General features: G+C 70.2%; 44 protein-coding genes. 27 read left to right on the top strand and 17 right to left on the bottom strand.

Translation table 11 applies throughout. From position 1 onward, the window contains the following. Positions 1 to 507: 507 nt before the first annotated feature. From ACFQ53_RS13005 to ACFQ53_RS12995, 3 genes are read left to right on the top strand one after another with little or no spacing between them, the layout of a single operon-like run. A complete protein-coding gene (locus ACFQ53_RS13005) occupies positions 508 to 1,419 on the top strand; it encodes a carbohydrate ABC transporter permease (protein WP_377860319.1) in 912 nt (303 codons plus the stop codon). A 12-nt stretch (positions 1,420 to 1,431) separates the two neighbouring features. Continuing rightward, on the top strand, positions 1,432 to 2,466 hold the full coding sequence (locus ACFQ53_RS13000; protein ID WP_377860317.1) for an ABC transporter permease subunit: 1,035 nt from the start codon (positions 1,432 to 1,434) through the stop codon (positions 2,464 to 2,466). An 11-nt stretch (positions 2,467 to 2,477) separates the two neighbouring features. Next, entirely contained in the window at positions 2,478 to 3,863 is a 1,386-nt protein-coding gene (locus ACFQ53_RS12995) for an ABC transporter substrate-binding protein (RefSeq protein WP_377860315.1), read from the top strand. 294 nt (positions 3,864 to 4,157) lie between these two features. Here the strand turns inward: ACFQ53_RS12995 and ACFQ53_RS12990 are convergent, their stop codons facing one another. Both ACFQ53_RS12990 and ACFQ53_RS12985 read right to left on the bottom strand, forming a co-directional pair. Beyond that, complete coding sequence (locus ACFQ53_RS12990) at positions 4,158 to 5,459, bottom strand: ROK family protein (RefSeq protein WP_377860312.1); 1,302 nt, start codon at positions 5,457 to 5,459, stop codon at positions 4,158 to 4,160. 80 nt (positions 5,460 to 5,539) lie between these two features. Continuing rightward, positions 5,540 to 6,445: an SDR family NAD(P)-dependent oxidoreductase gene (locus ACFQ53_RS12985; RefSeq protein ID WP_377860310.1), complete on the bottom strand. Its 906-nt coding sequence runs from the start codon at positions 6,443 to 6,445 to the stop codon at positions 5,540 to 5,542. Between the two features lie 40 nt (positions 6,446 to 6,485). Here ACFQ53_RS12985 and ACFQ53_RS12980 point away from each other — a divergent pair, with 40 nt between their 5' ends. The 3 genes from ACFQ53_RS12980 (at position 6,486) to ACFQ53_RS12970 (ending at position 9,971) form a co-directional block, all read left to right on the top strand. Then, positions 6,486 to 8,570: a M3 family metallopeptidase gene (locus ACFQ53_RS12980; protein ID WP_377860308.1), complete on the top strand. Its 2,085-nt coding sequence runs from the start codon at positions 6,486 to 6,488 to the stop codon at positions 8,568 to 8,570. Between the two features lie 106 nt (positions 8,571 to 8,676). Beyond that, a complete protein-coding gene (locus tag ACFQ53_RS12975) occupies positions 8,677 to 9,393 on the top strand; it encodes a hypothetical protein (protein ID WP_377860306.1) in 717 nt (238 codons plus the stop codon). Then, positions 9,390 to 9,971 carry a YbaK/EbsC family protein gene (locus tag ACFQ53_RS12970; protein ID WP_377860304.1) on the top strand — a complete coding sequence of 194 codons (582 nt, stop codon included), beginning with the start codon at positions 9,390 to 9,392 and terminating at the stop codon, positions 9,969 to 9,971. The genes ACFQ53_RS12975 and ACFQ53_RS12970 overlap by 4 nt, the downstream gene beginning before the upstream one ends. Before the next feature lie 72 nt (positions 9,972 to 10,043). On the opposite strand, the gene ACFQ53_RS12965 is transcribed toward ACFQ53_RS12970, so the two are convergent. Together ACFQ53_RS12965 and ACFQ53_RS12960 are read right to left on the bottom strand one after the other, a co-directional pair. After that, positions 10,044 to 10,475 (bottom strand): hypothetical protein, encoded by a 432-nt coding sequence (locus ACFQ53_RS12965; protein ID WP_377860302.1) that lies wholly within the window; start codon positions 10,473 to 10,475, stop codon positions 10,044 to 10,046. 16 nt (positions 10,476 to 10,491) lie between these two features. Then, complete coding sequence (locus ACFQ53_RS12960) at positions 10,492 to 11,085, bottom strand: DUF4126 domain-containing protein (RefSeq protein WP_377860300.1); 594 nt, start codon at positions 11,083 to 11,085, stop codon at positions 10,492 to 10,494. A 58-nt stretch (positions 11,086 to 11,143) separates the two neighbouring features. Between ACFQ53_RS12960 and ACFQ53_RS12955 the strand changes: the two genes are divergently transcribed. The 9 genes from ACFQ53_RS12955 (at position 11,144) to ACFQ53_RS12915 (ending at position 21,540) form a co-directional block, all read left to right on the top strand. Beyond that, on the top strand, positions 11,144 to 11,776 hold the full coding sequence (locus tag ACFQ53_RS12955) for a hypothetical protein (protein ID WP_377860298.1): 633 nt from the start codon (positions 11,144 to 11,146) through the stop codon (positions 11,774 to 11,776). A gap of 385 nt (positions 11,777 to 12,161) precedes the next feature. Continuing rightward, a complete protein-coding gene (locus tag ACFQ53_RS12950) occupies positions 12,162 to 12,788 on the top strand; it encodes a DUF47 domain-containing protein (RefSeq protein ID WP_377860296.1) in 627 nt (208 codons plus the stop codon). An 8-nt stretch (positions 12,789 to 12,796) separates the two neighbouring features. Continuing rightward, on the top strand, positions 12,797 to 13,819 hold the full coding sequence (locus tag ACFQ53_RS12945) for an anion permease (RefSeq protein ID WP_377860294.1): 1,023 nt from the start codon (positions 12,797 to 12,799) through the stop codon (positions 13,817 to 13,819). Positions 13,820 to 14,332: 513 nt separating this feature from the next. After that, a complete protein-coding gene (locus tag ACFQ53_RS12940; RefSeq protein WP_377860292.1) occupies positions 14,333 to 14,818 on the top strand; it encodes a hypothetical protein in 486 nt (161 codons plus the stop codon). A 551-nt stretch (positions 14,819 to 15,369) separates the two neighbouring features. Beyond that, positions 15,370 to 15,792 carry a DUF6069 family protein gene (locus tag ACFQ53_RS12935; RefSeq protein ID WP_377860290.1) on the top strand — a complete coding sequence of 141 codons (423 nt, stop codon included), beginning with the start codon at positions 15,370 to 15,372 and terminating at the stop codon, positions 15,790 to 15,792. A gap of 18 nt (positions 15,793 to 15,810) precedes the next feature. Next, on the top strand, positions 15,811 to 16,572 hold the full coding sequence (locus tag ACFQ53_RS12930) for a type II CAAX prenyl endopeptidase Rce1 family protein (RefSeq protein WP_377860288.1): 762 nt from the start codon (positions 15,811 to 15,813) through the stop codon (positions 16,570 to 16,572). A 39-nt stretch (positions 16,573 to 16,611) separates the two neighbouring features. Continuing rightward, the gene (locus ACFQ53_RS12925; RefSeq protein ID WP_377860286.1) at positions 16,612 to 17,466 is read left to right on the top strand and encodes an Fpg/Nei family DNA glycosylase; all 855 of its coding nucleotides are present in this window, start codon (positions 16,612 to 16,614) and stop codon (positions 17,464 to 17,466) included. A gap of 172 nt (positions 17,467 to 17,638) precedes the next feature. Next, positions 17,639 to 19,282, top strand: coding sequence for a phosphoglucomutase (alpha-D-glucose-1,6-bisphosphate-dependent) (gene pgm, locus ACFQ53_RS12920; protein WP_377860284.1), 1,644 nt, complete (start codon positions 17,639 to 17,641; stop codon positions 19,280 to 19,282). Between the two features lie 530 nt (positions 19,283 to 19,812). Beyond that, a complete protein-coding gene (locus ACFQ53_RS12915; RefSeq protein ID WP_377860282.1) occupies positions 19,813 to 21,540 on the top strand; it encodes a hypothetical protein in 1,728 nt (575 codons plus the stop codon). 77 nt (positions 21,541 to 21,617) lie between these two features. On the opposite strand, the gene ACFQ53_RS12910 is transcribed toward ACFQ53_RS12915, so the two are convergent. After that, entirely contained in the window at positions 21,618 to 22,193 is a 576-nt protein-coding gene (locus tag ACFQ53_RS12910) for a protein tyrosine phosphatase (RefSeq protein ID WP_377860280.1), read from the bottom strand. A gap of 122 nt (positions 22,194 to 22,315) precedes the next feature. Between ACFQ53_RS12910 and ACFQ53_RS12905 the strand changes: the two genes are divergently transcribed. The 8 genes from ACFQ53_RS12905 to ACFQ53_RS12870 all read left to right on the top strand — a co-directional run bounded on the left by ACFQ53_RS12905 (position 22,316) and on the right by ACFQ53_RS12870 (position 29,800). Beyond that, a complete protein-coding gene (locus ACFQ53_RS12905) occupies positions 22,316 to 22,852 on the top strand; it encodes a GNAT family N-acetyltransferase (RefSeq protein ID WP_228359349.1) in 537 nt (178 codons plus the stop codon). Next, positions 22,849 to 23,925 carry an App1 family protein gene (locus ACFQ53_RS12900; protein ID WP_377860277.1) on the top strand — a complete coding sequence of 359 codons (1,077 nt, stop codon included), beginning with the start codon at positions 22,849 to 22,851 and terminating at the stop codon, positions 23,923 to 23,925. Before ACFQ53_RS12905 ends, ACFQ53_RS12900 begins: the two co-directional genes overlap by 4 nt. Before the next feature lie 75 nt (positions 23,926 to 24,000). After that, positions 24,001 to 24,546 carry a GNAT family N-acetyltransferase gene (locus ACFQ53_RS12895; RefSeq protein ID WP_377860275.1) on the top strand — a complete coding sequence of 182 codons (546 nt, stop codon included), beginning with the start codon at positions 24,001 to 24,003 and terminating at the stop codon, positions 24,544 to 24,546. A 250-nt stretch (positions 24,547 to 24,796) separates the two neighbouring features. Continuing rightward, entirely contained in the window at positions 24,797 to 25,663 is an 867-nt protein-coding gene (gene hchA, locus ACFQ53_RS12890; RefSeq protein WP_377860273.1) for a glyoxalase III HchA, read from the top strand. 52 nt (positions 25,664 to 25,715) lie between these two features. After that, positions 25,716 to 26,735, top strand: a complete 1,020-nt coding sequence (locus ACFQ53_RS12885; protein ID WP_377860270.1) for an aldo/keto reductase — start codon at positions 25,716 to 25,718, stop codon at positions 26,733 to 26,735. 21 nt (positions 26,736 to 26,756) lie between these two features. Then, a complete protein-coding gene (locus ACFQ53_RS12880) occupies positions 26,757 to 27,656 on the top strand; it encodes a LysR family transcriptional regulator (RefSeq protein ID WP_377860268.1) in 900 nt (299 codons plus the stop codon). Between the two features lie 161 nt (positions 27,657 to 27,817). Further along, complete coding sequence (locus tag ACFQ53_RS12875; RefSeq protein ID WP_377860266.1) at positions 27,818 to 29,056, top strand: LCP family protein; 1,239 nt, start codon at positions 27,818 to 27,820, stop codon at positions 29,054 to 29,056. Positions 29,057 to 29,176: 120 nt separating this feature from the next. After that, positions 29,177 to 29,800 carry a phosphatase PAP2 family protein gene (locus ACFQ53_RS12870; protein WP_377860264.1) on the top strand — a complete coding sequence of 208 codons (624 nt, stop codon included), beginning with the start codon at positions 29,177 to 29,179 and terminating at the stop codon, positions 29,798 to 29,800. 51 nt (positions 29,801 to 29,851) lie between these two features. On the opposite strand, the gene ACFQ53_RS12865 is transcribed toward ACFQ53_RS12870, so the two are convergent. After that, a complete protein-coding gene (locus ACFQ53_RS12865; RefSeq protein ID WP_377860262.1) occupies positions 29,852 to 31,228 on the bottom strand; it encodes a GntP family permease in 1,377 nt (458 codons plus the stop codon). Between the two features lie 244 nt (positions 31,229 to 31,472). Here ACFQ53_RS12865 and ACFQ53_RS12860 point away from each other — a divergent pair, with 244 nt between their 5' ends. Together ACFQ53_RS12860 and ACFQ53_RS12855 are read left to right on the top strand one after the other, a co-directional pair. Further along, a complete protein-coding gene (locus ACFQ53_RS12860) occupies positions 31,473 to 32,174 on the top strand; it encodes a FadR/GntR family transcriptional regulator (protein ID WP_377860260.1) in 702 nt (233 codons plus the stop codon). A 101-nt stretch (positions 32,175 to 32,275) separates the two neighbouring features. After that, positions 32,276 to 33,001 (top strand): phosphatase PAP2 family protein, encoded by a 726-nt coding sequence (locus ACFQ53_RS12855; protein WP_377860258.1) that lies wholly within the window; start codon positions 32,276 to 32,278, stop codon positions 32,999 to 33,001. Here the strand turns inward: ACFQ53_RS12855 and ACFQ53_RS12850 are convergent. From ACFQ53_RS12850 to ACFQ53_RS12840, 3 genes are read right to left on the bottom strand one after another with little or no spacing between them, the layout of a single operon-like run. Beyond that, positions 32,946 to 33,782, bottom strand: coding sequence for an amino acid ABC transporter ATP-binding protein (locus ACFQ53_RS12850; protein WP_377860256.1), 837 nt, complete (start codon positions 33,780 to 33,782; stop codon positions 32,946 to 32,948). The two genes, ACFQ53_RS12855 and ACFQ53_RS12850, sit on opposite strands and share 56 nt — an antisense overlap. Next, positions 33,782 to 34,759 (bottom strand): amino acid ABC transporter permease, encoded by a 978-nt coding sequence (locus tag ACFQ53_RS12845; protein ID WP_377860253.1) that lies wholly within the window; start codon positions 34,757 to 34,759, stop codon positions 33,782 to 33,784. Before ACFQ53_RS12845 ends, ACFQ53_RS12850 begins: the two co-directional genes overlap by 1 nt. Next, entirely contained in the window at positions 34,756 to 35,688 is a 933-nt protein-coding gene (locus tag ACFQ53_RS12840) for a transporter substrate-binding domain-containing protein (protein ID WP_377860251.1), read from the bottom strand. Before ACFQ53_RS12840 ends, ACFQ53_RS12845 begins: the two co-directional genes overlap by 4 nt. 142 nt (positions 35,689 to 35,830) lie before the next feature. Here ACFQ53_RS12840 and ACFQ53_RS12835 point away from each other — a divergent pair, with 142 nt between their 5' ends. Next, positions 35,831 to 38,152: an AAA family ATPase gene (locus tag ACFQ53_RS12835; protein WP_377860249.1), complete on the top strand. Its 2,322-nt coding sequence runs from the start codon at positions 35,831 to 35,833 to the stop codon at positions 38,150 to 38,152. A gap of 71 nt (positions 38,153 to 38,223) precedes the next feature. On the opposite strand, the gene ACFQ53_RS12830 is transcribed toward ACFQ53_RS12835, so the two are convergent. Together ACFQ53_RS12830 and ACFQ53_RS12825 are read right to left on the bottom strand one after the other, a co-directional pair. Further along, the gene (locus ACFQ53_RS12830; RefSeq protein WP_377860247.1) at positions 38,224 to 40,305 is read right to left on the bottom strand and encodes an ABC transporter ATP-binding protein; all 2,082 of its coding nucleotides are present in this window, start codon (positions 40,303 to 40,305) and stop codon (positions 38,224 to 38,226) included. Continuing rightward, the gene (locus tag ACFQ53_RS12825; RefSeq protein ID WP_377860245.1) at positions 40,302 to 42,038 is read right to left on the bottom strand and encodes an ABC transporter ATP-binding protein; all 1,737 of its coding nucleotides are present in this window, start codon (positions 42,036 to 42,038) and stop codon (positions 40,302 to 40,304) included. Before ACFQ53_RS12825 ends, ACFQ53_RS12830 begins: the two co-directional genes overlap by 4 nt. Before the next feature lie 283 nt (positions 42,039 to 42,321). On the opposite strand from ACFQ53_RS12825, the gene ACFQ53_RS12820 reads away from it, so the two are divergent. Then, entirely contained in the window at positions 42,322 to 42,999 is a 678-nt protein-coding gene (locus tag ACFQ53_RS12820) for a DUF6318 family protein (RefSeq protein ID WP_377860243.1), read from the top strand. Between the two features lie 55 nt (positions 43,000 to 43,054). On the opposite strand, the gene ACFQ53_RS12815 is transcribed toward ACFQ53_RS12820, so the two are convergent. From ACFQ53_RS12815 to ACFQ53_RS12790, 6 genes are all read right to left on the bottom strand, one after another. Then, on the bottom strand, positions 43,055 to 43,759 hold the full coding sequence (locus tag ACFQ53_RS12815; protein WP_377860241.1) for a hypothetical protein: 705 nt from the start codon (positions 43,757 to 43,759) through the stop codon (positions 43,055 to 43,057). Next, a complete protein-coding gene (locus ACFQ53_RS12810) occupies positions 43,756 to 44,670 on the bottom strand; it encodes a class I SAM-dependent methyltransferase (protein ID WP_377860239.1) in 915 nt (304 codons plus the stop codon). The genes ACFQ53_RS12815 and ACFQ53_RS12810 overlap by 4 nt, the downstream gene beginning before the upstream one ends. Positions 44,671 to 44,787: 117 nt before the next feature. Continuing rightward, entirely contained in the window at positions 44,788 to 45,294 is a 507-nt protein-coding gene (locus ACFQ53_RS12805) for a DUF456 domain-containing protein (RefSeq protein ID WP_377860237.1), read from the bottom strand. Positions 45,295 to 45,379: 85 nt separating this feature from the next. After that, a complete protein-coding gene (locus ACFQ53_RS12800) occupies positions 45,380 to 46,336 on the bottom strand; it encodes a beta-ketoacyl-ACP synthase III (RefSeq protein WP_377860235.1) in 957 nt (318 codons plus the stop codon). A 36-nt stretch (positions 46,337 to 46,372) separates the two neighbouring features. Further along, positions 46,373 to 47,530, bottom strand: a complete 1,158-nt coding sequence (locus ACFQ53_RS12795; RefSeq protein ID WP_377860233.1) for a VanZ family protein — start codon at positions 47,528 to 47,530, stop codon at positions 46,373 to 46,375. Between the two features lie 335 nt (positions 47,531 to 47,865). Further along, a complete protein-coding gene (locus tag ACFQ53_RS12790; RefSeq protein ID WP_377860231.1) occupies positions 47,866 to 49,725 on the bottom strand; it encodes an RICIN domain-containing protein in 1,860 nt (619 codons plus the stop codon). Positions 49,726 to 49,955: the final 230 nt, after the last annotated feature.

Below are 49,955 nucleotides of genomic sequence, written 5' to 3'. Positions count from 1 at the left end.
GGGGGGCGCCCCCCCGCCCCCCCCACAACCCCGCCCGCCGCGCGCCCGCCGCGCCCCGTGAGTCTTACAAAATCGTTGCCATGGCGCGCTATGGCAACGATTTCGTACCACTCGCGGTCCGCCCGCAGTCGCGTCCGCGCTCGTGCCCGCACTCGAGCCCACGCTCCCGTCCGAGCTGGGCCCACGGCGCTCCGTGGGCGCGACGGGTGGTCGCCTCTTGACGCGGGCGCTCCCGCCATTTAGTTTCGTCGCGTAAGTAATCGGGCGTCGAGGTCGACTCCCCGGAACCGCCGATGCCGCCGCAGAACGCTCGCGTATCGGACGTCACCACCAGCCGCACGACGGTCCGAGCCGTACGCACCCGCACAGCCCGCATTCGCACAGCCCGACCCGCACAATCCATCCGGGCATCCCGCCCGGGCATCCCGCCTCCGCACCGCCGGGCGGGATCGCGGGTCCGGACGTCGGCCGAGGACCCCGCCCGTCGCCGCCCACGAGAGGACAACGATGTCTGCCGCATCCACAGTCGGGCCTCCGCCCGCACGACGCAAGCACCGGGACGACACCCGCCTGGCGCTGCTGTTCATCCTGCCGGCGAGCATCGGCCTGCTGGTGTTCCTGGTCTGGCCGCTGCTGACGGGCCTGTACTACTCGCTGACCGAGTACTCGATCCTCACGCCCCCGAAGTGGGTGGGCCTCGAGAACTACACGAACATGCTCAGCGACCCGGTGTTCTGGAAGTCGCTGCGGGTCACCGTGCTGTACGTCGTCATCAACATCGGCGTGCAGACGGTGCTCGCGCTCCTCATCGCCGTCCTCATGCAGCGCCTCACGCAGAACACGTGGCTGCGCTCGCTCGTGCTCACCCCGTACCTGGTCTCCAACGTGGTGGCCGCGATCGTGTTCCTCTGGCTGCTGGACTCGCAGCTTGGCATCGTGAACCTGATCCTGCAGGGCATCGGCTTCGACCCGGTCTCCTTCTGGGCCAACGAGAAGTGGGTGATCCCCACGATCGCGCTGGTGAACGTGTGGCGGCACATGGGCTACACGGCCCTGCTGCTCTTCGCGGGCCTGCAGTCGATCCCCGAGCAGCTCTACGAGGCGGCGCGCACCGAGGGCGCCGGCGAGTGGCAGCTGTTCCGCCGCATCACCCTGCCGCTGCTCCGGCCGATCCTCGCGCTCGTGCTGATCATGTCGATCATCGGCAGCTTCCAGGTCTTCGACACGGTCTCTGTGACCACGCAGGGCGGACCGTCGGACGCCTCGAAGGTGCTGCAGATGTACATCTACGAGAACGCCTTCGGGCAGTACCAATTCGGGTACGCGTCCGCGCTCTCGGTGGCGCTGCTGGTGATCCTCATGGTCATCACCTTCGCCCAGTACTTCCTGACCCGTGCCGGCCAGTCGGACCTGGACTGAGAGGACGCCCAGATGAGCACCGCCACTCCCGCCGTCGGCCCGTCGGCCGCCTCCCCCACCGGCCGCGCCGGCTCTGCCGGCTCCGCCGGACGCACGGACACTACGGGGCCCGACGCCCCCACGGGCCCGTCGTCCTCCCCCGCCTCCGGCACCGCCCGCGCGCGCCGCCGCCGGCCCCTGTCGCCAGGACGGATCATCGCCTGGATCGTCATGATCGTGATCCTCCTGGTGACCCTGTTCCCCTTCTACTGGATGCTGCGCACGGCGCTGTCCTCGAACACGGCGCTGGCGACCGACCCGACCAGCCTGCTGCCGGTCGACTTCTCGCTCGGCGGATTCGAGCGCGTGTTCGGGCTGCAGGACGTGGAGACCGCGGTCTCCCAGGGCGGCTCGGGCGCGTCGATCAACTTCTGGCGCTACCTGCTGAACTCGGTGATCGTCGCGACCGTGATCACCGTGGTGCAGACCTTCAGCTGCGCGATGGCCGCCTACGCCTTCTCGCGTCTGCGCTGGAGGGGCCGCGAGACCGTGTTCCTCATCTTCCTGGGCGCGATGATGATCCCGCAGATCTTCACGCTGCTGCCCAACTTCATCCTCATCAAGAACCTGCACCTGGTGGACACGCTGGTGGGCATCATGCTGCCCACCCTGTTCATCTCGCCGTTCGCGATCTTCTTCCTGCGCCAGTTCTTCAACAACATCTCGCGCGAGGTCGAGGAGGCCGCCCTCATCGACGGCGCGTCCAAGCCGCGCGTGTTCTTCACGCTGATCCTGCCGATCAGCTCCGCGCCGTTGGCGACGCTCGCGCTGCTGACGTACATGACGGCGTGGAACGAGTACTTCTGGTCGCTGATGGTCTCCTACACGGACTCCTCGCGCGTGCTCACCGTCGCGCTCGGCGTCTTCCGCGCGCAGTCGCCCCAGACGGGCACGGACTGGGCGGGCCTGATGGCCGCGACTCTGGTCGCGGCGGCGCCCATGCTGATCCTCTTCGTGCTGTTCGCGAAGCGGATCGTGAACTCCATCGGCTTCAGCGGGATCAAGTGAGGGACGCACCCATGACACGCACGACACCTCGTTCCCCCGGCCGCGCGCTCACCCGTCGGTCCCTGCTCGGCGGCACCGCCGCGCTCGGCGCGGCGGCCGCGACGGGCTCCCTCGCCGGCTGCGGAGGCGGCGCCGCCGCGAGCGGCACGACGCGACTGGACTACTGGCTGTGGGACGCCAACCAGCTGCCCGGCTACTCCCGCGCGATCGACCTCTTCATGGAGCGCAATCCCGACCTCGACGTGCGTATCACCCAGATGGGCTGGGACGACTACTGGACCAAGCTCACCGCGAGCTTCGTCGCCGGTGCCGGGCCCGACGCCTTCACCGACCATCTGGGCCGGTATCCGGAGTTCCTCAAGCTCGAGGTGATCGTGCCGCTGGACGACTTCGCCCCGATCGCCGAGATCCCCGACGACCAGTACCAGCCGGGCCTGCAGGAGCTGTGGACCGGGCAGGACGGCAAGCGCTACGGCCTGCCCAAGGACTACGACACGATCGCGCTGATGTACGACGCGAAGACGCTGAAGGAGGCGGAACTCTCCGCCGACGACCTCGAGGGCCTGGACTGGAACCCGCAGGACGGCGGGAGCTTCGAGAAGGTCCTCGCGCGCCTGGCCAAGGACACCAGCGGCAAGCGCGGCGACGAGGAGGGCTTCGACCCGAAGAGCGTCGCCCGCTACGCCCTCGCGGCAGATCCGGCCACCGACTACACGGGCCAGACCACCTGGTCGCCCTTCGCCTTCTCCACCGGATGGACGTTCACCGACGAGAAGACCTGGGGCACCCGTTTCAACTACGACGACCCCGACTTCCAGGCGACCATGGACTGGTACTTCGGACTCGTCGACAAGGGTCTGCTGGCGCCCTTCGGCCTGTTCGGAGACTCCAGCCCCGCCGAGACCCAGATCCAGGGCGGCAAAGCGGCCGTCGCCCTCGCCGGCTCGTGGATGATCGGCACCTACGCGGGCCTCGAGGGCGTGGACCTGGGCATCGCTCCCCTGCCGGCCGGCCCGATCGGGCATCCGATGTCGATGTTCAACGGCCTGGGCGACTCGATCTCCTCGCAGTCGGAGCACAAGGAGGAGGCCGCGCGTCTGGTGGCGTTCCTGGGCTCGGACGACGCCCAGGAGATCATCGGCTCGCGGGCCATCGTCTTCCCCGCCTCCGACGCCGGCACCGCCGCCGCCGTGAAGGCCTACGAGGACAAGGGCCTGGACGTCTCCCCGTACACCGACCGCGTGAAGAAGGGCGAGACGGGGCTCTATCCCCTCGTGGAGAACGCTGCTCGGATCACGTCGATCATGCAGCCGGCCTTCGACGACCTCTGGATGCGCAAGACGAAGGCCGACTCCTTCACCGCCTACAACGACAAGGTCAACGCCCTGTTCGAGTGAAGGGCGGGGGCGCGGCGCGACTCCACGGCCCCTCGGTTCCGCGCTGGACGCACGGACTGGACGCACCGAGAGGTGAGAAGTCGTCGTCATAAGGGCGGTTTGACGACGTCTTCTCACCTCTCGCGGGCGCCTCATGCATTCCTTCGACGCCGCATCTCGCGCCGGCGACCTGTCGTCATGGCTCCATCAGGAGCCGATGGCGTGCCGCCCGAGCTCGCCGCGGCGCCGCTCTGACCTCACCGCCCGCGCTGGGCCCGAGCCCGCAGCCGCCGTCGTGCGGCGGCGCGCCGCCTCTCAGGCGTCGTCGCGCCCGCCGATGAACCGGCGCAGGGCGATCACGGCGGCACCGCGGGTCCAGTCGTCGAAGTCGGCGGGGAGGAAGCGCACGAGCACGTCGCGCTGTACGCGGGCGAGGTGCGCGCGCAGGGCGACGTCGAACTCGTCGCCCACGCGCAGGAGGTCCACGGCCTCGCCGCCCAGGATCAGGGCGTCCGGGTCGAGCACTCCGACGAGTCCGGCGCCCGCGACCGCGACCGCGTGGGCGACATCGGCGGCGACGTCGAGCGCGGCCGGATCGCCGGCGCGGGCCGCGCGCACGAGGGCGTCGAGGCCGTGCGCCTCCGATGCCCCGGCGGCTCCGCCGGCGCCGCCGGCGCCGGCGCCGACCCCGCCATCCGCCTCCGACACCCCGACGACGCCGCGCGCCCGTGCCGCGTCGAGGATGTGCGCGGTGCTCGCGACCTGGCGCAGCAGCACGCCGCTGCCGTCGCGGGCGATGGTGGGCAGGGTGCCGGTGAGTCCGGCGAGGTGGGTGCGGCCGCGGTGGACCTCGGCGTCCTCGACGCTGCCCACGCCCACGCCGGCGCCGATGGTGATGACGGCGAAGGAGCGGCGGCGTCGGCCGATGCCGAACCAGGCGTGCCCCTCGAGCAGGGCATGGAAGTCGTTGCTGACCGTCACCGGCAGGCCCAGGCGCCCTTCGAGCTCGGCGCGCAGGTGGACGGGCTCGCTCCAGCCGAGCATGGCGGAGGAGGCGACGGCGCCGTCGTCGTCGACCTGCGCGCCGATGCCCACGCCGATCCCGGCCACCCGCGGGTGGGCGGCGAGCAGCGGCTCGCACAGCTCGAGCGCGGTCGCGATGATCGTGGCCGGCTCGACGTCCTCAAGATCCCGACTGACCTCCTCGAGCGCCGTGCCGCGCACGGTGACGACCGCGGCGTAGACGCTCTGGGCGGTGATCTTCACGCCGATGAAGACCGCGTGGTCCTCGTCGACGTCGAGGGGCTGCTGCGGCCGGCCCTTGGTCTGCATCTGCGGGGGCAGCTCGCGCAGCAGACCGCTCTCGAGCAGCTCGCGGGTGACGCGGGTGAGGGTCGGCCCCGAGAGCCCGAGCAGCCTCGCGAGGTCGGTGCGGGCGTGCGGGCCGTAGCGGACCAGGTGCTCGTAGATCTCGCCGGCGGTCGCGGAGCAGGGGGCGCGCGGCGGCACACGCTCCGCGGCCGCGCCTGCCGCACCCGGTGCGCCCGCCGCGCCCGGTGCGTCCTTCGCACCCGGTGCGTCCGTCGCGCCCGGCGCCGACTCTCCCCCGCTGTCCATGTCCACAGGGTACGGAACGCGCCGGCCCGTCGCGGCCTGATCTCCGTCGCGGCCTGCGGCCCCGCCGCGACGCGTCTCCCTCAGACGGCCGCGATCCTGCGGTCCGCCCACTCCGTGACCCGCCGCGCCAGATCGAGGTCGTTCGCCGCAGCCGAGCGGCGCAGCAGCGTCGGCCGTCCGCGGTTGCCCATGGGGCCGTCGGGGCCGATGTAGGAGCCGTGCGGGAGGGGCTGGGTGGCGGCGAACAGGACGGATTCCGCGCCGCGGGCGGCGGGCATCGCGATCGGCCGGGTGACCTCGGTGACCAGGGTGTCCAGTGCGGCGGAGCCGGTCGCGTTCTGGATGTTCGTGAGCACCCACCCGGGATGCGCGATCTGCAGGTCGACCCCGGTTCCGCGCAGGGACTCGGCGAGGTCGAGCGCCCACAGCATCGCCGTCAGCTTCGAGCGCCCGTAGGAGGCGGAGATGCTCCAGCGGCCGCGCGCGAAGTCCATGTCCTCGAGGTCGATGCGTCCCGTCTTGTGGGCGTGGGAGCCGACGAGCACGATCCGATCGCGCACGAGCGGCTGGAGCATCGTGGTGAGGAGTTGGGGTGCGAGGGCGTTGACGGCGAGTGCGCGCTCGAATCCGTCGGCCGTCTCCTCGCGCCGACGGAGGACAGTGCCGGCGCCGTGCACGAGCACGTCGATGCCCCGATCGCCGACGGCCTCGGCGATCGCCGAGGCGCCCTCGCGCACCGATGCCATCGACGCGAGGTCGAGCCGGACGAGCCGGACGGCGTCCTCGCGGCCGGTCTCCCGTGCGATGCGCTCGCGCACGACCTCGCCCTTGGCCGGCGTCCGCACCGGCAGGACCAGGTCGGCGCCCCAGCGGGCGAGCTGGAGCGCCGCCTCCTGGCACAGCCCGTCGCTGCCGCCCGTGAGCACGACCAGCCCGCCGCTCAGGTCCGGCGCGTGCAGATGCTCCCACCCCATGACTGTTCGCATCTGCCCACGGTAGACGCACACCGCACATAGGCTGGTCACCATGCCCTCCACACCCGACGCCGTCGTCACCGCCGCCTCCGAGACCGCCCCCACCGACCTCACCGGCAATCCCTTCGCCGACCCCTCGACGCTGCCCTACGGCCTGCCGGACTTCGCGGCGATCCGCCCTGAGCACTTCCTGCCGGCGCTGCGCGCGGGGATCGCCGAGCAGAAGGCTCTGATCGCGCAGGTCGCCGCCGACGTGGAGCCGCCGACGTTCGACAGCGTGATCCGCCCCCTCGAGGACGGCTCGCCCCTGCTGGGGCGGACCCTGCCGGTGCTCTTCCACCTGCTGGGGGCCGACGGCACCGAGGAGCTGCAGGCCATCGAGGCGGAGATCATGCCCGAGCTGACCGCCCTCGAGGACTCGGTGTGGCTGGACGGGCGGATCTTCGCGCGGGTCGAGGCGCTCGAGCGCCACGCCGACGCCCTCGACCTGAGCTCCGAGGAGCGGCACGTCCTGGAGCGCACGCGTCTGCGCTTCGAGCTGCGCGGCGCCCAGCTGGATCCGGCGCAGAAGGCCCGGCTCGGGGAGGTCAACCAGGAGCTCTCGTCCCTGCAGACCCACTTCACGCAGCAGACGAAGGCCGACCTCCACGACGCGGCCGTGCTCGTGACCGACGAGGCGGAGCTCGCGGGCCTCGACGACTCCCAGAAGGAGGCCGCGCGCCTCGCGGCCGAGGACGCCGGGAAGGATGGCTGGCTGCTCACGCTGATCCTTCCCACGATGCAGCCGCTGCTGGCCTCCCTCACCGACCGCACGGTCCGCGAGCGCCTGTACACCGCGTCGATCGAGCGCGGCACCGAGACCTGGGACCTCGCGAAGAAGATCGCCCGGCTGCGTGCGGAGAAGGCCCACCTGCTGGGCTTCGCGGACTTCGCCGAGCTCGCGGTCGCCGACCGCACCGCGAAGACCCCGTCGGCCGTCGAGGAGTTCCTCGCGCAGATCGCCGGCCCCGCGGTGCGCAACGCCGATCGCGAGGCGGAGCGCCTGGCCGCGAGGGCCGCGCGCGACGGCATCGACGAGCTCGTCCCCTGGGACTGGTCCTTCTACTCGGAGCTGATCCGCGCCGAGGAGTTCGCGATCGACCAGGCCGAGCTGCAGCCCTACTTCGTGCTGGACCGGGTCCTCGAGGACGGCGTGTTCCGGGCCGCGCACGAGGTCTACGGGCTCTCCTTCGCTCGACGCGAGGACCTCACTCCCCCGCATCCGCTCGCTCGGATCTGGGAGGTGAGCAGGGAGGACGGCTCCGCCGTCGGCCTGTTCATCGGGGACTACTTCACGCGGCCCACCAAGCGCGGCGGCGCCTGGATGAACACGCTCGTGGACCAGTCGCGCCACGACGGCACGCTGCCGATCGTCATGAACACGATGAACGTGTCCCGCCCCGGCGAGGGCCGGCCCGCGTTCGTCTCGCTCGACGAGGTCGGCACGATGTTCCACGAGTTCGGGCACGCCCTGCACGCGCTGCTCTCGGACGTGGAGAACTCGTTCGTGGCCGGCACGGCCGTCGCCCGTGACGTCGTCGAGTTCCCCAGCCAGGTCAACGAGATGTGGGCACTGCGGGAGGGCATCGTCGAGCACTACGCCCGGCACGTCGAGACCGGCGAGGTCGTCCCGGCGGAGCTGCTGGCGAAGGTCCGCGCGGCCGAGCAGTGGAACGCCGGCTTCCGCACCCTGGAGCACGTGGCCGCGGTGACCCTGGACTGGCGCTGGCACCGCCTGAGCGAGGACACGCACATCGGCGATCCGCACGCCTTCGAGGCCGCGCAGCTCGGGGACGCGGGACTCGCGCATCCGCTGATCGCCCCGCGCTACCGCACCGGCTACTTCCAGCACACCTTCTCCGGCGGGTACGCCTCCGGCTACTACTCCTACCTGTGGGCCGAGGCGTACGACGCCGACGCCGTCGCCTGGTACGAGGAGCAGCTCGCCGAGGGGATCTCCCCGCGCGAGGCGGGCCGACGGTTCGCCTCCGGCATCCTCTCGATCGGCGGCTCGCGCGACCTGCCCGAGGCCTACCGGGCCTTCCGCGGCCGCGGCCGCGACGCGCGCTTCCTGCTCGAGCGCCACGGGCTCGTCTGACCCCGTCGGCCCCGTCGACCCCGTCGACCCGATCCTCCCGGCCGACGGGGAGCTGATTCCCGGCGCCGACCCAGCGAACATCGAGACCACTCCAGGGATCTCTGCCATGCTCGACCCCATGACCCAGGACCAGCAGGCCGCCTCGGCCACGGAGAACCCGACCGCGCCGACGATCTTCACCGCCTACGAGATCGACGACATGCTCACGCTGAGCGACACGAGGTCGGCGGAGATCACGCGCGACCAGCTCGGCATCCCGGGCGTGCCCGGGTCCGGGCCGGCGACCGAGCACGTGACCGCGGCGGTCAATGCGGGCCTGCGGGCCCGCGGGATGCTCGTTCGCCGCGGCGGCGAGTGGGTGCTGGGGCCGCAGGGCGAGCTCGTGGCGACCACGCTCACCACGGCCGACCGCTGGCTCGGGATCGCCCTCGCGCAGGCCGCGGGCATGCGCGCGGCCTTCGTCGTGAAGGCCGGCGGCAGCGTCCTCATGCTCACGCAGGACGACCTGGACTCCTTCCAGGTCACGTCGCTGAGCGGGGCCGACGGGCGCTCCGCGGGCGATGTCCCGAAGGCTGTCGCCCGGGTCGCCACGACCTTCCTGCGCCGGGGCGCCGGCCACACCGTCAGCCTGCGCCGCACCGACATCGCGGACCCGGACTCGACGACGCCGCTCATGCTCCACGTCGAGGACGACGGCTCCTGGCAGTCGGGCCACCTGCCGTTCACCGAGGACGGCGTGCTCTCCGCCTCGCCCATCGCGCTCACGGAGGTCCAGTCCGCGATCGCCGATCTCTGGGAGCGCGGGGAGAGCGGCGGGCGATGAGCGGCGCGGACGGACACGGCGCACGCGGGAACCTGGACTGGGCGCCGGCTCTCGGGTCGTCGGGCGCCGACTCCCCGGCCGGCGACCCGCTCGCGCTCCTCGCGGCACCGGTCGCAGCAGCCCTCCGCGCGGGCCAGGCTCCGAGCGCGGAAGTCGGCGAGATCGACCCCGGCCTGGCCGACACCGCAGAGTTCTGCGAACGCTATGAGGTCCCGCTCGAGGCATCGGCGAACTGCGTGATCGTGCTGGGCCGACGCGGCGAGGCGCGCACGCATGCCGCGGTCATGGTGCTCGCGACCGATCGGGCCGACGTCAACAAGCGCGTGCGCAAGCACCTCGATGCGCGCAAGACCAGCTTCGCCGACCAGGACGAGGTCGAGGAGGCGACCGGGATGACCTCGGGCGGGATCACGCCCGTCGGCCTGCCCGAGAGCTGGCCGATCCTCGTCGACGAGCGCGTCGCCGCAGCGCCCCTGGTGGTCATCGGCGGCGGCACCCGCGGCGCGAAGCTGCTGGTGCCCGGCGCGGAGCTCGCGAGCCTGCCCGGCGCAGAGGTGCTCGACCTGATCGTCGACTGACGCGTCCGTGGGGAAGGCCCTCCGACGCCCCGTCGTCGGAGCGGAGCAGCTCGAGCGACCCATGTATGGAGTTCAGCTGCCACCGTCAGCGTCGGTGACCGCGATCGCGTCGAAGTCCTCGACCGCCAGGATCCGCGCACGGAGCACCGGTCGGCCTTCGATCATCGCCTTCAGGAGCCTATGCACGCCGTCGAGGATGATGAGCCGCCCGCCGTCCCCTTCGTACGTCTCCAGTGGGTATCTCAGATCGGCCGACATCGTCCGCTCCCATTGCTCCGAGTGGGCGCTCGGCTCCGAGGCGACGTCGATGGGTGAGACTCGGAATGGCCGGCCTCCCACGGACCAGAACGGCAGTTCCAGGTGCCAGAGAAGACCCGCAGTCTCCACATCCCGCTCAGGCAGCACCAGGGAGTGAAGGCGCTCGAGATCCCAATGGAAGTCGAGGAGGACTCCGTCCAGAACGGTGGGACGCTGGGCGAGAAGAGGAAAGGGCACTCTGTTCACAGGCTGTGCCGCTCCCTCAGCCGACGCCCGGTGCCGCGTCCTCCCGGGCCCGTCTACGAGCGCGCACCCGCGACCAGAGCCGCAGAGCACGGTAGATGAGGTACCCGCCCGCGAGCAGCGCGATCACGGCGATCACACCGGCGACGACGGGCAGGGCGATCGACAGCGCACCGACCACCAGGGCGGCCACGTCCTCGGTGCCGGAGACGGCGACGTTCGAGACGGGCTCGGGCGAGGTGTTCACGACCGCTCGGGTTGCGGCCTTCGCACCGTGGGCGCCGAGGGACGCGAGGACGCCGATGATCGCGAGCACGACCGCGTGCGTCGTGTCGGTCTCGCCGCCCAGCAGGTAGCCGATGGCTCCGCCCGCGACGGGCCGGACGACGGTGTGGACGACGTCCCAGAACGAGTCGAGGAAGGCGATCTTGTCGGCCGCGAAGTCCACGAGCAGCAGCACGGCGGTGATGACCAGCACGTCGGAGCGCTGCAGGACCTGCGGGATGTCGTCGACGCCCAGGAACCGTCCGCTCATCCCGAGCAGGAACACCATGAGGTACGGGCGCAGGCCGCTCACCCAGCCCGACCCGAGCGTCATCATCACCGCTTCCATGGGCGACAGCGTAGGCGACGGCGGCGTCGCGGCCTGCGCCCGGGCCTACCCTGGATGTATGTCTTCGACGCCCTCACCCCGCTTCCGCCGACCCGCTCCCCTGTTCGCGGCGCGCGCGGAGGAGATCCCGGGCGCGCCCGATCCGCAGCTCGCGACCGACCTGGGCCACGAGAGCGCCCGCGCGCTGCTGGACGGGGTGTACCGCAGCACCGACCCGGCAGTCGTCGAGCGGGTGCTGCACCTGGTGGAGACCGAGGGACTGGACGATCTCGCCTCGCTGTGGTCGGGCTCGCCCTCGGAGACGCTGCCCGGGGCGCTGTGGCGCCTGTACGTGCTGCACACGTGGGCGCAGCGCAACGCCCATGACGTGGTGCGCCGCTACCGCGAGGGGACGCACACGATCCCCGGCCTGCGCTACCTCGCGGGCGTCGCGGAGCCGCCGGACATCGACCAGGTCCGTGCGACCCTCGACGAGATCCTGCGCGGCGCCTTCACGGGCGACCTGCCGATCGCGCTCGGTCGCGCCGGGGCCGTCGCCGTGCTGTGCGCCCACGGCACCGCCCACCTGGCCGACCGCGAGCAGACGTCCGAGCAGCAGCACGCGATGACGACGCAGGCGTCCCGTCTGCTCTCCACCGGCGAGGAGCTCACCGAGGCCGCACGCATGGCGGAGGCCGGCACCCTGAGCTGACGCCGGTGGCGGCACGCCCGGCGTCGGCCGTGCTCCCACCGGACCCCAGCCCGGGCCCCGCCCGCCCACGGCCGCATTCCCGGATCCGTCCCCTCCGTCTCGATCCCCACATCCCCGCGGCCCGTGATGCGTCGTGGGTTGCCGATGTCCTACGATGGGACGCGCGTCGGGCCGCGGTTGCCCCGGGCTCCAACATTCGCCGCTTCGAGCGGCCTTCGCGCCGTCAGGCGCACCCGGTCCGGCGCGCCCCTTCTTCTGCGGGCGGCGTCGTCGCCCCATGGATGGCGCCCTCGGGCGTCAACCCTGTTCGCCCGCACTGCCGGCATTCGTGCCGACCCTGTCCATGCCGAGCATCCGTGCCGACCCGCCCTTGCGAGGAGACGTCGTGGCGTTCCGCTTGTTCTCCCGTCGCTTCGAGAGCTCCCTGCACGACCTCTTCAACGATCTCGCGCAGGTGCTGGTCGCCGGGGCGGAGATCCACTCGCGCACACTCGGCCAGTCCCCGCGCGACCGTGCTCGCAGCGCTCCGCGCCTGCACGAGCTGGCGAGCGACTCCTCGCAGCTCTCGCACCGGATCGCGAACCGTCTGGCGGACTCGCTGATCACCCCCTTCGAGGCCGATGCCCTCCACGACCTCGCGCTGACCATGTCGGACCTCATGTACTCCCTCGAGCGCACGGCGGAGCTCTCTGCGGCGCGCGGCGCCACGGCGGTGCCCGACGTGCTGCTGGAGGCCGCGCAGCTCATCGAGCGCGGCTGCGAGCTGACGGTCGAGGCGGTCTGGAAGCTGCAGGCGGTCAAGGAGCTCGAGGGCTACGCCCAGGAGATGCGGCGCCTGCGCCGCCATGGCGACGGCCTGGCCCTGCGCGCCCGCACCGAGGTCTACGCGCGCGGCGGCGCGGCGGTGGATCTGCTGCGCGAGCGCGACCAGGTCGAGAGCGTCGAGGCGAGCCTGCGGCTGCTGGACGAGCTGGGACGCACGGCGGACCTGCTGCGCGTCAAGGCACCGTAGGCCCGCCGATGCTCTCGCCCTTCTTCGTCGCGGCGGTGTGCCTGGCCCTGGTCATGGCCTACGTGAACGGTCTGCACGACGCCTCGAACGCGGTCTCCACCACGATCGCCACCCGCGCGATGTCCGAGCGCGCGGCCCTGATCCTCGCCGCGATCCTCAACCTGCTGGGCTCCCTGCTGGGGCTCGGCATGTCGCTGACCGGGGCCCGCTGGGCGCTGGACCTCGCGGGCCTGGAGTCCCTCACCCATGGGGACGTCCACGGCGACCCGCTGGTGCCGCCGATGCTCGTGGGCGTGGCGCTCGCCGTGATCTGCTGGTCGGTTCTCACGTGGGCGCTCGGGATCCCCTCCTCGACCTGGCAGGCGATGCTCGGCGCGGCCGCCGGGGCGGCTCTCGCGATGGGGCTGCCAGTGCCCTGGCTCGCGGCGCTCGCGCTGATCGTGCTGCCCCTCGTGGTCGCGCCGGTGGTCAGCGGCGTCGCCTCCTACGCGCTCGCCCGCGGGATCCGCCGCCTGGGGGCGGAGGACCGCATCAGCATCGGGACCCTGCAGTTCCTGCAGACCCTCTCCGCCGGCGCCGTCGCCACCGCCCACGGCTTCTCCGACTCGCGGATCTCGATGGCGCTGATCGTGCTCGCGTCCTCCTACCAGGGCATCGACATGGCGGACACCCCTGCTGCGCTCTCCGCGATGGTCGCCGTCTCGCTCGCCCTCGCGCTCGGGACGCTGGTGGGCGGGCACCGCATCATCCGCACGCTCGCGCGCCGGCTGACGAACCTGGCGACGGTCCAGGGTTTCGCCGCCGAGGCGGTCGCGGCGGTCGTCGTGCTCGTGGGCGCGAGCGGCACGGGCACCTCCTTCTCGACCTCGCAGTCGCTGACCTCGAGCGTCGTCGGCTCCGGCCTCGCGCTGGGCCCGCGCCAGATCCGCTGGAAGCTGTTCGGCGGGATCCTGGGCATCTGGGTCGCGACGCCGATCGCGTGCCTGGGGCTGGGCGCGATGTGCACGCTGCTGGTGCACCGCCTCGCCTGAGTCCCCGCGCGCACCCTGCCGACGTTCGGGACCCCTCGTTATCCTGTCTCGACCCGACGTCGCCTCACAGGAGGTCAGATGCCCTCGCCCGACGAGCGCCCCGCCGCACGATCTCGCCCCAGCTACGGCCTGCCCGGTCCGAACCCGAACGGGTCCGATGGTCCCTCGGCCGACGGCGGGCGCCCGACGTACGGCCAGTCGGCGCCCGGCGTGCCGTCGGCCGGCACGACCGGTGGCGCGTCCTCCGCAGGCACGTCCCCCGGTGCGCCGTCCGCCGATGCGAGCGGTCCGGCAGGCGCCTCGGCTCCGTCGGGTCCGACGGGTCCGACGGGCTACGTGCTCCCTCCGAAGGGTCAGCGCGGCTCCGCCGGTGGTCCGGCGGGCTCCGCGGGCGGTCCGGCCGGCCCTTCGGGTCCGGCGTACGGGCCTGCGGGGTCCGGTGGGCCGACGGGTCCCGCGGGAGCGGCCGCGCCGACGCGTCGGCGCGGGAAGCTCCCGCTGATCCTGGGCATCGTGCTCATCGTCATCGCGCTCGCCCTGGCGATCATCGGCCCGATCATCAGCGTGCGGAACGTGGTCTCGGCGATCGACGCGGACGGCAACGCCATCAGCGACGGCAAGGCCGAGGTCCCGCTGGACGAGTTCGACATGATCCTCGTGTACGTGCCGAGCGACGACTCGGGGACCGCCGAGTGCACGTCGTCGAGCCCCGGGGACTCCTCCGTGCAGACGGACACCGGCGGCGGACAGTCCGTCACCTTCCCCAACGGCACCTCCTACGAGCAGCGCTCGGGGATCCTCGCGACCTCGGACACGACGGTGACCGTCTCCTGCACCGGCACGAGCTCGGCCGACGCGATGTACGTGGGCCCGATCAACGTGTGGGGCTTCGTGGTGCCGTTCTTCGGCGGCATCGTGCTGGGGCTGTTCATCGGGCTGATCGGCCTGGTCCTCACGATCGTGGGGATCGTGCTGATGGTGCGCTCGCGTCGGGCGTGATGCGCATGCCGTCCTCGCAGCCCACCTCGCCCGAGCCCGACGCATCGGGCCCGAACCCGCCTCAGCCGGAGGGATTCGGGACCAGCCCGTCGCAGCCGGAGGCGACCGAGCCGAATGACGCGAACCCGCCTCAGCCCGAGGCGCCCGACGCGACCCCGCATCAGCCCGGGTCGTCTTGGCCCGGGGCGATCCCGCCCGTCGCGCCCCGGCCCCGCTCGTCCTGGCCGGGAGCGCCCCGCCCGGACGACGCCGCAGCGCAGAGCCCCCGCGATTCGAACGACTCCGGTGATCCTCACGAGGGTCACGAGTCGCCCAGCCCCACCGGCTCCCGGCCCCAGGCGGCCAAGCGCACCGCCTCCCGGCATGACGCATCCCGTTCCGCCGCCCCGTCGGGCGCCTCCCGCACCAGTGCCTCCCGGCCCGGCGACTCCCGTCCGCCCGGTGCTTCCCGCTCCGGCGCCTCTTCGTCCACCGCGGACGGAGCGAATCCGCCTTCCCGTGGCGCGGCATCGCGCGAGACCTCCCGGTCCGCCGGGTCGCGGCGCGGGCCCGTGGACACGCCGCGCGCCTCGCGGGCGATCGCCACGCTCGTGCTCGCGGTGCTCGCGGCGATCCTGGTGTGGGTGGTCGCGACCCCGATCGCCGGGCTCGACCTGCACGCCGGCGGCTGGTCCATCAGCCCCGGGGCGATCATCCCCGCGGTGCTCGTGCCCGGGATCCTCGCCTGGGTGCTGCGCATCGCCTTCGAGCCTTCGCCCCGCGGGCCGCTGATCTGGACGATCATCGTGCTCGTGGTGCTCGTGCTGTCCCTGCTCGGACCGGTGGTGATGGGCGCTTCCGGACCCATCCTGCTGGCACTGCTCGCGATGCACGTGCTCGCGGGCGTCGTCCTCGTGGTCGGCCTGCGCGGTCCGCGCGGGACGGTGCATGTCTCCCGCACCCCACGCACCCAGGAGAGGGTCGAACCCCTCTAGGGAGAGATGAGACCGATGATGTCGACTCAGGATCTCTGGACCGCATGCCTGCTGATCCCCGCGCTCGTCCTCGGCATCATCGGGGCTGTGGCCTCTCGGCGCGGGCGCACGACCCTCGGCCTCTCCCTGCGCCACGGCGCCGTGACGGAGTTCCTCGCCGGCTGCGGTTTCTCGCTGCCCTTCGTGCTGGTGCTCATCGGGGTCATGGATCTCACCGGCCTCGTGGACGGCCCCGAGTGGATCGGTGGCTGGGCCTCCGCAGCGGGGATCGCGGTGTACTTCCTGGTGCTGTTCCTGCTCGAGGAGATCGCGTTCCGCGCCCTGCTGATGACGGGGCTCGGCGTGCTGATCGGACGCTCGGGCGCCTGGGTGATCACGGCGGTGGCGGTCGCGGGCGCCTACGCCTTCGCGCCGCACACGGGCGTGCTGCCGGTGGCGGGCGCGATCATCACGAACCTGCTCACGGGCCTTGCGCGCTGGCGGACGGGCCGCATCTGGTGGGGATTCGGGCAGCGCTGGCTGTGGAACACGGCGATGGTCGCGCTCGGCTTCACCGACAGCGGCTTCGCCCTCCAGGACGGCCTCATGCGCCAGCCGCTCGCGGGACCGTCGTGGCTGACGGGCGGCGGGTTCGGTCTGGAGGGCGGGGTCGTCGGCATCGTCTTCCTGGTGGTGATGATGCTCGGCGTCGCACTGTTCGCCCGAGGGCGCACGGGCCCCTGGCGGATCTCCGCCAGGACAGGAGCGTCCGACGCGCCCGCCCCCTCCGAACGCGCGTAGTCCCGCTCCCCCACGACCCCGCCGCCCCATACTGGGGGCATGCCGGAACTGCCCGAGCTCGACGCCGCCGTCGCGCAGATCGACCGACTCCTCACCTCTCGTCGTCTGCACGGCGCGGACGTCGCCGCCATCAGCGTCTTGAAGACGGCGGACCCGCCGCTGGCCGATCTCACGGGCCGCGAGCTCACGGGAGTCGGCCGCCGCGGCAAGCATCTCCTGCTGGATCTCGAGGGAACCGCGCTGGTCATGCATCTGGCGCGCGCGGGCTGGCTGCGGCACCATGCGCAGACTCCCGCGGGTGCGCCGGGACCGCGCAAGGGTCCGCTCGCCGTGCGCATGGTGTGGGACGACGGCTCCGCCCTGGACGTCACCGAGCAGGGCACCCGCAAGGCAGTCGCGCTGTGGGCCTCCGCCGCCCCGGAGGAGCTGGAGACCCTGTCACGCCTGGGGCCGGAGGCCGATGCGCTCGACGAGGCCGCGTTCAGGGGCATCTGCGCCGGGACCCACGCGCACCTGAAGACGGTCCTCACCGACCAGACCCTGTTGGCCGGCATCGGCAACGCCTGGTCCGACGAGGTCCTCCACACCGCGCGCCTCTCTCCCTTCGCCGCGGCCGACGGCCTGGACCGCGAGGCCGCGGAGCGTCTGCACGCGGCCCTGCGCGAGGTGCTGGACCGCGCTGCGCAGGGACTGCGGGACCTGCCGCTGGACCGCATCAAGCGGGCGAAGAAGTCGCTGCTGCGCGTGCACGGCAGGGCCGGGGAGGACTGCCCCAGGTGCGGGACGAGGATCGCGGAGGTCTCCTTCGCCGAGCGCTCCCTGCAGTATTGCCCGACGTGTCAGACCGGCGGTCGGCGGCTGAGCGATCGTCGGATGGACCGCCTGCTGCGCTGACCACGGCTCCTCCCGGGAACCGTCCGGGATCAGCCCCGGAACCCTCCGGGTCCCGTCCCGGAGCCTTCCGGGATCGTGGACAGGCCCCATCTCACGCACCGGGCCCCGGGCGGCGGCGCCCAGCCGCGCTTCCTAGAGTGGGCCGATCGGACCAATCGAGGGAGAGATGATCATGGCGCAGCATGAGCGAGCAGGTCAGAAGGCCCGCCCGGAGGATCTTGTCGACGTCGCAGAGCTCCTGGACGCGTACTACGACCTGCATCCGGATGCGAGCGATCCCGATCAGGCAGTCGTCTTCGGCACCTCGGGCCATCGCGGCTCGTCGCTGGACACGGCGTTCAACGAGGACCACATCGCGGCGACGACGCAGGCGATCGTGGAGTACCGGGCCGCGCAGGGGATCCGCGGCCCGCTGTTCATCGGCCGGGACACGCATGCGCTGTCCACCCCGGCCTTCGACACCGCGCTCGAGGTGCTGGGCGGCAACGACGTCACCGTGCTCATCGACTCGCGCGACGCCTATACGCCGACGCCCGCGGTCTCGCACGCGATCCTCGTGCATAACCGCGGCAAGGGCGGCCAGGATGCGGCCCGGGCCGACGGCATCGTCGTCACCCCGAGCCACAACCCGCCGCGCGACGGCGGCTTCAAGTACAACCCGCCGCACGGCGGACCTGCGGGCTCGGACGCGACCGGCTGGATCGCCGACCGCGCGAACGAGCTGCTGAAGAGTGGCCTGAGCGGTGTGCGCCGGATCGAGCGCCAGCAGGCCCACTCCCGCGCCGAGCGCTACGACTACCTCAAGAACTACATCGACGACCTGCCCAGCGTGGTCGATCTCGATGCGATCCGCAGCGCGGGCGTGCATATCGGCGCGGACCCGCTGGGCGGCGCCTCGGTGGACTACTGGGCGATGATCGCCGAGATGCACGACCTGAACCTCGACGTCGTGAACCCGAACGTCGACCCGCAGTGGTCGTTCATGACCCTGGATCGCGACGGCAAGATCCGCATGGACTGCTCGAGCCCGTGGGCGATGGCCTCTCTGCTCGAGGTCAAGGACCGCTACGACATCGCCACGGGCAACGACGCGGACTCCGACCGTCACGGCATCGTCACACCCGACGGCGGGCTGATGAACCCCAACCACTACCTCGCGGTCGCGATCCGCTACCTCTTCTCCCATCGGCCGGACTGGCCGACGTCCGCGAAGGTCGGCAAGACCATCGTCTCCTCCTCGCTCATCGACAAGGTGACGGCGTCGCTGGGACGGGACCTGTTCGAGGTGCCCGTGGGCTTCAAGTACTTCGTGCCCGGCCTGATCGACTCCTCGGTGGGCTTCGGCGGCGAGGAGAGCGCGGGCGCGTCGTTCCTGCGGCGCGACGGCAGCGTGTGGACGACCGACAAGGACGGCATCATCCTCGCGCTGCTGGCCTCGGAGATCCTCGCCGTCACCGGGAAGACGCCGAGCCAGCTGCACGGCGAGCTCGTCGACGAGTTCGGCGCGAGCGCCTACGCCCGCATCGACGCCCCGGCGAACCGCGAGCAGAAGGCGAAGCTCAAGAGCCTCACGCCCGATGCGGTGAGCGCGACCGACCTCGCCGGCGAGACCATCACCGACAAGATGACGGTCGCGCCCGACGGCTCCGCGATCGGCGGCCTCAAGGTCTCCACCGAGAGCTCGTGGTTCGCCGCGCGCCCCTCGGGCACGGAGGACGTGTACAAGATCTACGCCGAGTCCTTCCGCGGCGAGGACCACCTCGCCGAGGTCCAGGAGGCCGCGAAGCAGGTCGTCGACACCGCTCTGGAGAGCTGACTCCGGGCCGACGGAGTACCGTGCAGCGCCCGTCCCGCGACCGTGGGGCCGGCGCTGCGCGTGTGGGGCCGCTCGCCCACGGGTCCCACGCGCGTGCGCGCGGGAACGGGTTGTGGTTACCGTAGAGTCTTCAACTTCCGACCTTCCCCTGCCGGGCCGACGGTCACTGCGCATCCTGCTTCCCCCCGGGGCTCCCCCGGTGCTCGGATGCGCTTCCCAGGGCGTTCCCCGCGATGAGCGCTCGTGCACACCGCCATTGCGCGATCGCCGGGAAAGAGGCAGGGTGGTAGTTGGCCAAGGAACAGTAACGAGTCGGCAAAGGGCACACGGAGCTTCCCCGCACATACCCACCGAATCCGCCCGTTTAGTTGGCACGAACATTGCTGACCTGCAAAGACGACGCAAGCCCCAGACTTCGCCCTCGCCATGTATCGTTCCGCAGAGCAATGACCCACACCACGTGGGAACCCCATCCGAAGACGGATCGTCGACCGGCGAGCCGCACAGAGTGACGCGAGGAGAGGAGGCGCATGCGACGCACGACACCCGCACGCAGTGCACGCGATGCACGGCGCCCTGCCCGCGCCATCCATCTGCGCGCCGCCTCCGTCGTCGCACTCGCCGCCCTCGGTGTGGGGGTCGCGCCTGCTCTCGCATCTCCGATCGCAGGCGCTGACGGCCAGAAGGCTGTCGTGACGGCCGGCACGAGCAGCGACGCCAGCGATAACGGCGACACCAGCGACGATGGTGGCAGCGAGAATGGCACGCAGTCCTCGGACACTCAGATAACCGATGGCCCGGAGTCCAGCAAGGACGAGTCAAACGACGCGGAAACCGATCAGTCTTCCGACAAGGGAGACGACCAGGACGCCTCCGACCCTGCACCTGCCACGACGGGCACGGCGCAGTCAGCAAAAACCGATGGCAGCAACACTCCCGCGGAAAGTAAGGGCTCTCAGAGCGCGAAGCTACGCCCGTCCACCCTCGATTTGAACAGGGAGACGACGACCAGATTGTCGCTCAAGGGGTTCACGCCGGGGACTGAAGTCTCGGTGACCGCACCGGAGGGCGTAAAGGCTGAGCCACAAAGACTGACCGTCGACAAGAACGGTTGCGGGCACGTCGCACTCCAGGTCAATCCATCCGTCGCAGCCGACTCTTACGAGATCGCGGCAACCGGTGGGACCGACCAATCGGCCACTGCCGAGCTGACGATTGTGGCCAAGCATTCGATCAAGGTGCAGTCAGTCCAGGCAGGCCATGAAGCCCACATCACTGGTGCCGGGTTCCCTGCAGAAGACCCAGTGACTGTGCAGGTGGACAAGACTGATAAACCCACCAAACAGGTCGTCAAGCCGGTGGACGCAGATGTCAAGAGGGGGTCGTTCACCAGCGACATCGAGATCCCTCCGGACACCGACCCAGACGGCAAGTACACCGTCACCGCAAAGACCGCCAGCGGGAAGATCACGGAGAGCGCCCCGCTCACCGTGACCGCTGCTGACGACGACAATGACGACCCAGAAGGCCCCGGTTCCGACAAACCGACTGCCACGGATCCTGATCCTGAGAGCCCTACGGCTGAGGATCCGGGTGGGTCGTCCTCAGGCTCTTCGTCGTCCAGTAGCTCGTCCTCCAGCGGTCCGTCTTCCTCCGACTCGTCGTCCTCGTCGAGCAGCTCGTCCTCCACGACATCGACCACCCCGTCGGACAGCGGCTCGCGCAGCGCCTCCACGACCTCCGAGGTCCCGCCTGCCACGAGCACGCGAGACAGCTCGAAGGAGATCGAGCTGAGCGCGCCGTCGGACGATTCGTCATCGAAGAACACGGAGACCGAGAAGTCCGAGAAGAAGGACACCGCCGAGAAGCCGACGAAGGACGAGGACTCCGAGAAGGCCAAGGACGAGGACAAGAAGACCTCGGACACGCCGCAGGAGACCTCTGACCAGCCGGTGTCCGATCAGCAGAGCGACGCGACCGAAGCCGCCGCGACCATGGACGACGACGACACCACCTCGAGCGGCCCCACCACCGTCACCACGGAGGACGACGGCGGCGGCCCCCTGGTGAAGCTCTTCAGCTCCATCGGCGGCGAGGACGCGAGCGGCATGAACCGCATCCGCCAGGTGTTCGTGGCGACCCTGGGCGTCGCCTTCCTGACCGCCGCAGGGTTCACCACCGCCTCGTGGCTGAGCCGCCGCAGCGGCACCCACAGCGCCCGCGCCGGCCTGCGTCAGCTGTTCCACCGCAGGCACTGAGCCGACCTGCCGTCGGCCCTTCGGATCGAGCGCGCCGGATCGGGATGCTGCCCGGGTCGGATCACCCGCAGCACGTCTCAGACGCGGTGCGTCGAGCCCTGACCCTCTCTCTTTCCCGCACGCTTCTTCGCGCTGTCGAGAGCATCCAACTGGACCTTGAGATAGAGCACGAGCGAGGGCATCGCGCGAATCATCCCCAGGACCGTGCGGTCGAAGGCCTTCTGCCCCTCGTACCAGGGATCCGGCACCGCCATGTCCTCCTCGCGCGCGTTCGCGGGGACGACGGGGTCGAACTGGCGCCACAGCAGGACATCCGGGCGCGGCTCGCCCTCGGGGATCTGATCGACCTTGCGACGCATCGTCGCCGCATGCTCCGCGGTCATCGCGAGCACGAGGTCCCACCCGACCAGCTCGGACTGGTGGACCGTGCGGGCCGTGTGATCGAACGGCTCCTCGAACCCCGCGTTCACCAGGGCCTTCACGGTGCGGTCGTCCATCGGCATGCCCTCGGAGTCCCAGCTGGTGCCGGCCGATCCCACGTCGATGCGGTCCGACAGGCCCTCCTGGACCAGCCCCTGCCGCAGGATGACGGCCGCTGCGGGGGAACGACACATGTTCCCCGTGCACACGGTCAGGACACGGAAATCAGCCACATCGACATTGTGACAGCACGATGACGCCTGCGCGGCCATCCGGAGATATGGCAAGGTGGGAGAGATCCTGGGGTCGAGACTCTTCCAGTTCTCGCACCCCGCGCAGGTAGGATGCCTGACGGGTGAGCGCGGGACCGCTCGTCCCGACGCTGACCCACGAACCGGAGGAGACCATGGTCGACATCATCCGTGCACGCGAGGACGACTGGTCGCTCGTCCGCGAGATCCGGCTTCGTTCGCTGAGCACCGATCCCGAGGCCTTCGGCCAGACCTGGGAGCACGAGAGCACCTACGACGACACCGCCTGGCGCGAGCGCATCGAGGCCGCCGCCTGGTTCCTCGCCGTCGAGAACGAGCAGCCCGTCGCCGTGGTCGCCAGCCGCCACGAGGCGGACTCGCCCGAGAACGAGCGCGAACTGCAGGCCATGTGGGTCACGCCCGAGGCCCGCAAGGGCGGCATCGCCCAGAAGCTCGCCCAGAGCGTCTGCTCCTGGGCCGCGGAGGACGGCGCCGACACGGTCACCCTGTACGTCGGCCCCGAGAACACCGGCGCCCGCAAGACCTACGAGGCGCTCGGGTTCACCGACACGGGCGACCGCTGGGAGGTCGTCGAGGACGATCCCCGCTCCTCCTGGATCAAGATGTCGCGCAGCGTGTGACACCCGCGCCTCACCCCTCGGGCCCGCAGCAGGGGCGCCTGCAGCCGCACTGGTCGGCGCGGATCGAGAACGTCAAGAACGCTGTGGTCAGCGGCGTCCTCGACACCGTGGGCTGGGTGCTGCGGATCAAGCCGTTCACCGGCTTCGGCACCCCCGGCTGCGTGCGGATCATCGCGCGCGTGCTGTGGGCCCGGCCGTCGGCCCCCGCCGACTACCACGACCAGCCCGTATGGGACATGCGCTCGATGGCGGTGCGGGGCTGGCGCAGCTTCATCTCGCAGGTCGCCCCGCACCAGGACGTGCGCATCCACCTCGACGGGCGCGAGTACGCGGTGCGCTCGGACCGCTCGGGCCTCGTGGACGTCGAGCTCGACGCAGACCTGCCGCCCGGCGTGCACATCGCCCGCATCGCCACCACGACCGAGAACACGGTGACCGCCGAGGTCCACGTCCACTCCCCCGACGAGGCCTTCGGCGTGGTCAGCGACATCGACGACACCGTGGTGGTCACCTGGCTCCCGCGGCCGCTGCTCGCCTTCTGGAACGCCTTCGTCATCCCTCAGACCTCGCGCCGCGCCGTCGCCGGCATGGCGATGCTCTACCAGCGCATCGCACGCGCGCACACCTCCGCCCCGTTCGTGTACCTCTCGACGGGCGCCTGGAACGTGTTCCCCGTGCTCCAGCGCTTCCTCTACAAGAACGGCTACCCCGACGGCCCGCTGCTGCTCACCGACTGGGGGCCGACGAACACCGGCTTCTTCCGCTCCGGTCGCGCCCACAAGGAGCGCACCCTGGAGACGCTCGTCGAGCAGTTCCCGCACGCCCGCTGGCTGCTCATCGGGGACGACGGGCAGCACGACCCGGCGATCTACGCGGCCTTCGCCCGCGCGCATCCCGAGAACGTCGCCGCCGTCGCGATCCGCGAGCTCACCGAGCCCGAGCAGGTGCTCTCCAGCGGCCTGCGCGCCCGGCGCCACCCCGATCTGCCCGCCGACTCGCCCGTGGTGTGGGTCCAGGGGGCCGACGGCCACGCCCTGCTCCACGGCCTGCGCCGCGAGGGCATCGTGCCGTGACCCGGCGCATCCCGACCTGACCCGGCGCCCCACCCTTCCGCACCCGACCGCACCCCGCAGGAGCTCCAGACCACCGTGTCCACCGCAGCCGCCACGCCCGCACCCGCCCCTCGCCCAGCGCCGCCCGCGATCCGCGAGGCGACCCCCGTCGACGTCGAGGGGATCGTCCGCGTCGTCAATCTCGCCTATCGCACCCAGGGCGGCTGGACCACCGAGGAGCACCTCGTCGGCGGCGCCCGCACCGACGCCGAGGACGTGCGCGCGGCGATCGCGGACGACACCCACCTGCTGCTGGTCGCCGAGCGCGACGGCGCACTCGTCGGCTGCTGCTACACCGACAGGCAAGGCGACAGCGCAGAGCTGGGCCTGTTCGCCGTGGACCCCACGGTGCAGGCCGGCGGCGTGGGCGGCGCGCTCATGGAGGAGCAGGCGAAGCGGCGGGCCGACGAGGGCCTCGCCTCCCTGCACCTGCGGGTCCTCGAGTCCCGCCCGGAGCTGCAGGCCTGGTACGCCAGACACGGCTTCGTCGAGACCGGCGAGGTGGTGCCCTTCGCGGGCGATGCGGCCGATCTCAAGGTGCCGGGGCTGGGCATGGCGGTGATGGTGCGGGCGCTCGCCTGAGCTCACCGGTCTCCATCCCGCCTCGCACCCCGGGGCGTTCCCCGCTCGTCCGCCGCGTTGCACGGCGGAACACCCGGGAGTAGATTGCTGGACCCTCGCGCGGCAGCAGCCGAGCCGCAGCAGCCGAGAGACATCGGCCGGCCGACAGCGGCCGATCCGCACCGGCCGAGCTGCGGCACTCGGAGATCGCGAACACGACGAGCCGTGCGCACATCGACCGGCACCATGCCGAGAGCCCGAGGTGAACTCCATGAGCCAGGACACGAACGCCCAGGACCGCACGCCCACTGCGGACCCTGCCGAGCTCGAGGCATATTTCCCCAGCCCCTACTCGTTGTCGCAGTACACCGCCCCGAAGACGGACTTCGACGGCCTGTCGTTCGAGACCGGGTACACGGGCGACAGGTGGAAGGTGCTCACCATCGCGGCCGACGAGCGGTACATGCCGATGCGCAACGGCACCTTCTTCTCCACCGGCAATCATCCGGTGGAGACGCTGCTGCCGCTCCACCACATCCGCTCGGCGGGCTATGGCGTCGACGTGGTGACGGTGTCGGGCGGTCCGGCGAAGTTCGAGTGGTGGGCATACCCGCACGAGGACTCCGCCGTCGCGTCCACATGGGAGGCCACCGAGCAGTCGTTCCGATCCCCCTCGAAGCTCTCCGAGGTGATCTCCGCGGGCCTCGACGACTATGCCGCCGTCTTCATCCCCGGAGGCCACGGCGCCATGAACCTGCTCCCCTTCGACACGGACGTCCAGGAGACCCTGGACTTCTTTCTCGCCGAGGACAGACTCGTCATCAGCCTCTGCCACGGTCCCGCGGCGCTGCTGGCCGCAGGCATCGGCCGTTCCTCGAACCCCTTCTCCGGGTATCGCGTCGCCGCCTTCCCTGACGCACTCGACGCCGGGGCGAACATCGAGATCGGCTACCTGCCGGGCGAGATGCCGTGGGCGCTCGGGAAGGCTCTTCTCGAAGCGGGCATCGAGATCGTCAATGACGACATGTCCGGTCTCACCACTCGCGACCGCAACCTCCTGACCGGTGACAGCCCGCTGGCCGCGAACCGGCTCGGCAAGGACTCGGTCGCTGCGCTGCTGGAGGGCTTCGGCGGGTGACCACGGACCCTCGGGGAGCGGGCCGATGCCGCGCTCGCCTAGGCTTGACCCCATGAGCAACGAGGCCTTCGCGCCCTCCCCCGACCGCTATGAGAGCACCGACTACCGCCGGGTCGGCGACTCCGGCCTGCGCCTGCCGCCGATCTCGCTGGGCTTCTGGCAGAACTTCGGCGAGGACCGCGACCCCGGCACGCTGACCGCGATCGTGCGCCGCGCGTTCGACATGGGCATCACCCACTTCGACCTGGCCAACAACTACGGCCCGCCTCCCGGCAGCGCCGAGTCCCACCTGGGGCGGATCCTCGCCCGCGACTTCGGCCGCCACCGCGACGAACTCGTCATCTCCACCAAGGCCGGCTACCTCATGTGGGACGGCCCCTACGGCGACGGCGGCTCGCGCAAGTACCTGCTGAGCTCGCTCGACCAGTCGCTGGACCGCCTGGGCCTGGAGTACGTCGACATCTTCTACCACCACCGCGAGGACCCCGAGACCCCGCTCGAGGAGACCATGGGCGCGCTCGCCCACGCCGTCCACTCGGGCAAGGCGCTGTACGCCGGGATCTCGAACTACTCGCCCGAGCACACCCGCGAGGCCGCCCGCATCCTCGAGGGCCACGGGGTGCCGCTGCTCATCCACCAGCCGTCCTACTCGATGTTCAACCGCCATGTCGAGGACGGTCTGCTGGAGACCGCCTCGGATCTGGGCATCGGTCTCGCGGTGTTCTCGCCGCTGCAGCAGGGGCTGCTGACCAGCAAGTACCTCAAGGGCGTGCCGCAGGGATCGCGCGCCGCCGGCGCCTCCCCGTTCCTCTCGGCCACCCAGACGGAGGACGAGACCTACCTGAAGCGTGTGCGGGGGCTCGCGAAGATCGCCGAGTCCCGCGGGCAGAGCCTCGCGCAGATGGCGCTCGCCTGGGTGCTGCGCCACCGCGAGGTCGCGACCGCGCTCGTGGGCGCCTCCTCCACCACGCAGCTCGAGCAGAACGTCGAGGCCGCTCGCGGTGCCGAGTTCACCGACTCGGAGCTCGCCGCGATCGACGAGTTCGCGGTCGACGGCACCGGGCGGAAGTGAGCACGACGTGAGCACGCGACGGTGACCGGGCCCGGAGCGCTCACCCTTCCCCAGCTGGAAGCGGTGCTCGCCGTCGCCGACGAGGGCTCGTTCACCGTCGCCGCGCAGGTCCTGGGCATCTCGCAGCCCTCCCTGTCACGGCGCATCCACAGCCTCGAGGAGACGCTCGGGCTGCGCCTGTTCCTGCCCGTCGGCCGGCAGATGCAGCTGACGGACGCGGGCCGGCGCGTGGCGAACACGGCCCGCCGCACCCTGCAGGACCTCGAGGACCTCCGGCGCCAGGAGGCCGGGGCCGACGGGGCGCTGAGCGGCACGCTGCGCGCCGCCGGCCTGCCCTCGCTGGTCGCGACGCGTCTGCCGAGGCACCTGGGCGCGTTCCATCGCGCGCACCGGGACGTGCGGATCGAGGTGTTCGCGCAGGAGGACCGCGAGCTGCTGGTCGAATCCGTGCGCACCGGGCGGGCCGACGTCGCACTCACAGCCGCCGGTCACGTCCCGCCGGACCTGGAGGCCCTCGAGCTGAGGCCGCAGACCTTCCTCGCCGTGGTCCCGCGCGAGACGGACGCGTCGGATGCGCACGGCACGCTGAGCGCGCGCGACCTCGCGGAACGGACCCTCGTGACCCTGCCCGAGGGGACGTCGATCCGCGAGGTCACCGAATCCGTGTTCCGCGGCCAGGGCACCACCCCGCCGCGCGTGATCACCACGACCCAGCGGGACGCCCTGGTGGCCCTCGCCCTCGCCTCCGACGGCCTGACCATCGTCCCGGAGGACCTCGCCGAGAGCTCCCCGCCGACGGGCACGCGCCGCCTGCGGCTGCCCTCGGACGTGCAGCGTCCCGTGGTCGCCCTCCACCGCCGCGAGCATCTGCGCACGCCGGCGCTCTCTGCCTTCCTCGAGGTGCTCGCCGCCGACGTGTGAGGCAGCACCCCGGGACGTCGTCCATCCTCCGCATCGGAACTCCGGGGATCGACCTGGATTCATACGTTGCGTGCATGCCTTCCGCTCTGACCGCTATTGGACGCTATCAATGCGGGGTGCTTGGGTGACCGTCGGCGAATGCCCGACGATCGAGGAGTCCCATGCCCGCACCCGATGCAGACCGCAGCCCGCACCTCGAGCACGCACGCCGGGCGACGCGCAGGACGCCTCGCGGGCCGGCGCACCTCTCCCCTGCCGGCGCGCGCGTGCTCGTGCGCAGGCGGCGGCGCCGCACGATCGCCGCCCTCGCAGGGCTCGCCGCACTCTCGCTGCTGGCACTGATCCTGGTGCCCGCGCAGACCCTGCGCAGCGGGCTCACGGTCGCGCCGCTGCACGCGGGGCCCGCCGCCCAGAACGAGACGGCGGACGACGACGGCGCCGTGAACATCCTGTTCCTGGGCTCGGACTCGCGCGTCGGCGAGACCGACGAGAAGGACTCCACGGCGCGCAGCGACTCGATCCTGCTGGCGCACCTGGATGCCGACGACTCCTCGGTGCATGCGGTCCAGATCCCCCGCGACACCCTCATGGACCTCCCCGCGTGCGCGGACACCGGGAACGGATCGTTCGCGGGCGGCCGCGGCATGATCAACTCCGTGCTGAACTTCGGCCCGGCCTGCTCGGTCGCGGCCGTCGAGTCCCTGACGGGCGTGCGCGTGGACCACTTCGTGGAGGTGGACTTCGCGGGCTTCGCCGCGATCGTCGACGCCCTCGACGGGCTGCCCGTCTGCCTGCCCGAGGGTCTGCACGACAAGGCCGCCGATCTCGACCTGCCGGCGGGCCGGCAGACCCTGGACGGCCGCCAGGCGCTCGCCCTCGCCCGCACCCGGCATGCCGTGGGCGACGGCAGCGACATCGCGCGCCTCGACCACCAGCAGCAGGTCATGAAGGCCATCATGCAGCGCGCGGACAGCCGGAATCTGCTCACGCGGCCCGACCGCCTGTACCCGTTCCTGCAGGCGACCTCCTCCGCCCTCACGGTCGACGACCAGTTGGGCTCGATCCCCCGCATGACCTCGCTGGCCTCGCGCCTCGCCCGCGTCCCCTCGGACAGCATCACCGTCGAGACGATGCCCTGGACCCCTGCCCCCTCGGACCCCAATCGGGTGGTCCCCTCCTCGAAGGCCGCCGCGGTCTTCGCGACCCTGTCCGACGAGGACTCGAAGGGCAGCTCGTCCCACAGCTCGAAGGGCGAGGAATCCACGGACTCACCGTCCTCGGAGCCCGATGGCGGTGGGGCCGATGCCGACGAGCGGCCGTCGAGCAGCGCCTCCTCGAGCACTCCGCCGTCGGACGGCTCGGCATCGACCTCGGACTCCGAGAGCATCCAGTGCGACTGATCCCCGCGCAGGCACGCTCCTGTCCGGCAGCTCCGCCGCCGCACCGACGTGACCCGTCGGATCTGTGGGTGAGGCCACCGCGACAGGGGCGCTCGGCGACCGCGGTGGGATGATCGGGAAATGCGCATTTCCCCCGTCCGCTGGCTCATCGCGGGGGCCGCGCTCGCTCTTTTCCTGCTGGTCTTCTACCTCTCGGGCTGGGTGGGGCCGACGGAGTCGCTCGACATCCGCGTGCTCACCTCGCTGTGGACGAACGGCACGCCGCGGCTGCTGTGGATCGTCTCGGTGCCGTGGCTGATCCTGTGCAGCATCATCGTGATCGCGATCGGCATCCGTCGCGGCCGCGCCATGGACGGCCTGCGCGCCTTCGCCCTGCTGGCCGTGTGCAACGTGCTCGGGCAGCTGCTGAAGAAGGTCGTGCTGCACCGCGACTCGATCGTGCTCATGGTGGACAACACCTACCCCAGCGGCCACATGATCGCCTTCGCCTCGGTCGCACTCGCCCTGCGGATCGTGCTGCCGCGGCGGATGCGCGGGGTCTTCACCGTGATCGCCGCACTCGTGCTGTGCGTGGTCGCCTTCGAGCTGGTCCACTACGGCTGGCACCGCCCCAGCGACGTGATCGGATCGCTGCTGCTGGTCACCGCCATCGGCGTGCTCGGCGGCGGGTCGAGCCATCAGGGCGACGCCGACAGCGCAGGCGAGGGACGCGATCGTCCCGAGCCGATCCTCCCGCCCGGCTGAGCGCTGGCCGGGCCGCCTGCCCGGCTCAGCGCTGCGGCCGGGCCGCCTGCCTCAGAAGATCGCGTAGACTGCGAGGACGAAGGCGAAGCCGACCAGGGACTCGATGCCCTGCTGGACGGTCCAGGTCTTCAGGGTGGTCTTCACGTCCATGCCCATCAGGCGACCGACGAGCCAGAAGCCGGAGTCGTTCACGTGCCCCGCGAAGACCGAGCCCGCGGCGGCCGCGAGGGTGATCGCGGCAGTGTCGATCGCGCCGTAGCCGCCGGCCATCACGGCCGGGGAGAGCAGGCCCGCGGTGGTCACCAGCGCGACCGTCGCCGAGCCCTGCGCCAGGCGCAGGGCGAGGGCGATGAAGTACGCGGCGAAGATGACGGGCATGCCCCAGGAGTCGAGGGTCGAGGCGAGCGCGTCGCCGATCCCGGAGGCGCGCAGCACGCCGCCGAACATGCCGCCGGCACCGGTGATGAGGATGACCGAGGCGACCTGGCCGAGCGTGGAGTCCACGAGCTTCTCGAGCGCCGAGCCGTCCTGGCCGCGGAACTTCCCGAGCACCAGCATGGCCACGAGGACGGTGATCAGCAGGGCGACGGGCGATTCGCCCACCAGGCGAAGGGCCTGCACCCAGGCGGCGTCGGCGTCCACGACCTTCGCCGTGCCCAGCGCGTCCAGGCCGGTGTTCAGCAGGATCAGCACGAGCGGGAGCGCCACGACGGCGAGCACGGTGGAGGCCCTCGGCGGCACGGCCGGCTGGTCCTCGTCGGTGCCGAAGAGGTCGGGCACCAGCAGCGGCGTGCGCGCGTTGACGAACTTCGCCCACAGGTAGCCCGAGACGTACCAGACGGGGAAGGCGATGATCAGGCCGACGAGCAGCACGACGCCCAGGTTCGCGCCGAAGAAGTCGCTCGCGGCGACCGGGCCGGGGTGGGGCGGCACGAACACGTGCATGACCGAGAACGCCGCGGCCGAGCTCAGCCCGTAGAGCAGCAGGTTCTTCCCGCCGATGCGGCGGGCCACCGCGAAGATGATCGGCAGCATGACCACCAGGCCGGCGTCGAAGAAGATCGGGAAGCCCAGGACCAGGGAGGTCAGGCCCAGGGCGAAGGCGGCGCGCTTCTCGCCGAAGACGGCGACCATCTTCTCGGCGATGACCTTGGCGCCGCCGCTGGATTCGATGAGGCGTCCGAGCACGGCGCCGAAGCCGATGAGCAGGGCGACGGATCCGAGCGTCGACCCGAAGCCGTCGACGAGGGTCTCGATGATCGCGCCCGAGGGGATGCCCGTGGCCAGGGCCGTCAGCAGCGAGACGATGACCAGCACGAGGAAGGCGTGCAGCCTCACCTTGATGACCAGGAACAGGATGAGCGCGACGGCGACCGCGGCGATGCCGAGGAGCGGTCCGGCACCCAGGGTCTGGGTCCAGTTGTCCATGGGGATTCTCCGTTGAATGCGGGTGGGAAGCAGAGTGGTTCGGGTGGGGCGGCGATGCCTGCGCGCTGGCGGCAACCGGCGGCGACCGCCGAACACCCGACCGCAAAGGTACTACTTTATGCGCGCTAAGGTAGCACCATTGAAGCGGGCGCTGGGACCCCGGATCATGGTTCGATCCGCGGATGCCCTCCGCCCCGCCGCACCGCGCGGCACCCGCGCAGCCCTCGACGATGAAGGAGTCGCCATGTCCACGTCGGCCATGCACGAGGGGGTCCTGGACGACCTGGGCCGACGCATCGCCGACGGCCGCCTGCCCGAGGGCGCCGTGCTCACGCTCTCGGGCATCGAGAAGGACTGCAGCGCCTCGCGCACCGTGGCCCGCGAAGCCGTGCGCGTGCTCGAGACCCTGGGCATGGTCGCCTCCCGCCGCCGCGTGGGCATCACGGTGCAGCCGCGCGGCAGCTGGGACGCGTTCTCCCCGCGCCTGATCGACTGGAACCTCGCCGGACCCTTCCGCCAGCGGCAGCTCGAGGCGCTCGCCGAGCTGCGCGTAGCCGCCGAGCCGATGGCCGCGCACCTCGCCGCACGCCGCGCCGACTCCCGTCAGTGCGCAGAGCTGCGGCGCCTGGCCGAGGAGCTCGTGGACCTGGGCGACAGGGGGCTCGGCGATTCCGAGGAGTACCTCGAGGCCGACGTCGCCTTCCACGACCTGCTGCTCGCCGCCTCCGGCAACCCGCAGCTCACGGCGCTCGCCCGCCCGGTGCGCGCGGTGCTCGAGGGCCGCAGCCGCCTGGGGCTCACTCCCCCGGAGCCCGTCGAGGGCACGCTCGAGGAGCACATGCGGGTCGCCCTCGCGATCGCCGACGGCGACGCCGAGGCCGCCGAGGCCTGCTCCCGCTCGCACATGCGCACGGTGTGGGGCGAGGTGAGCAGCACGGCGGACTGACCACCCCGACGCTCTCACCTGCAGGTCTTCGCTGGGAAGGGCGTGTGCGAGATGCCACCGACCCCTCCAGGCGCTCCGGCCACGATGCCATCATCGGGGCCGTGCTCACGACGGAACAGGACTCGCAGACCCTGCCCGCGGACATCACGCGCGGCGTCACCCCAGCGCGTCTCCTCGACGGGGACCGTCGACCCACAACCGCCCGCGTCCTGACAGCCGCGATCTCGACCGTGTTGTTCCTCGTCCTCTACCGGCTCTCGGGGTGGTACCGGCCCGCGGAGCAGCTGGACCTCGACATCCTCCGGGCGTTCGAGACGCACGGCTCCCCCATGCTGCTGCGCACCGTCTCCGTGCCCTCGCTGATGCTGAGCAGTGCGGTCGTGCTCCTGATCGCCGCAGGCCGGGGCAGGGCGATGCGGGGCGTGCGCGCGCTCATGATCCTGGCCGCCTGCAACGTGCTGGGACAGGTGCTCAAGGGCTTCGTGTTCGGGCGCGATGCGATCGCGACGCATCAGGGCAACTCCTTCCCCAGCGGGCACATGATCGCCTTCGGGTCGGTGGCGCTGGCCCTGTGGATCGTGCTCCCCCGCGTCATGCGCGGCGTCTTCACGACGGTCGCCGCCCTCGTGCTCGCCGTGGCCGCCTTCGAGCTCGTGCACTACGGATGGCATCGTCCCAGCGACGTGGTCGGATCGCTCCTCCTGGTCACGGCCGTCGGAGCGGTCGGCGGCGCCGCGAGCGGGAGCCGCGAGCCCTGCCGGCCCTCGTCGCTCACAGCACGGAGGCGAGGAATCCCTGCAGACGATCCGACTGCGGATGGTCGATGACCTGCTCGGGGCTGCCCTGCTCGAGGATCTGCCCGTCGGCCATGAAGACGACCTGATCGGCGACCTCGCGGGCGAAGCCCATCTCGTGGGTCACCACCACCATGGTCATGCCGCCCTCGGCGAGCTCCTTGAGCACCGTGAGGACCTCGGCCACGAGCTCGGGGTCCAGGGCCGACGTCGGCTCGTCGAAGAGCATGAGCTCGGGCTCCATCGCGAGCGCGCGGGCGATCGCCACCCGCTGCTGCTGGCCGCCCGAGAGCTCGGAGGGGTAGTGCTCGGCGCGATCGGCCAGGCCCACGCGCTCGAGGAGCGCGAGCGCGTCCTTCTCGGCCTGCGCCTTGGGGCGGCCGAGCACGTGCACGGGCGCCTCCATGACGTTCTGCAGCGCCGTCATGTGCGGGAACAGGTCGAAGCGCTGGAAGACCATGCCGATGCGGGCCCGCTGGCGCGCGATCTGCTTGGGCGAGAGCTTCTGCCAGCGGCCGTCGGGCAGCGGCTCCTCCGCGTACCCCTGGGTGACGCCGGCGATGCGCACGCGGCCCGCCGTGGGCTCCTCGAGCTGGTTGATGCAGCGCAGCAGCGTGGACTTGCCCGAGCCCGAGGGGCCGATGAGCACGGCCACCTCGCCCTCGGCGACGCGCAGGTCGCAGTCCTTGAGCACGTGCAGCTCGCCGAAGGCCTTGTGCACGCCCTCGAGCGCGATGAGGGCAGGGCCGTCGGCCGGGGCCGCCGGGTCGCCCTGCTCGTCTGCCCGATGGGTGTTCCGGGCGTCCTGGCTCATCACAGCTCCACCTCCGGGAGGGAATTCTTGGGGGTCGTCGAGGCGCTGTTCACGGCCCGCTGGCGGGCGCGGCGTCCGCGCTTCGCCGGTCCGTCGCCGCCGGGGCGATCGTCGAAGCCGCGGCCGAAGTAGCGCTCGAGGTAGTACTGGCCCACCATCAGCACGCTCGTGATCGCGAGGTACCAGATCGCGGCGACGACCAGCAGCGGGATCGGGGCGTACAGCTTGTTCGCGATCGCATTGGTCGCGAAGGTGAGGTCGAGAGTGAAGGGCACCGCCAGCACCAGCGAGGTCGTCTTGAGCATGCCGATGGTCTCGTTGCCCAGCGGCGGCACGATCACGCGCATGGCCTGCGGGATGATGATGCGCCGCAGGATCTGGCCGTTGCCCATGCCCAGCGCCTTGGAGGCCTCGCTCTGGCCCTTGTCCACGGAGTTCAGGCCCGAGCGGATGATCTCGGCGAGGTAGGCGCCCTCGTTCAGCCCCAGGCCCACCACGGCCGCCCAGAACGCCGGGAAGTAGTCGCGGGTGGAGAAGGAGAACCACTCGGGGCCGAAGGGGATGCCGAGCGCGATCTTCGGGACGATCACCGTGAACAGGCCCCAGAACACCAGCTGGGTGTACACCGGGGTGCCGCGGAAGACGAAGATGTACGCCCAGGAGACGCCGCGCAGCACCGGGTTCTCGCTGCGGCGCATGATCGCCGCGGTGAGCGCCACGATCGTGCCCAGCACCATCGAGAGCACCGTGATCAGCAGGGTCCAGCCCACGCCCTGGACGACCTTCACGTCCAGGATGTAGGTCGCGACGGTCTCCCAGTCGAAGACGGGGTTGGTGATCAGGAAGTTCGCGAGTCCGAGCACCAGCAGCACCACGATGACGGCGCTGATCCAGGTGCCCGGGCGCGGGCTGCGCTTGGCGCGGATGCGGCCCGGGATCGGGTCGGCGGGCGCGGGCGAGGGCTGTGTCGTGCTCACTGCGGGTCCACTTCCGAGGTCTTGATCATGCCGGCGGCGTTGCCCCAGGCATCGAGGATGTCGTGCATGGCGCCGGTGTCGATGAGGTGCTGGACCGCGCCGCGGATCGCCGTGGCGAGCTCCGGCTGGTCCTTGGAGACGACGATCCCGTACAGGGCCGCGTCCTCGATGTCGCCGACCTGCTCGAGGGTCCCGCGGGACTTCTCGATCGCGTAGGCGACGACCGGGGAGTCGCCGATCAGGACGTCGGCCTTGCCGCCGGCGGCGGCGGTCGCGGCGTCGGCGTTGCCGACGTAGGGCTGGTCGATGACGCCCTTGCCGCCGTCCTTGCGGCAGGCGGCGTCGCGCTCGGCGACGACGTCGTCCATGTAGGTGCCGACCTGGTGGGCGACGCGCGCGCCGCACAGGTCCGGCGGGGTGATGCCGTAGGGGTTGCCCTTCTTCACCGCGTAGGACATGCCGGCGGAGAAGTAGGAGACCATCGAGACCTGCTTGAGCCGGTCGGGGTCGATGGTGAAGCTCGAGATCCCCACGTCGTACTTGGATCCGATCGAGGGGATGATCTGCGCGAACACCGCGGACTCGGTGCGGGTCTCCAGGCCCAGCACCTTGCCGATGCCGCTGAGGATGTCCATGTCGATGCCCACGGCCCCGCCGTCGGACCCGACGAACTCGCCGGGGGCGTAGTTCAGGGCCGCGCCGTTGACGAGGGCGCCGCGCTCGCGGACGTCCTCCGGGACGAGGGCCGCGAGGTCGTCCTGCTTCCGGATCCCCGAGAGGTCGATCTCGGGGATCGCGTTCGTCTCGGCATCCAGGCGCTCGGAGGCGTGGGTGCAGGCGCCGAGCGCGGGTGCGGCGGCCGCCGCGCCGAGGGCGAGAGGCAGCGCGCGCAGCAGAGTGCGCCGACGGGGCCGGGCTGACGGGATCACGAGTGGAAGTTTATGCACGGGTATGCATGACGACAAATCCGTGGGGCTCAGGTCACCGCCGCCCCTCCGCTAAGGTGCGTGGTGAACGTCACGTCGGATGGCGGGACCCGGTCAGTCTGCAGGTCGCACGCTTGGAGCAACATTGATTACCTCATTCTCACTCAACTCCCCTTATCGCGCACTCGACATAGAGTCGATAAATGCGCTACGGCTAAAGCGGTTCAATATTATCTTTGGCCGGAACGGATCGGGCAAGACCAGCTTTACCGAGTTGATTCGCGAGCACGCATACGACCCAGCGAATAGTTCCGTCATTGAACACCAAACGACCAATGTAGCGGACAGCTGCGAGATCGTCGTTTTCAACCGCTACGTCGTCGAGCAATCGTTGCGCGATTTCTCTTCAGGCACAGGGAGTGCAGCCTCGATCGCGCTCGGAAAATCCAACGTAAATCTCAAAGAACAGCAGAGGAAGCTCGAGCACATCCTGAACGAACGCCGCGACTGGAAAGAAGGCGTTGTCGCGCTTCAGGGAAAGACGGCGAGCGAATCCGCCGTATCAAAACGAGCTAAAGAACGCGTTATCGAGCACATGGAGGGCATTGCTCCTGGATTCAATAATGCCCAATATAGGAACGATGCCCGTCTTCGCGGAAAGATTCGTGATGCCGCACCAAATTCCGCGGATCCGAGCATCGCTGAGCTCAAGCGCAAAATCCCCAGCGAAGGGCTCAAGGGATCCGACTATGTACTTCCTCGACTGACAAAAACATTGGCAAAGCTTCCTGAAGAGAAAGAGGTTGAGTCGATCATCTCCGCCCGTTCAACATCTGTTGGGGCCAGTCTCGAAACAGCGTCGCGTGCCCTTCTTTCGTGGCTAGAAGAGGGACTCCAATATCACTCTGAGTCCACGGACCAAGACTGCCCTTTCTGCACACAGAACCCTCCCGCCGAGCGTCTTGAGGAGATTCGGGAGGCGCTAGCGTCCGAGTCAACGGCAATCCGGAATAGGGGCACCGAGCTCGTGAGGAATATTCACGATACCGTGGAGGCCCTGGATCAAATTGAATTTGGTCTCAATTCTCTCCATCTCGGGGATCCCACGCACCAGGAGCGCCTCAACTCCGCCGTTTCAAAATTTCGGCCCAGGGTCAAGCAATTCAAAGACGACTGGCTCAGTGTCGCACAGGCGTTGACAGATAAGGTCGCGGACCTAGATCTTGAAATGATCTTGCCCGCCCTCCCCAGCCCACTCTCGTACCCCTTAGACCTTGAAACAGTTCTTAGCGACTACGAATCTCTGGTGGCAACACAGGACCGGCAGCGCACGCAGGCCATCGACCGATTGGAGACTCGCATTCTCAGCGATTTCCATGACGCCCTTCACGAAGCCGAACTTACCCAGAACCGCATGAATCGTTGCATCGCACGTATCGAATATTCGATATCTAAGATCGACTCAGAACTACTGCAAACAATACGAGACCAATCCGATACCGCGGAAATGGCTTTACGGCTAACTGAGGACCTACAAGTGTACGGTGGCCTATCCGCATTACAGGTGGTTCCCACTAAAGACAACAAGTCATACTCGGTGTATCGTTCGAACGGCGAGCAAGCGGAGAATCTTAGCGATGGTGAGCGCAATCTGCTCAGTTTCTTCTATTTCCTTCGCTCCCTCGAGGATATCGCTCTAGAAGGGAAGAATCTAGTCGTTGCAATCGATGATCCGATGACTAGTCTCGACTCAGAAAATATCCACGTTCTAACTCAGATGATTACCCGCGCATGGGGGGACTGGGACCAGGTCATCCTATCCACTCACAGCCACTCATTCTTCTACGAACTGGTGAACAGCGTTCCGGAGTCTGTTACTAAGAACGACGAACTGTTATTGCTCGAGACGTTTGCGAGCGGGGCGGCCGACCAGGTCAGTCCACTATGGGGCATCAGAACCGCGGATGAGCTTAGGGTTACGCTCTCGAGCGAATACCATTATGCATTTTGGTGCACAGCCCAGGCTGCCGCCGGCGACGTCGACGAGATATATCTGTCCAGTTTCGGCAACTCCGCGCGTCGACTACTCGAAGGATTCGCATCGTTTAGACGCCCCGCAACAAAGAATCTCCGCCAGTCGTTGGAGTCCTCTTGGGCATCGAAAAAGGATCTTTCCCCAATGAGCGCCGTCCTCCAAAGTGCACTCTCTTTCGCAAACGAGCATTCGCACGATCGCACTGCGGCGCCGAAAGAGCTTGGGTGGCGAGCAGCGAGCAAGCGCGATTTTTCTTTAGTGCTGTATGTAGTATACGCACTTGATTCAGACCATTTTGAGCAAATGCTAAAGTCGTTTCCTGACTGCAATAACTTCTACCAGAGAGTCGAAGGCGTGCTTAAGCCATTTAAAGGGGCGTATTGTCGCAGCATCAATGGCGTCGACCCGAGCCTCGAAAAGATCCTGGGTTAGGGGATAGTTGGCAAAAGGCGTGAGCGGGTGGGGATGCTACCCAACAATGATTTTGGGATACCCGGCATGAGTCACATCCCCGGCACGCCGCCACCGGCGGGCACGGGCTCACCCTGCTCCTCCTCGGCGTCGGGATCGGCCATCGCACCCTCGAACTGCGAGCGGTACAGCCGCGCGTAGGCGCCGCCGGCCTTCAGCAGCTCGTCGTGGGTGCCCTGCTCGACGATGTCGCCGGCCTCCATCACCAGGATCAGGTCCGCGTCGCGGATCGTGGAGAGCCGGTGGGCGATCACGAACGAGGTGCGGCCCGAGCGCAGTCGGTTCATCGCGTTCTGCACGAGCAGCTCGGTCCGGGTGTCCACGCTCGAGGTGGCCTCGTCCAGGATCAGCAGGCTGGGCCGGGCGAGGAACGCGCGGGCGATGGTCAGCAGCTGCTTCTCCCCCGCGCTGACGTTCGAGGCGTCGGAGTCCAGGACGGTCTCGTACCCCTCGGGCAGATGGCACACGAAGTCGTCGACGTGGGTCGCCTTCGCGGCCTCGATGACCTCCTCGTCGCTCGCGTCCAGGCGCCCGTAGCGGATGTTCTCCATGATCGTGCCGTTGAACAGCCAGGTGTCCTGGAGGACCATGCCGGTGCGCTCGCGCAGCTGGGTGCGGGTGAGGTCGCGGATGTCGATGCCGTCGATCGTGATGCGGCCGCCGTCGATCTCGTAGAAGCGCATCACGAGGTTCACGAGCGTGGTCTTGCCCGCGCCCGTCGGCCCCACGATCGCGACCGTGTGCCCGGGCTCGGCGACCAGGGAGAGGTCGCGGATGAGTTCGCGCTCGGGCGTGTACGAGAAGCGCACGTGGTCGAACTCGACCCGGCCCTCGCGGATACGCGAGGCGGCGTCCAGCGACGTCGGGTCCGGGTTGCCGGCCTCGTCACGGGCCGAGTCGGGCGTCTGCTCCTCGGCGTCCAGCAGCTCGAAGACGCGCTCGGCGCTGGCCACGCCGGACTGCAGCATCGTGGCCATCGAGGCGACCTGGCTGAGCGGCTGCGTGAACTGGCGCGAGTACTGGATGAACGCCTGCACGCTGCCCAGCGACATGTCGCCGCCGATCACCTTGAGGCCGCCCACGATCGCGATCGCGACGTAGGTGAGGTTCCCGGCGAACATCATCAGCGGGCCGATGAGGGAGGAGACGAACTGGGCGCCGAAGGACGCCTTGTACATCTCGCCGTTGCGGGCCTCGAAGCTGCGGGACGCCTCCTGCCGGCGGCCGAAGACGTTCACGAGCTCGTGGCCGCTGAAGGCCTCCTCGACCTCGGCGTTGACCTTGCCGGTCGCGTCCCACTGCTGCTGGAACAGCTTCTGGGAGCGCTTGCCCACGATGGCCGTGATCACCGCGGCCAGCGGGATCACGCACAGGGCGATCAGGGTCAGCTGCCACGACAGCGTCAGCATCATGACGATCACGCCGAGCACCGTCAGCAGCGCGTTGACCAGTCCGGTCAGCGTGTTGATGAGGGTGTTCTGGATGTTGTCGATGTCGTTGGTGACGCGCGAGAGGATCTCGCCGCGGCGCTGGCGGTCGAAGTAGGACAGCGGCAGCCGGTGCAGCTTCTCCTCGACCTCCCGGCGCAGGCGGTAGACCATCCGGAAGATGATGCGGTTGAGCATCACGCCCTGCAGCCACTGGAACAGGCTCGCGACCACGTAGATCCCGACCACGAACCACAGCACCTGGTGCAGGGCCGCGAAGTCGATGCCCTGACCGGGCGTGAGGTCCATGCCGGCGAGCAGGTCGGCGTAGGTGTCGTTGCCCTGCGCGCGCAGGCCCTCGATGATCTGCGCCTTGGTGGCTCCCGCGGGCAGCTGCTTGGAGATCGCGCCGGAGAAGACGATGTCGGTCGCGCGGCCCAGGATCTTCGGGCCGACGACGGCCAGGCCGACGCCGATCACGCCGAGCGCGATCCCCAGGATCGCGTACATCTTCTCGGGGCCGATCGTGCGGATCAGCCGCAGTGCCGAGGGCCAGAAGCTCTTCGCGTTCTGGCCCGGACGCAGACCGCGCTCGGCGCTCTTCTCGGCCTCGATCTCCGCGGCCTCGCCGGCCTCGTCGCCCGCGGGCTTCGTGGTCGCGCTCTTCGTCGTGTCGTCGGCGTTCATGCGACCACCTCCTCGGCGCCCTGGGAGCGGACGATCTCCTGATAGGTCTCGTTGGTCTCGAGCAGCTCGGCGTGGGTGCCGGAGCCGACGACCCTCCCGTGCTCGAGCACCAGGATCAGATCGGCCGAGGTGATCGTGGTGACGCGCTGGGCGACGATCACCTTGAGCGCGTCACGGGTCTCCGGCGCGAGCGCCGCCCGCAGGCGGGCGTCCGTGGTGAGGTCGAGCGCGCTGAACGAGTCGTCGAACAGGTAGATCTCCGGCCTCGCGACCAGGGCGCGGGCGATGCACAGGCGCTGACGCTGACCGCCGGAGACGTTCGTGCCGCCCTGGGCGATCGGCGAGTCGAGCCCGTCGGGCATGGCGGCGACGAAGTCGCGGCCCTGGGCGACGGTGAGCGCGTGCCAGAGCTCCTCGTCGGTCGCGTCGGGCCGGCCGAAACGGAGGTTCGTCGCGACCGTCCCGGAGAAGAGGTAGGGACGCTGCGGCACCAGGCCGATGCGGTCCCACAGCACCTGCGGATCCAGCTCGCGCACGTCGACCCCGTCGACCTTCACGCCGCCGGAGGTCGCGTCCATCAGGCGCGGCACGAGGCTGAGCAGGGTGGTCTTGCCCGAGCCGGTGCCGCCGATGATCGCGACGGTCTGCCCCGCGCGGGCGGTGAAGTCGATGTCCGTGAGCACGTTGTTCTCGGCGCCAGGGTAGGTGAAGGAGACGTTCTCGAAGGCGAGGTCGCCGCGGCCGCGCACCTCGGTGACGCCGCGCTCGGGCACCGTCACGGAGGTCTCGGTGGTCAGCACGGCGTCGATGCGCTCGGCGGAGACCATGGCGCGCGGAATCATCATCGTCATGAAGGTCGCCATCATCACCGCGATGAGGATCTGGATCAGGTAGGCGATGAACGCGGTGATCGAGCCGACCTGCATGGTCCCCGACTCCACGCGCGGCGCCGCGAACCAGAGCACGAGCACGCTGGAGACCTGCAGCAGGAACATGATGATCGGGTTGATGAGGATCATCAGCAGGCCCACGCGGCGGTTGGTGTCCGTGAGGGCCTCGTTGGCGCCCTCGTAGCGCTCGCGCTCGAAGTCCTCACGCGTGAAGGCGCGCAGCACGCGGATGCCGGTGATCTGCTCGCGCAGCACCTTGTTGATCGCGTCGATCCGCTCCTGCATCACGCGGAACAGCGGTGCCGCACGGGCGATGAGGAAGCCGACGGAGACCAGCATGAGCGGCACCATCACTGCGATCAGCCAGGCCAGCCCGGCCTCCTCACGCAGCGCCAGGACGATGCCGCCGATGCCCGTGATCGGCGCCTGCACCAGGAACTGCATCGAGAAGAAGACGAGCATCTGGACCTGCTGCACGTCGTTCGTGGAACGGGTGATCAGCGAGGCCGCCCCGAACTCGTTCATCTCGTGCGCGGAGTAGGTGGCGACCTGGTCGAAGACACGGCTGCGCAGGTCGCGGCCGATGCTCATGGCCGCGCGGGCGGCCGCGTAGTTCGCGACGACGACGGCGACGATGTTCGCGAAGGTCACCGCGAGCATCCAGCCGCCCAGGCGCCAGATCGTCGGGATGTCGCCCTGGGCGACGCCGTCATCGATGATGTCGGCGTTCAGCGTGGGCAGGTAGAGGTTGGCCAGCACGCCGAGCAGCTGGAAGATCACGACGATGATGATCAGGGTCCAGTACCGGCGGGCGGCCGCGAGCACGAGTCGCAGCAGAGTCACAGGGGTCCTTGGGCAGATGCGGTGCGGTCCGGGGGCGCGCGGACCGCGCGGTGAAGCCTACGTCGGACCGTGCGCACGGTCCATGGGATTCGGGCGGAATCGGGCGGATTCCGCCGAGGGTGGAACGCCGCGGGATGACGTCGATCGGAGGGCGGAGCGCGCGCCACCCGCGAGGGTCGAGTCTCCCCCGCGGCGCCCTCCGCGCACATCCGCCGATCGGCTGATCCTCGCGCGCCCGGACCGGATGCCCGCGCGTCCAGGCCGGACCTCTACCCTGGCCTGCGTGAGCAGACGGATGCAGCAGATCATCATCATCGTGGCGGCCATCGCCCTGGTGATCCCCTTCGGCGCGGTCGGCCTCGCGCAGGTCTTCGGCCGCAGCAACGGGCAGACCGACGCCGCCTCCGCCACGGCGAGCGCGACGGCCCAGGACACGCGCCCTGCCGTCGACCCGTCGTCCCAGCCGAGCCCTTCCCCCACGTCCGGCCCGGAGCTGCCGAAGTCGGCGATGACCGACCAGTCGGACGACGGCGCCACCGGGGTCGGCACCTATCTGCTCGAGTCCTACGCGTACATGATGGCCACGGGCGACACCGACGGCTGGATGCAGGTGGTCGACTCGAACTGCGAGGTCTGCACGTCGTTCCTCTCCAACGCCACGCAGCTCCATGAGCAGGACGGGTACCAGGTGGGCGGCGAGTTCACCGTGAAGTCCGCGAGCTTCGACGGCGCCGGCGATCCGCCCACCAGCGGCACGCTCACCCTCGAGGTCACCCAGAAGGACGCCACGATCGTCGACGACCCGAACAAGCAGGCCCAGGACGTCGACGGGTTCACCGGCGAGATGCAGATGAAGCTGAACTGGGACGGCAAGCAGTGGAAGGTCGGCGACATGTCGATCACCGGGGCCGACGGGGCCAGCGGGACGGGCGCGTCCGACGCAGGCGGCGCGGCGGGCTGAGGCAGCCCGGCTGGCTGGGTCAGCGCGGCCGGTTGAGACGGCGCGGCCGGCTGGGTCAGCGCGCCTGCGGGAACCCGGGGAGCTGGCGCGCCGCGTCCCCGCGGTTGCCGGTGAGCTCGCGCGCGGGCTCGGCCGCAGCCGCCCTCGCCAGCTCGCGCTGACCGCTCGCCTCCGCGGCGCGCGCGATCTGCGCGGTGACCTGCTCGGGCGGGGTCGACCCCGTGCCGGCGAACCAGACCCAGCGGCCGTCGATCGAGCGCGGCGGAGGATCCTGCAGCGGCGCCAGCACCGCGCGGTGGCGACGCGCCTGCTTCGGCGACGGACCCACGAAGTGGATGCCGCGACGGGTCCAGGCGGACCGGCGCACGGTCGACTGCGGGAAGCCGCCGGTCCCGGTCTCGGCCGCATACCGCCGGGCGCCCGTCACGGGGACCACGCTGCCCGGGATGATCTGGTCCGAGGGGATCACGTACGGGCGCAGGCCCGGCGCGCAGCTGCCGACCACGATCCCCCGTTCGCACACCACCAGCCTCTCCCCGCTGATGAACAGCAGGATCAGGCCGAAGATGATCGCGAAGGCGACGGCGGGCGCCACGGCGAGCACGGCGCTCTCGCCGGGATTGATGAGGGTGAGGCCGGAGAACACCAACCAGACCAGCACGAACAGTCCGACCACGAGCGGACCGGGACGATCCGCGTGGACCGCGAGCACCTCACCGACCTCGTCACGGTGCCGGCGTGCGGCGCGACGGGCGCTCATGCGTTCTCTGCCTCGAAGAGGAACAGGTCGGTGCGGTAGGGCATGCCGACCTCGCTGCCTGGGGCGTGGCCGAGGTGCTCGTGCAGGTACCAGTCGAGGTTCGCGAGCACCTTCTCGCGCCGCTCGGGCGATGCGGTGATGACGTAGCTCCGGGTGCGGGCGAGGTCGATGAGCTCGTGCGTGGTGCGCGGGTCCTCCCAATGGCGCACGATCCGCTCGCGCAGCGCGAAGTGCGGGGTGATCGGCGGCGAGAAATCATCGCGGTACACGTCCCCCGCGTGCATGATGCGCGAATAGCGGTGCACCCAGGGGATCTGCACGTCGAGCGAGTTCCACAGCAGGGCCAGCACGCCGCCCGGCCGCAGGATCCGCGCGATCTCGGCGCCCGCGGCCTCGGTGTCGAACCAGTGCCAGGCCTGCGCGACGCTCACCAGGTCGGCGCTCGCGTCCGGGAGGCCGGTGTCCTCGGCGGAGGCCTGGAGGGTGCGCAGAGAGCCGACGGGTACGGCGGGGTCGGCGGGGTCGGCGGGGTCATCGGCCGACGAGGACATGGACTCGTACGCCTGCTCGGCGGTCTCGAGCATGGAACGGCTGGGGTCGACGGCGATCACGTCGAGGCCGCGGCGCGCGAGCTGCAGGGAGAGCTTGCCGGTCCCAGCGCCGAGGTCGACCGCGACGTGGGCTCGCGGCGCGCCTGCGGGGGTGCCTGCTTTCGGCGCACCGGCCTCGCCGTCGTGCGACGGCAGTGCCGCGAGGATCGCGTCGAGCACCTCGGGCGGGTATCCGGGACGCAGGCGGTTGTAGTCCCCGCCCTGACCCTGGAACGCCGCGCCCAACTGGCGGTGGCGCTCACGGGTCCCGAAGCGTGGAGTGTCCCGCGAGGAGACCGGAGGGACGGCGGGATCGCTCATGGGCTCATCGTCCCAGACGCCCGGCCCACACCGAGAGGTGAGAAGACGTCGTCATTCCGGCCTTTTGACAGCAGCTTCTCACTTCTCGAGGGGCAGAGAGAGGCGGAGCGGGGCGACTCAGCTATTCAGGAAGTGCAGCGTGGTCGCGATCGCGAAGGTGAGTGTCGAGGCGAAGCCGCACACGAGCTCGAGCATGACGCCGATGCCGAAGGCCTTGATGGCGATCCAGCTGGACTCCCAGGCGAGCTTCATGTCGCGGCGGCGATACCACTCGGAGCCGTAGAGGCCCAGGATGAATCCGATCGGAAGGCCCAGGAACGGGATCACGAAGATGCCGACGATGCCCGCGGCCACACCCACGAGGATCGGCCACGTGGGCACGTCGTTGTCCTTGAGTTGCTTGCCCGTCATGACGTAGCTGCAGGTCATGCCCAGGGCGCAGAGGACCGCGATGATCGCGAAGGCCAGCCAGGTCCAGCCGCCCAGCACGATCGCCCACACCAGCGAGCCGATGAGGATCGTGATCGAGCCGGGGATGATCGGCAGCACGATGCCCGTGAGCCCCACGACGTACGCGAGGCCGACGACGATCGTGACGATGATCTGGACGGTCAGGGAATCCACGGGGCCTCCGAAGGGGCGGGTCGAGCGAGGTCAGGCGGGCGCACCGGACGCCCCGAGCCGTCGGCCCCGGGCATCCAGAACCGGCTCAGGGCAGCCGCACGACCTGGCCGGCCCAGGAGAAGCCGCCGCCGAAGCCGACCAGCAGAGCGGTGGCGCCGGCGGGGATCCTCCCGGCCTCGCGCATGCGGGAGATCGCGAGCGGGATGGTCGCGGCGGAGGTGTTGCCGGAGGTGATGATGTCGTCGGCCACGATCGCGTCCTCGCGCAGGTCGAGGGCGGCGGCGAGCGGCTCGATCATGCGCAGGTTCGCCTGGTGGGGCACGAACACGTCGATGTCGGCCATGGTCAGGCCGGCGGTCTCGACGATCTTCTGCGAGAGCTTCGGCGCCTCGCGCAGCGCCCATCCGAGCACCTGGCGTCCCTGCTGGGAGAAGCAGCCGCTGGGCGGGCCGATGGTGACGGCGTCGGCGAGGTCGGTGACGGTCCCCCACTGCACGGGCGAGATCGTCGGCTCATCGTTCGGGACGAGGACCATGGCGCCCGCGCCGTCGGCCGTGAGGATGCAGGTGGTGCGGTCGGAGTAGTCGGTGACCGCGGAGAGCTTCTCGGCGCCGATCACGAGCGTCGTGGTGGAGGCGCCCGCGCGGATCGACATGTCCGCCACCGCGAGCGCGTGCTCGAAGCCCGAGCAGGCGGCGCCCACGTCGAAGGCGGCGGGGTTGGACAGGCCCAGCAGGTTCGCGACCCGACCGGCCGCGCTCGGCGAGCGCTCCTGGTTCGAGCAGGTCGCGACGATCACCTGGGTGACCTGCGCGGGGTCGATGCCGGCGTCGGCCAGGGCGTTGCGGCCGGCCTCGGCGGCGAGGTCGGCGACGTCCTGGTCGTCGGCGGCGATGCGGCGGGACTCGATGCCCGTGCGCTGGCGGATCCACTCATCGCTCGTCTCGACGATCTGCTCGAGGTCGTGATTGGTCATGATGCGCTCGGGCCGGTAGTGACCGGTGCCGACGATCCGCGAGCCGGCCGGGGGCGTGGTGGGCATGTGGGTCCTTCCTGCAAAGGCTGGTCTGCCGGGAGTCTAGGCCGCGGTGGACCGCTCACGCGCCGTGACGCCCCCATCTGTGAGAGCACGCGCATCGACCATCCCGTTGCCCGCCAGATGCCCCGAGAGCCCTCGATGGTCGCCGACGAGCGCGAAGACCAGCACGACCAGCATGTACAGGCCGATCGCGAGGCTCAGTGCGCCGGCCGCGAGAGGCACGCCCGCCGCGGACAGCAGCAGCGCGAGCGCGCGCCCCACCGTCCACAGGCCGCCCACGGCGCTCGCGCGCAGCAGGCGGGCTCGGACGCCGCCGCTCCCGCTCGGCCACGCCGGCGCGATGCCCACGGCTCGCTGCCCGATGGACGCGCCGCTGCGCCCCAGGGCGGGCAGGGCGAAGACCACGGCGAAGGCGAGCACGAGGAGCACGGACTGCCCCGGTTCGCCGAGCTCGCGGACCTGCCGTGCGTCGGTCGCGAACACGAGCTCGACAACGGCGCGTGCGAGGTCCAGGAGGAACCCGACGAGGCCGACGGCGATCAGATCGACCACCATGCCCAGCAGGCGGCGCAGACCCGAGACGCGGGACGAGCGCCGGGCCGTGAGCTGCTCGGGGCTCGGCATCCACCAGTGCAGGAGCAGCGGGGCGAGCAGCGCGCCGACGAGAGCGCCCGCGGTGTTCAGGAGGAGGTCGTCGATGTCGGCGATGCGGTAGCTGCAGTCGTAGATGCCCCACAGCCCGGTGTACTGGGTGGCCTCGATCGCGAGGGAGACGAGGGCGCCGAGCGCGGTGGCCGCGAGCACTCCGCGGCGGAGCATGCCCCGCACCGCGAGCCCGAGCGGCACGAACAGCACCACGTTCAGCGCGGCCTGCAGGACCGCCCAGCTGGTGACGGCCTCACGGAGCCCCAGCCCGCCGCCCTCGCGCACGATGTCCGCGACGAACTGGAACGGCGTCACCTGCAGCACTCGGCCGGTGCCCTCGCCGCAGGCCCGCGCCGGATCGGGCAGCGGCAGCAGCGTGTAGGCGACGAGCGCGACGCCGTAGACGCTCACCGCCGCCGCACCGATCAGGCGCAGCACGCTGAGCCGCCCGTACCTGCGGTACTGGAGGACGAGAATCGGCACGAGCAGGCCGACGAACAGCATGCCGCCGCCGATCACGGAGAAGGGGATCTGCCAGGTCCAATCGCTCACGCCTCAGGACATTACGGCGACCCGACCCCGCGCAGCATCCGCCTGCGAGCGCTCGCGGACAGCGCGCTCTCCACCCGTGAGCGGACCGCGTGGGACGCCGGGTCACGCCGGGGACGGATCGGACGACGGGCGTGGTGGCGGGGGCGGGGCGGGGCGGCGCGGGGCAGCGCGACTCGGGGCAGGACGGCGACGCCCGGCGGGCGGGCCGCAGGAGCCGCGGTCTCGCCGTCGAGTGGTGCGAAACGGTTGCCGTGAGCGTCCATGACAACCGTTTCGTACCACTCGCGGCCCCAGGACGGGCGCGGCGCAGCCGAGTGCCCCGCGCCGGGCGCCGCTCAGCCCTTCGCGGCGGCGATCTTCAGGGACTGTCCTTCGTCGGCCGTCGAGGCGCTGCCGTAGAAGTCGGCGGCGTCCGTGGTCGCGGAGGTCACGCTGCCCTCGAGGTCGAGCACGAGGCCGGCGTAGCGGTTCACCAGGTGGTAGGTGCCGGTGCGCTCACCGGTGGCCGGGTCGGTGTCGCGCACGACCCACCACTGCTGGCCCACGGACGGATCCGTGCGCTTGCCGTGCTTCTCCCCCGCCGCCTCGGTGGCCTTCACCTTGGTGCCCCAGGCTCGCTGCTTCGTCCGCGTGGAGTCGACGCCCAGCAGTGCTCCGCTGCGGGTGTTGGCGATCGTGTACGCGCCGTCGCCCGTCGGGGCGATCTTCCAGGACGCGCCGGCGTCGGTCCGCTGCGCCGTGCCGACCACCTTCGCCTTCCCCTTCTTCTGCTGGCCGAGCGCGGTGCTCTTCCCGGTCGAGAGGGTGTACGCCTTCTTCGTGGAGAAGAGGTTCTGGGCCTCGGTCGCGGTCACGTCCTCGCTGTCGATCGAGACGTCGAAGTACTCGCCGTCGGACTCGCCCGTGCAGGAGATCGAGCAGTAGGAACGGAAGTCCTTGCCGATGATGTTGCCGCTGGTCAGCGACTTCGAGTCCACCATCCAGCGGTACCAGGAAGCCCAGTCCTGGTCATCGCCGGTGCCGAGGAGATGCCACTTCTGGCTCGTGAGGTCGTCGGTGGCGTAGTACTCCTGCGGGCCGGGGCGCGTCGCGCCCTCGGGCTGGCCGATGTAGAGCCCCAGGTGCGCGTCGTAGCTGATGTTCATGACGAATAAGGGCGAGGTGCCGGGCAGCTCGCCGGCCTTCACCTGGGCGTCGGTGTTCCCCGGGTTGGTGGGGTCGTAGTCGTCCTCGGGAGCGGTGTACCCGGCGGCGTCGCGGTCGGTGACCGGGGTCAGGTTCGACTCCTTGCCGCCCAGACCCTTCTGGGAGAACGAGCCGTCGTAGAACTTGGTCCACGAGCCGGGCGCCATCTTCTTCGAGATCGGCGCGCGGGCCACGTGGGAGAGGTTCACGTTCTCCCCGCCCTTGCCCTGCTTCCCGATCACGCGGGAGCCGTAGTAGACGTAGAAGTAGCCGGAGGCCGTGTCGACGAACAGCCGCGGGTCGCCGTCGCCGTAGTTGTACGTGTCCTCGGGGAACTGCTTCTCGTCACCGCGCTTCGTGGAGTACGGCGAGGTGATGATGTGGTCCTTGATGTTCCAGGTCTTCCCGCTGTCCGTGGAGACGGCGTAGTCCAGGGAGTCGTAGTGCAGGCCGTCGCCGAAGGGGCGACCGGTGAACTCGTTGTGCACGATGCCGATCCAGTCCCCGGAGTCGGGGTCGACCCACACGCCCACGAGGTCGCAGAAGTTCTTCTGGCTGTAGGAGCCGGTGGGGTCCTTGCTGGCCTCCTTGCCGGTGGGGCTCTGGTTGCAGCGCACCGTCGTGTCGTCGTTGCGGTGCGTGGGGTTGTCCGGGTCCGCGGCGGCGTTGAGCTCCTTGTCCGCGGTCATGTCGTCGATGTTCGTGCCCTTGTAGAAGAGCCACTCGCGCGGATCGTCCTTCGCGTAGAGGGCGTGGGCCGACTGCGCGTGGAAGCTGCCGTCGGCGTCGGTGAACATCGCGGCGGGAGTGTCGTCGGGGAAGGCGTAGTCGTGGTTGGCGCCCACGCTGATCTCGGCCGACGACGACGCGGCCTGCGAGGAGTCCGAGCCGTCCGCCGCGACGGGGGCTCCGGTGGCCAACGGCGCGGCGGAGGCGAGGGACGGGGTGGCGATCACGAGCCCGGCAACAGCGGCGGACAGGATCGATGCAGCACGAGACCTGCTGGTCATGAGGATTCCTGGGGGTCGGGGACGGGGAGATCGGGGACCATGCCGGAGCACGAGAGGTGACCCCGATCACGGCACGACCGTATCGCAAAACGATTGACGCGTGACGTCCTCTGCAACTTTTCCGGGGAAGGTGCGGCGTTTCGCGCAGTCTGCGGGGCCCCGCCCACGCTGCCTGCCCGGAAGCACGAGACCGCGCTGCCTGACGAGAAGCACGAAACGGTTGCCATGGG

The sequence above is a fragment of the Brachybacterium sp. NPDC056505 genome, from assembly GCF_042794925.1.
GTDB lineage: Bacteria > Actinomycetota > Actinomycetes > Actinomycetales > Dermabacteraceae > Brachybacterium > Brachybacterium kimchii.
This window is presented reverse-complemented; position numbering and strand designations above follow the sequence as displayed.

Excerpts from the sequence above, each read along its gene's own strand:
- ACFQ53_RS12975 (WP_377860306.1), top strand. The coding sequence starts at position 8,677 with ATGCTCGACCCCATGACCCAGGACCAGCAGGCCGCCTCGGCCACGGAG.
- ACFQ53_RS13000 (WP_377860317.1), top strand. The coding sequence starts at position 1,432 with ATGAGCACCGCCACTCCCGCCGTCGGCCCGTCGGCCGCCTCCCCCACC.
- ACFQ53_RS12955 (WP_377860298.1), top strand. The coding sequence starts at position 11,144 with ATGTCTTCGACGCCCTCACCCCGCTTCCGCCGACCCGCTCCCCTGTTC.
- ACFQ53_RS12915 (WP_377860282.1), top strand. The coding sequence starts at position 19,813 with ATGCGACGCACGACACCCGCACGCAGTGCACGCGATGCACGGCGCCCT.
- ACFQ53_RS12800 (WP_377860235.1), bottom strand. The coding sequence starts at position 46,336 with ATGCCCACCACGCCCCCGGCCGGCTCGCGGATCGTCGGCACCGGTCAC.
- ACFQ53_RS12925 (WP_377860286.1), top strand. The coding sequence starts at position 16,612 with ATGCCGGAACTGCCCGAGCTCGACGCCGCCGTCGCGCAGATCGACCGA.
- ACFQ53_RS13005 (WP_377860319.1), top strand. The coding sequence starts at position 508 with ATGTCTGCCGCATCCACAGTCGGGCCTCCGCCCGCACGACGCAAGCAC.
- ACFQ53_RS12980 (WP_377860308.1), top strand. The coding sequence starts at position 6,486 with ATGCCCTCCACACCCGACGCCGTCGTCACCGCCGCCTCCGAGACCGCC.
- ACFQ53_RS12990 (WP_377860312.1), bottom strand. The coding sequence starts at position 5,459 with ATGGACAGCGGGGGAGAGTCGGCGCCGGGCGCGACGGACGCACCGGGT.
- ACFQ53_RS12885 (WP_377860270.1), top strand. The coding sequence starts at position 25,716 with ATGAGCAACGAGGCCTTCGCGCCCTCCCCCGACCGCTATGAGAGCACC.
- ACFQ53_RS12875 (WP_377860266.1), top strand. The coding sequence starts at position 27,818 with ATGCCCGCACCCGATGCAGACCGCAGCCCGCACCTCGAGCACGCACGC.
- ACFQ53_RS12790 (WP_377860231.1), bottom strand. The coding sequence starts at position 49,725 with ATGACCAGCAGGTCTCGTGCTGCATCGATCCTGTCCGCCGCTGTTGCC.
- ACFQ53_RS12870 (WP_377860264.1), top strand. The coding sequence starts at position 29,177 with ATGCGCATTTCCCCCGTCCGCTGGCTCATCGCGGGGGCCGCGCTCGCT.
- ACFQ53_RS12970 (WP_377860304.1), top strand. The coding sequence starts at position 9,390 with ATGAGCGGCGCGGACGGACACGGCGCACGCGGGAACCTGGACTGGGCG.
- ACFQ53_RS12815 (WP_377860241.1), bottom strand. The coding sequence starts at position 43,759 with ATGAGCGCCCGTCGCGCCGCACGCCGGCACCGTGACGAGGTCGGTGAG.
- ACFQ53_RS12945 (WP_377860294.1), top strand. The coding sequence starts at position 12,797 with ATGCTCTCGCCCTTCTTCGTCGCGGCGGTGTGCCTGGCCCTGGTCATG.
- ACFQ53_RS12850 (WP_377860256.1), bottom strand. The coding sequence starts at position 33,782 with ATGAGCCAGGACGCCCGGAACACCCATCGGGCAGACGAGCAGGGCGAC.
- ACFQ53_RS12930 (WP_377860288.1), top strand. The coding sequence starts at position 15,811 with ATGTCGACTCAGGATCTCTGGACCGCATGCCTGCTGATCCCCGCGCTC.
- ACFQ53_RS12865 (WP_377860262.1), bottom strand. The coding sequence starts at position 31,228 with ATGGACAACTGGACCCAGACCCTGGGTGCCGGACCGCTCCTCGGCATC.
- pgm (WP_377860284.1), top strand. The coding sequence starts at position 17,639 with ATGGCGCAGCATGAGCGAGCAGGTCAGAAGGCCCGCCCGGAGGATCTT.
- ACFQ53_RS12960 (WP_377860300.1), bottom strand. The coding sequence starts at position 11,085 with ATGGAAGCGGTGATGATGACGCTCGGGTCGGGCTGGGTGAGCGGCCTG.
- ACFQ53_RS12810 (WP_377860239.1), bottom strand. The coding sequence starts at position 44,670 with ATGAGCGATCCCGCCGTCCCTCCGGTCTCCTCGCGGGACACTCCACGC.
- ACFQ53_RS12995 (WP_377860315.1), top strand. The coding sequence starts at position 2,478 with ATGACACGCACGACACCTCGTTCCCCCGGCCGCGCGCTCACCCGTCGG.
- ACFQ53_RS12985 (WP_377860310.1), bottom strand. The coding sequence starts at position 6,445 with ATGCGAACAGTCATGGGGTGGGAGCATCTGCACGCGCCGGACCTGAGC.
- hchA (WP_377860273.1), top strand. The coding sequence starts at position 24,797 with ATGAGCCAGGACACGAACGCCCAGGACCGCACGCCCACTGCGGACCCT.
- ACFQ53_RS12830 (WP_377860247.1), bottom strand. The coding sequence starts at position 40,305 with ATGAACGCCGACGACACGACGAAGAGCGCGACCACGAAGCCCGCGGGC.
- ACFQ53_RS12860 (WP_377860260.1), top strand. The coding sequence starts at position 31,473 with ATGTCCACGTCGGCCATGCACGAGGGGGTCCTGGACGACCTGGGCCGA.